The 56,906-nt window shown below is 63.8% G+C and carries 51 protein-coding genes (1 of these 51 running past the window's edge); 32 read left to right on the top strand and 19 right to left on the bottom strand.

Translation table 11 applies throughout. From position 1 onward, the window contains the following. Positions 1-129: 129 nt before the first annotated feature. Positions 130-2,067 carry a multiheme c-type cytochrome gene (locus IB235_RS18250; RefSeq protein ID WP_192337911.1) on the bottom strand — a complete coding sequence of 646 codons (1,938 nt, stop codon included), beginning with the start codon at positions 2,065-2,067 and terminating at the stop codon, positions 130-132. A 145-nt stretch (positions 2,068-2,212) separates the two neighbouring features. Further along, a complete protein-coding gene (locus IB235_RS18255) occupies positions 2,213-3,223 on the bottom strand; it encodes a LacI family DNA-binding transcriptional regulator (protein WP_192337912.1) in 1,011 nt (336 codons plus the stop codon). Positions 3,224-3,305: 82 nt separating this feature from the next. On the opposite strand from IB235_RS18255, the gene IB235_RS18260 reads away from it, so the two are divergent. From IB235_RS18260 to IB235_RS18285, 6 genes are all read left to right on the top strand, one after another. After that, positions 3,306-4,358 (top strand): sugar phosphate isomerase/epimerase, encoded by a 1,053-nt coding sequence (locus IB235_RS18260; RefSeq protein ID WP_192337913.1) that lies wholly within the window; start codon positions 3,306-3,308, stop codon positions 4,356-4,358. Continuing rightward, complete coding sequence (locus IB235_RS18265; RefSeq protein WP_192337914.1) at positions 4,355-5,449, top strand: Gfo/Idh/MocA family protein; 1,095 nt, start codon at positions 4,355-4,357, stop codon at positions 5,447-5,449. The genes IB235_RS18260 and IB235_RS18265 overlap by 4 nt, the downstream gene beginning before the upstream one ends. After that, complete coding sequence (locus IB235_RS18270; protein ID WP_192337915.1) at positions 5,446-6,930, top strand: sugar ABC transporter ATP-binding protein; 1,485 nt, start codon at positions 5,446-5,448, stop codon at positions 6,928-6,930. Before IB235_RS18265 ends, IB235_RS18270 begins: the two co-directional genes overlap by 4 nt. Then, entirely contained in the window at positions 6,927-7,898 is a 972-nt protein-coding gene (locus IB235_RS18275; RefSeq protein ID WP_192337916.1) for an ABC transporter permease, read from the top strand. The genes IB235_RS18270 and IB235_RS18275 overlap by 4 nt, the downstream gene beginning before the upstream one ends. A gap of 19 nt (positions 7,899-7,917) precedes the next feature. Further along, the gene (locus IB235_RS18280; RefSeq protein WP_192337917.1) at positions 7,918-8,877 is read left to right on the top strand and encodes an ABC transporter substrate-binding protein; all 960 of its coding nucleotides are present in this window, start codon (positions 7,918-7,920) and stop codon (positions 8,875-8,877) included. A 154-nt stretch (positions 8,878-9,031) separates the two neighbouring features. Next, positions 9,032-9,835 carry a hypothetical protein gene (locus IB235_RS18285; protein WP_192337918.1) on the top strand — a complete coding sequence of 268 codons (804 nt, stop codon included), beginning with the start codon at positions 9,032-9,034 and terminating at the stop codon, positions 9,833-9,835. 1 nt (position 9,836) lies between these two features. Here the strand turns inward: IB235_RS18285 and IB235_RS18290 are convergent, their stop codons facing one another. Genes IB235_RS18290 through IB235_RS18310 form a run of 5 tightly spaced genes read right to left on the bottom strand, consistent with a single transcriptional unit; the run spans position 9,837 to position 14,274 of the window. Then, positions 9,837-10,565: an MBL fold metallo-hydrolase gene (locus tag IB235_RS18290; protein WP_192337919.1), complete on the bottom strand. Its 729-nt coding sequence runs from the start codon at positions 10,563-10,565 to the stop codon at positions 9,837-9,839. Continuing rightward, positions 10,562-11,596, bottom strand: a complete 1,035-nt coding sequence (locus IB235_RS25895) for an ABC transporter ATP-binding protein (protein ID WP_192337920.1) — start codon at positions 11,594-11,596, stop codon at positions 10,562-10,564. Before IB235_RS25895 ends, IB235_RS18290 begins: the two co-directional genes overlap by 4 nt. Beyond that, a complete protein-coding gene (locus IB235_RS18300) occupies positions 11,593-12,363 on the bottom strand; it encodes an ABC transporter permease (RefSeq protein WP_192337921.1) in 771 nt (256 codons plus the stop codon). The genes IB235_RS25895 and IB235_RS18300 overlap by 4 nt, the downstream gene beginning before the upstream one ends. After that, positions 12,363-13,217, bottom strand: coding sequence for an ABC transporter permease (locus IB235_RS18305; RefSeq protein ID WP_192337922.1), 855 nt, complete (start codon positions 13,215-13,217; stop codon positions 12,363-12,365). The genes IB235_RS18300 and IB235_RS18305 overlap by 1 nt, the downstream gene beginning before the upstream one ends. A 4-nt stretch (positions 13,218-13,221) precedes the next feature. Continuing rightward, the gene (locus IB235_RS18310; protein ID WP_155040080.1) at positions 13,222-14,274 is read right to left on the bottom strand and encodes a PotD/PotF family extracellular solute-binding protein; all 1,053 of its coding nucleotides are present in this window, start codon (positions 14,272-14,274) and stop codon (positions 13,222-13,224) included. A gap of 105 nt (positions 14,275-14,379) precedes the next feature. Here IB235_RS18310 and IB235_RS18315 point away from each other — a divergent pair, with 105 nt between their 5' ends. The 8 genes from IB235_RS18315 (at position 14,380) to IB235_RS18350 (ending at position 21,835) form a co-directional block, all read left to right on the top strand. Further along, a complete protein-coding gene (locus tag IB235_RS18315; RefSeq protein WP_192337923.1) occupies positions 14,380-14,994 on the top strand; it encodes a TetR/AcrR family transcriptional regulator in 615 nt (204 codons plus the stop codon). A gap of 82 nt (positions 14,995-15,076) precedes the next feature. After that, complete coding sequence (locus tag IB235_RS18320) at positions 15,077-16,120, top strand: patatin-like phospholipase family protein (protein WP_192337924.1); 1,044 nt, start codon at positions 15,077-15,079, stop codon at positions 16,118-16,120. Positions 16,121-16,256: 136 nt separating this feature from the next. Continuing rightward, positions 16,257-17,741: an ABC transporter substrate-binding protein gene (locus IB235_RS18325; RefSeq protein ID WP_192337925.1), complete on the top strand. Its 1,485-nt coding sequence runs from the start codon at positions 16,257-16,259 to the stop codon at positions 17,739-17,741. 3 nt (positions 17,742-17,744) lie between these two features. Further along, a complete protein-coding gene (locus IB235_RS18330; RefSeq protein ID WP_192337926.1) occupies positions 17,745-18,704 on the top strand; it encodes an ABC transporter permease in 960 nt (319 codons plus the stop codon). After that, positions 18,701-19,510 carry an ABC transporter permease gene (locus tag IB235_RS18335; protein WP_192337927.1) on the top strand — a complete coding sequence of 270 codons (810 nt, stop codon included), beginning with the start codon at positions 18,701-18,703 and terminating at the stop codon, positions 19,508-19,510. The genes IB235_RS18330 and IB235_RS18335 overlap by 4 nt, the downstream gene beginning before the upstream one ends. Further along, positions 19,507-20,313, top strand: a complete 807-nt coding sequence (locus IB235_RS18340) for an ABC transporter ATP-binding protein (protein WP_192337928.1) — start codon at positions 19,507-19,509, stop codon at positions 20,311-20,313. Before IB235_RS18335 ends, IB235_RS18340 begins: the two co-directional genes overlap by 4 nt. Beyond that, entirely contained in the window at positions 20,310-21,062 is a 753-nt protein-coding gene (locus IB235_RS18345) for an ABC transporter ATP-binding protein (protein ID WP_192337929.1), read from the top strand. The genes IB235_RS18340 and IB235_RS18345 overlap by 4 nt, the downstream gene beginning before the upstream one ends. Further along, on the top strand, positions 21,059-21,835 hold the full coding sequence (locus IB235_RS18350; protein ID WP_370576937.1) for a DUF1684 domain-containing protein: 777 nt from the start codon (positions 21,059-21,061) through the stop codon (positions 21,833-21,835). The genes IB235_RS18345 and IB235_RS18350 overlap by 4 nt, the downstream gene beginning before the upstream one ends. A 49-nt stretch (positions 21,836-21,884) precedes the next feature. On the opposite strand, the gene rhaI is transcribed toward IB235_RS18350, so the two are convergent. Together rhaI and IB235_RS18360 are read right to left on the bottom strand one after the other, a co-directional pair. Then, entirely contained in the window at positions 21,885-23,159 is a 1,275-nt protein-coding gene (gene rhaI / locus IB235_RS18355) for an L-rhamnose catabolism isomerase (protein WP_225612465.1), read from the bottom strand. A 5-nt stretch (positions 23,160-23,164) separates the two neighbouring features. After that, on the bottom strand, positions 23,165-25,267 hold the full coding sequence (locus IB235_RS18360; protein WP_192337931.1) for a bifunctional rhamnulose-1-phosphate aldolase/short-chain dehydrogenase: 2,103 nt from the start codon (positions 25,265-25,267) through the stop codon (positions 23,165-23,167). A 189-nt stretch (positions 25,268-25,456) separates the two neighbouring features. Here IB235_RS18360 and IB235_RS18365 point away from each other — a divergent pair, with 189 nt between their 5' ends. The 7 genes from IB235_RS18365 to IB235_RS18395 are packed head-to-tail and all read left to right on the top strand — an operon-like array spanning position 25,457 to position 32,490. Further along, on the top strand, positions 25,457-26,263 hold the full coding sequence (locus tag IB235_RS18365) for a DeoR/GlpR family DNA-binding transcription regulator (RefSeq protein ID WP_155040069.1): 807 nt from the start codon (positions 25,457-25,459) through the stop codon (positions 26,261-26,263). 30 nt (positions 26,264-26,293) lie between these two features. Further along, positions 26,294-27,292 (top strand): rhamnose ABC transporter substrate-binding protein, encoded by a 999-nt coding sequence (gene rhaS, locus IB235_RS18370; protein WP_192337932.1) that lies wholly within the window; start codon positions 26,294-26,296, stop codon positions 27,290-27,292. 60 nt (positions 27,293-27,352) lie between these two features. Next, a complete protein-coding gene (locus IB235_RS18375; RefSeq protein WP_192337933.1) occupies positions 27,353-28,882 on the top strand; it encodes a sugar ABC transporter ATP-binding protein in 1,530 nt (509 codons plus the stop codon). Beyond that, positions 28,879-29,850, top strand: a complete 972-nt coding sequence (locus IB235_RS18380) for an ABC transporter permease (protein WP_192337934.1) — start codon at positions 28,879-28,881, stop codon at positions 29,848-29,850. The genes IB235_RS18375 and IB235_RS18380 overlap by 4 nt, the downstream gene beginning before the upstream one ends. After that, positions 29,847-30,833, top strand: coding sequence for an ABC transporter permease (locus tag IB235_RS18385; protein ID WP_155040065.1), 987 nt, complete (start codon positions 29,847-29,849; stop codon positions 30,831-30,833). Before IB235_RS18380 ends, IB235_RS18385 begins: the two co-directional genes overlap by 4 nt. Next, complete coding sequence (rhaM, locus tag IB235_RS18390; RefSeq protein ID WP_225612466.1) at positions 30,833-31,147, top strand: L-rhamnose mutarotase; 315 nt, start codon at positions 30,833-30,835, stop codon at positions 31,145-31,147. Before IB235_RS18385 ends, rhaM begins: the two co-directional genes overlap by 1 nt. Next, entirely contained in the window at positions 31,144-32,490 is a 1,347-nt protein-coding gene (locus IB235_RS18395) for an FGGY-family carbohydrate kinase (RefSeq protein WP_192337936.1), read from the top strand. The genes rhaM and IB235_RS18395 overlap by 4 nt, the downstream gene beginning before the upstream one ends. Positions 32,491-32,644: 154 nt before the next feature. On the opposite strand, the gene IB235_RS18400 is transcribed toward IB235_RS18395, so the two are convergent. Beyond that, entirely contained in the window at positions 32,645-33,628 is a 984-nt protein-coding gene (locus IB235_RS18400) for an IS30 family transposase (protein WP_192337937.1), read from the bottom strand. 290 nt (positions 33,629-33,918) lie between these two features. Here IB235_RS18400 and IB235_RS18405 point away from each other — a divergent pair, with 290 nt between their 5' ends. The 3 genes from IB235_RS18405 (at position 33,919) to IB235_RS18415 (ending at position 36,765) form a co-directional block, all read left to right on the top strand. Continuing rightward, the gene (locus IB235_RS18405; protein ID WP_192337938.1) at positions 33,919-34,716 is read left to right on the top strand and encodes a transporter; all 798 of its coding nucleotides are present in this window, start codon (positions 33,919-33,921) and stop codon (positions 34,714-34,716) included. A 240-nt stretch (positions 34,717-34,956) separates the two neighbouring features. Then, positions 34,957-35,976: a YeiH family protein gene (locus tag IB235_RS18410; protein WP_192337939.1), complete on the top strand. Its 1,020-nt coding sequence runs from the start codon at positions 34,957-34,959 to the stop codon at positions 35,974-35,976. A gap of 81 nt (positions 35,977-36,057) precedes the next feature. Then, a complete protein-coding gene (locus IB235_RS18415) occupies positions 36,058-36,765 on the top strand; it encodes a FadR/GntR family transcriptional regulator (protein WP_225612467.1) in 708 nt (235 codons plus the stop codon). On the opposite strand, the gene IB235_RS18420 is transcribed toward IB235_RS18415, so the two are convergent. From IB235_RS18420 to IB235_RS18455, 8 genes are all read right to left on the bottom strand, one after another. Next, entirely contained in the window at positions 36,762-36,920 is a 159-nt protein-coding gene (locus IB235_RS18420) for a DUF1427 family protein (RefSeq protein ID WP_155040058.1), read from the bottom strand. The genes IB235_RS18415 and IB235_RS18420 overlap by 4 nt on opposite strands. Then, positions 36,917-37,138, bottom strand: a complete 222-nt coding sequence (locus IB235_RS18425) for a DUF1427 family protein (protein ID WP_192337940.1) — start codon at positions 37,136-37,138, stop codon at positions 36,917-36,919. The genes IB235_RS18420 and IB235_RS18425 overlap by 4 nt, the downstream gene beginning before the upstream one ends. Continuing rightward, the gene (locus IB235_RS18430) at positions 37,135-38,790 is read right to left on the bottom strand and encodes an MFS transporter (protein ID WP_192337941.1); all 1,656 of its coding nucleotides are present in this window, start codon (positions 38,788-38,790) and stop codon (positions 37,135-37,137) included. Before IB235_RS18430 ends, IB235_RS18425 begins: the two co-directional genes overlap by 4 nt. A gap of 17 nt (positions 38,791-38,807) precedes the next feature. Then, positions 38,808-40,670, bottom strand: coding sequence for an amidohydrolase (locus IB235_RS18435; RefSeq protein WP_192337942.1), 1,863 nt, complete (start codon positions 40,668-40,670; stop codon positions 38,808-38,810). Between the two features lie 74 nt (positions 40,671-40,744). Beyond that, entirely contained in the window at positions 40,745-41,446 is a 702-nt protein-coding gene (locus tag IB235_RS18440; RefSeq protein WP_192337943.1) for a hydrolase, read from the bottom strand. A gap of 26 nt (positions 41,447-41,472) precedes the next feature. Next, entirely contained in the window at positions 41,473-42,297 is an 825-nt protein-coding gene (locus tag IB235_RS18445) for an alpha/beta fold hydrolase (RefSeq protein WP_192337944.1), read from the bottom strand. Between the two features lie 248 nt (positions 42,298-42,545). Then, on the bottom strand, positions 42,546-43,679 hold the full coding sequence (locus IB235_RS18450) for a calcium-binding protein (protein ID WP_192337945.1): 1,134 nt from the start codon (positions 43,677-43,679) through the stop codon (positions 42,546-42,548). Positions 43,680-43,882: 203 nt separating this feature from the next. Continuing rightward, positions 43,883-44,791: a helix-turn-helix domain-containing protein gene (locus tag IB235_RS18455; RefSeq protein ID WP_192337946.1), complete on the bottom strand. Its 909-nt coding sequence runs from the start codon at positions 44,789-44,791 to the stop codon at positions 43,883-43,885. Positions 44,792-45,071: 280 nt separating this feature from the next. Between IB235_RS18455 and IB235_RS18460 the strand changes: the two genes are divergently transcribed. The 7 genes from IB235_RS18460 (at position 45,072) to IB235_RS18490 (ending at position 54,604) form a co-directional block, all read left to right on the top strand. Beyond that, complete coding sequence (locus tag IB235_RS18460) at positions 45,072-45,662, top strand: ANTAR domain-containing response regulator (RefSeq protein WP_155040050.1); 591 nt, start codon at positions 45,072-45,074, stop codon at positions 45,660-45,662. Then, entirely contained in the window at positions 45,653-46,825 is a 1,173-nt protein-coding gene (locus IB235_RS18465; RefSeq protein WP_192337947.1) for an ABC transporter substrate-binding protein, read from the top strand. The genes IB235_RS18460 and IB235_RS18465 overlap by 10 nt, the downstream gene beginning before the upstream one ends. Positions 46,826-47,114: 289 nt before the next feature. Next, entirely contained in the window at positions 47,115-48,326 is a 1,212-nt protein-coding gene (locus IB235_RS18470) for a nitrate/nitrite transporter (RefSeq protein WP_192337948.1), read from the top strand. 14 nt (positions 48,327-48,340) lie between these two features. After that, positions 48,341-50,776 (top strand): nitrite reductase large subunit NirB, encoded by a 2,436-nt coding sequence (nirB, locus tag IB235_RS18475; RefSeq protein WP_192337949.1) that lies wholly within the window; start codon positions 48,341-48,343, stop codon positions 50,774-50,776. Continuing rightward, entirely contained in the window at positions 50,773-51,105 is a 333-nt protein-coding gene (nirD, locus tag IB235_RS18480; protein ID WP_155040046.1) for a nitrite reductase small subunit NirD, read from the top strand. Before nirB ends, nirD begins: the two co-directional genes overlap by 4 nt. Positions 51,106-51,116: 11 nt before the next feature. Next, positions 51,117-51,965, top strand: coding sequence for a formate/nitrite transporter family protein (locus IB235_RS18485; RefSeq protein ID WP_192337950.1), 849 nt, complete (start codon positions 51,117-51,119; stop codon positions 51,963-51,965). A 17-nt stretch (positions 51,966-51,982) separates the two neighbouring features. Further along, the gene (locus IB235_RS18490) at positions 51,983-54,604 is read left to right on the top strand and encodes a nitrate reductase (protein ID WP_225612468.1); all 2,622 of its coding nucleotides are present in this window, start codon (positions 51,983-51,985) and stop codon (positions 54,602-54,604) included. A 24-nt stretch (positions 54,605-54,628) separates the two neighbouring features. Here the strand turns inward: IB235_RS18490 and IB235_RS18495 are convergent, their stop codons facing one another. Next, positions 54,629-55,342: a GntR family transcriptional regulator gene (locus IB235_RS18495; protein ID WP_155040044.1), complete on the bottom strand. Its 714-nt coding sequence runs from the start codon at positions 55,340-55,342 to the stop codon at positions 54,629-54,631. 185 nt (positions 55,343-55,527) lie between these two features. On the opposite strand from IB235_RS18495, the gene IB235_RS18500 reads away from it, so the two are divergent. After that, positions 55,528-56,906, top strand: partial view of a thiamine pyrophosphate-dependent enzyme gene (locus IB235_RS18500; protein ID WP_192337951.1) — the 5' portion only. Its footprint extends 286 nt past the window's final position; the window shows 1,379 of its 1,665 coding nt (coding positions 1-1,379); its start codon is at positions 55,528-55,530; its stop codon lies beyond the right edge, outside the window.

A 56,906-nucleotide genomic window follows, 5' to 3' on the forward strand; every position in this document is an offset into this window, starting at 1 on the left:
ACCGGAGCCGCCAACCGAGAGAACCTCCAATGTAGTCTCCATGGAGAAGCTCCATCATCCAACCTCGATGGAAGCCAATGATCCCATCAAGAACCGCGCTGGAAGGTGGGATGGGGGCAGCGCTTACCGTTAGGGGGCCGGGGGCATTCCTGAGCCACCTTGCAATTCAATCTGCATGCTCAGCAATTCCGGCGTGCCGGGATTGGCCTGCAACGCCTGGCCTACGGCCTGGCGGGCAGCCTCATCGCCGTTCAGCGCCTGTTCCAGCCGGACGATCATGCTCCATGCCTCGACGCGCTGTGGGTCCAGCGTCACTGCCTCGCGGAAGCCCGCCAGACCGGCCTGATAGTTGCGCATGACCAGCGCCATGCCACCCAGAACCAGATGCGTTTCCGGGAAATCCAGCCGGTTACCCAATGAGCGCCGCCATTCGTCAAACGCCCCGCGCAGCGCTGCGGCCATCTTGGGCGGCAGGATGGCGCCCGGCGCGATCAGTTCCTGCGCGGCCGCCATGCGAACAAGGGCCACCGGATCGCTGGTCAGGCCAATCAGGTTCTGCACCCGCACCGGCGGCTGCGCGGCCCGTTGCAGGCGCACGGCACTGGCGCGCACCAACGGGCTGTCATCGGCCAACAGCGCCGAGGTCTGATCTGCCGTTTCCTCATCGGCGGCGGATTGCATCAGGTAAAGCGCGGTCGCGCGGACCAGATCGGCCTGATCCTGATCCTTGGCCAGCGCCAGAAGCGAGGCCAGCGCCCCCTGCGGATTGCGCCTTGCCTGTGCAAAGGTCGTGCCGAAATGCGGGCCGCGATGCGTGGAATCGGGGTACCATGCCTCGATCTGTTTGGCGGCCCATTCCGGGTTCTGGTCCTTGTGGCAGGTGGTGCAGGCATCGGGCGCGCCGGTCTGGGCTGACAGGTCCGGGCGCGGAATGCGGAAGCTGTGATCGGCGCGTTCGTCGGTGACCATGTAGGTCTGCTCGACCATGTGGCAGTTCTTGCATTCTGCACCGGCCGAGCCTTCCTTGTGGAAGTGATGCGCTGCGCTGTCGAATTCCTTCAGCGGTAGGCTGGGGAATTCGGGATTGCCCGCCGGGGAATGGCATTGGACGCAGACGGCATTGCCCTCGGCCTTCAGCTTGGCCTCGTGCGGGTCGTGGCAGTTCACGCAGCTGACGCCCTTGGCATACATCTTGGACTGCAGGAATGAGCCGTATTCGTAATCCTCCTGCAGGATCTGCCCGTCCGAGTGGTAAAGCTCGGGCGTCAGCAGGGACAGGCGATAGGCATCGTGATAAGGCGTGCCGGGCAGTGGGTTGCCGTCGCCAAAGGCCTCGCGCCGGGAATGGCAGCCGGCACATTGCTGCACCCATTTTTCCGCCCCACCACGGGTCGGCATGGTGAAGCCATAGGCGTCCAGACCGGGCAGGGTGATCGGCTTGCGATCCGCCGCCCAGTCGCGATGGGCCGAGCCGGGACCGTGACAGGCCTCGCATCCAACGCCGATCTCGGCTTGGGTGGATTGGTAGCTGCGGGTCTTCGGGTCGTAATTCTTCTCAAACCCGGTCGCGTGGCATTCGGCGCAGCGCGCGTTCCAATTCTTGTAGGGGCCGGTCCAATGCAGGCCGTCGCGCGGCGGCAGGACCGAATCCGGGTAAAGGTGGTACCATTCCTTCTTGTCCACGTCCCAGACCACGTCGAAGCTTTGCAGCTTGCCGGGCGCAGTCTCGAACAGGAACTGCTGCAACGGGCGGATGCCGATGACGGAATGGACGTTGTAATCTTTGACCGAGCCGTCCATCTCGGTGACCTTGGCATGATAGCCGGCATCGTCCTTGCTGAACTGAACGGCAGTGCCATTTCCGCTGAACGTGGTCCCGTCAAAGTCGGCAACGACCGTCTGATCCGACGGCAGCGTCCATGCCAGCCCGTGATCCGAGCCTTTCCAGGCATCGGCTTCGGGCGCGTGGCAGGTCGCGCATTGGGCCGAGCCGATATAGGCGGGCGGTTCGTCGGCATGGGCCGCGGCGGCGAAAAACGTCAGGATCAGGGCAAGTGCGAACTTCACGGTGACTGGCTCTTTCGCAAGGAACAAGGCTGGGTCGTGAGGGCGCGGCGCAGCCGGTCGCCTGACGGGCAGCTTCAAAGCAACCTGCGGTTTGTGCAAGCCGGTTCTGGATTAATTTCAATCGGGTTGGCTTTGCTGTCGCGGTCTAGGCCCGTGCGAACAACCCGGTCGTCTCGCGCAGCATCAGCAACGGGGCCAGCAGGGTGCGCGGCGCAATCGGTTCACCGCCGATCAGGCGCAGCATGAGTTGCGCGGCGGTGCGGCCAATCTCGCGCTTGGGCTGGCGGATCGTGGTCAGCGCCGGGGCCAGATACGAGGCCAGCTCGATATCGTCAAAACCCATGATCGAGACATCCCGCGGCACGACATGGCCCGCCCTTTGCAGCGCCGCCATGAAGGCGCAGGCCATTTCATCCGAAAAGGCAAAGACCGCGCTGGGGCGGTCGCTGGGCGCCAGCGCCATCCACGCATGCGCGGCGGCCTTCCCGGATTGCAGGGTGAAATCGCCGGGAAAATGCGTCAGCCGGGCGGGACCGGCGGCATCCTCGGCCCCGGTCAGGCGGGCGCGGTGCAGGACATTTTCGGGGGGGCCGCCGATCAGGCCGATATGGTCATGGCCCAGCCCGCGCAGATGCCGGATCGCCAGACGTGCGCCCTCGCGATTGTCCAGCGTGATCCGCGGGACGGGGCTGTCCTCGATCCACTCGCAGGCGGTGATCAGGGGCGGCAGATCGCGCTGGTCCTGCAGATCGGCCAGCGACACCTGCCCGTCCAGCAGGATCACCCCATCGCAGCGCGAGGGATCAAGGAACCGGCTAAGCGCGGTGTGGCGGCCCTTGTCCTCAAGGGTGTCCGCAACCAGCAGGTCATACCCCGCGCGGGCCAGTTCATGCCCCATTCCGTCAAGGATCTTGGCGAAGAAGGGATTGGCAAGGTTCGGGACCAGCGCGACGACGCTGCCGGTGCGCTGTTTGCGCAGGTTCCGGGCCGCGTGGTTCATGCGGTAGCCGGTATCCTCGACCGCCTGCAGGACGGTGGCGCGGGTCGTCTCGGCCACCAGATCGGGATGCGACAGCACCCGGCTGACCGTTGCCGCCGAGACCCCGGCGCGCCGCGCTACATCCGCCAATTTGACCCGAGAGAGTGTTCTTTCCATGTCCTGAAACTAGGCCGTGAAAGAAAGTGTTGCAATCGATTTCAGTCCAGTGCAGCCTGACGAGCAAGAGAGGGGATCATCCATGCAGACGATCAAGGGGCCTGCGCTGTTTCTGGCGCAGTTCATCGGTGCTGACGCGCCATTTGACAGCTGGGATTCGATCACCCGCTGGGCGGCGGATTGCGGCTACAAGGGCGTGCAGGTCCCGACCAATGACCCGCGTATTCTGGATCTGGACCGCGCGGCGGAATCGCAGGCCTATCGCGACGAGTTCCTTGGCGTCGCGCGCCAGAACGGCGTCGAGGTGACCGAGCTTTCGACCCATCTGCAGGGCCAGTTGATCGCCGTCCACCCGGCATATGACGCAGGCTTCGACGCCTTCGCCCCCGAGGCGTTGCGTGGCAATCCCTCGGCGCGTCAGGCTTGGGCGGTCGATCAGGTCGGCAAGGCGATCCGGGTCAGCGGGCAGTTGGGTCTGAAGGCGATGGCGACGTTTTCGGGTGCCTTGGCCTGGCCCTATCTGTATCCTTGGCCGCAGCGCGCGCCCGGTCTGGTCGATGCCGCCTTTGACACTCTGGCCGCGCGTTGGCGCCCGCTGTTGGATCTGGCCGAGAATCACGGCGTCGATGTCTGCTACGAGATCCACCCCGGCGAGGATCTGCATGACGGCGTGACCTTTGAGATGTTCCTTGATCGGGTCGGCGGCCATGCGCGGGCGAACATGGTCTATGATCCGTCGCATTACGTCCTGCAACAGCTTGATTACCTGCAACATATCGACATCTACCATGACCGGATCAGGATGTTCCACGTCAAGGATGCCGAGTTCCGTCCGAATGGCCGGCAGGGCTTCTATGGCGGCTACCAGTCATGGGTCGATCGCGCCGGACGCTTCCGCAGTCTTGGTGACGGGCAGGTCGATTTCAAGGCGATCTTCTCGAAGCTGACGCAATACGACTTTGACGGCTGGGCGGTTGTCGAATGGGAATGCGCCCTGAAACACCCCGAGGACGGCGCGCGCGAAGGCGCGAAATTCGTGCATGACCATATCATTCGCGTGACACCGCACGCTTTCGACGACTTCGCGGCCAGTGCGGTGGACCCCGCCGCCATCAACAAGGCGCTTGGGCTATGAAACCGATCCGACTGGGCATGGTGGGCGGCGGCAGCGGCGCCTTTATCGGGGCGATCCACCGCATCGCCGCACGCATGGACGGGCGGTTCGATCTGGTGGCGGGCGCGCTCAGCAGCGATCCGACCCGTGCGGCTTCCAGCGCCGCCGATCTGGGCATCCGCGGCTACACCAGCTTTGCCGAAATGGCCCGCCTTGAGGCCGCTCGCGACGACGGGATCGAGGCTGTGGCCATCGTCACCCCGAACCACATGCATGCCGCCCCCGCCGTGGCATTCCTGAATGCGGGCATCCATGTCATCTGCGACAAGCCGCTGAGTGCGACGGCAGAACAGGCGCGCCAGATTGCCGATGCCGCAGCTGAAAGCCCGGCGCGCTTCTTTCTGACCCATAACTACTCGGCCCTGCCCATGGTCCGCGAGGCGCGTGCACTGGTGGCCGAAGGCGCGCTGGGGCAGGTCCGGCTGGTCCATGCGGAATATCTGCAGGGCTGGCTGTCGGATGAGGTGCATAACAAGCAGGCCGATTGGCGCACCGATCCGGCGCAGGCCGGGGCAGGGGCGCTTGGCGATATCGGCACACATGCCTGGCAATTGGCCGAGTTCGTGACCGGGCAGACGCCCAGCCATGTCTCGGCCGACCTGTCCAGCGTGGTGCCGGGGCGGCCCATCGACGACGATGCGCGGGTGGCGCTGCGCTATGCCTCGGGGGCCAAGGGCGGGATCTGGGCCAGTCAGGTGGCGCTGGGGATGGAAAACGGGCTGTCGCTGCGCGTCTTTGGCGATCGCGGCGCGCTGGACTGGCGGCTTAGCGACAGCGAGCGGCTGATTTTCACGCCCAAGGACGGCCCGGCGCAGATCCTGACGCGGGCGCAGGACCGTTCGGGGTCGTTCCGCACGCCGCCCGGCCACCCCGAGGGCTATCTGGAGGGTTTTGCCAACCTCTATCTGGACATTGCCGAGATCATCCGGGGCGATGCCGCACGCGTGGACCGGGTGCCGGGACTGGCGGCGGGCCTGTCCGGCATGGCGTTCATCGCCGCCGCCAAGGCATCGTCCGCGCAGGACGGCGTTTGGACCGAGGTTCAGCCATGACGGTTCTGGCGCTGCGCAATGTCTCGAAAAGCTTCGGCCCGATCGAGGTTTTGCACGGCGTCGACCTGGCCCTTGAGCCGGGCGAGGTGCACGCGCTGATCGGCGAGAACGGCGCGGGCAAATCCACGATCATGAAGATCCTTGGCGGGTTTCTCGACCCGACGTCGGGCGATCTGCTGCTGGACGGCCAACCCCGCCAATTTTCCAACGGCCCGCAGGCCGAGGCGGCGGGCGTCGTGGTCATCCATCAGGAATTCAACCTTGCCCCCGATCTGTCGGTCGCGGCCAATGTCTTTCTTGGACGCGAGGCCGGAGGCTTCCGGCTGGATCACCGCGCCATGCGCGAGGGCACGGCTGATCTGCTGGGCCAGCTTCACAGCCCGATCGACCCCGATACGTTGATCCGGGATCTGTCGGTCCCTGACCGCCAGATGGTCGAGATCGCCAAGGCCCTGTCGCGCAAGGCGCGGGTGCTGATCATGGACGAACCCAGCGCCGTCCTGACCCATCGCGAGGTCGGTGCGCTTTATGAACAGATCGACCGGCTGCGGGCGCAGGGCGTGGCGATCCTGTATTGCTCGCACCGGCTGGATGAGGTCGCGCATCTGGCCGACCGTATCACCGTGCTGCGCGATGGCCGGGTGGTGCGTCAGGCCCTGCGCGGCGAGCTGGACGAAAACGGCATGGCGACCGCGATGGTCGGGCGCGAGCTGCAGGATTTCTATCCGCCCAAGGGGCATCCCTCGGACGCCCTCGCGCTTCAGGTCACCGGTCTGACCGTAGCGGGCGAGGTGCATGGCGTGGATCTGTCCCTGCGTCAGGGCGAGGTGCTGGGTATTGCCGGGCTGGTTGGATCAGGCCGGACCGAATTGGCCGAGGGGCTGGTCGGCCTGCGTCCCGCCAGCGCCGAGATCCGCGTGAACGGCCAGCCGGTCCGCATCCGGGAATTGCGCGATGCCTTTGCGGCGGGGCTGGCCTATCTGACCGAGGACCGCAAGGAAGCCGGGCTGCTGCTGGAAAAGGATCTGCGCGTGAACCTGACGCTCGCGACGCTGGAGCGTTTCGGCGGTTTTCGCATCGACACCAGCGCCGAGGACGCGGCGCTGGACCGCGCCGTCGCCGATTTCGACATCCGCGCCCCGCGCCGCGACATGCAGACGGGCAAGCTATCCGGTGGCAACCAGCAAAAACTGTTGTTGGCCAAGACTATGCTGCCTGATCCCAGAATTATCATCATCGATGAACCGACCCGCGGCATCGATGTCGGCACCAAGCGCCAGATCTATGCCTTCATCCGCAAGCTGGCCGATGAGGGCCGCAGCCTGGTCGTTATTAGCAGCGAGATGACCGAGGTGATCGGCCTGTCCGACCGCATTCTAGTCATGCGCGAGGGCCGCATCGCGGGTGAGATCTCGGGCCCGGACATGACCGAGGAAAACATTGTGCGCCTTGCCATGGGCGTCAGCAGCGAGGCCGCATGAACCGTCTGAACCTGCATACGCTTGGTCCCATCGTCGCGCTGATCGCGCTGATCATTCTGGGCGCGATGCTGAACCCGGCCTTTCTGGCGCCGGCGAATATCACCAACGTGCTGGCGCGCTCGGCCTTTATCGGCATGATCGCGGTGGGCATGACCTTTGTCATCACCTCGGGCGGGCTGGACCTGTCGGTCGGTTCGATGGCGGCGTTTCTGGCCGGGGTGGCGATCATCGCGATGAATGCGGTCGCACCCTCGCTGGGGGTGCATTGGGGCACGATCCTGCTGGGCATGGGCGTCGCCCTGCTTGGCGGGCTTGCGGCAGGCTGGCTGAACGGAGCACTGGTCACCAAGGCGCGGATCGAGCCCTTCATCGTCACGCTGGGCACGATGGGGATTTTCCGCTCGCTGGTGACATGGCTGGCGGATGGCGGCACGCTGAGCCTTGGCTCGGGGCTGCGCACGCTTTACCGCCCGGTCTATTTCGGCGGCATTGGCTGGATCACCTGGCCTATCATCACCTTTGCCGTGGTCGCGATCATCGGGGAATGGATGATGCGCCATTCCCGCTTTGGTCGCCATGTCGAAGCCATCGGCTCAAACGAACGGGTCGCGCGCTATTCCGGCATCGACGTGAACCGCGTCAAGCTACTGACCTATGTGCTGCTGGGCCTGCTGGTCGGGCTGGCGGTCGTGCTGTACGTCCCGCGCCTTGGCTCGGCTTCGGGTTCGACTGGCGTCCTGTGGGAGCTTGAGGCGATTGCCGCCGTCATCATCGGCGGCACCGCGCTGAAAGGCGGCACGGGCCGGGTCTGGGGCACCGTGGTTGGTGTCCTGATCCTGTCGCTGATCGACAATATCCTGAATCTGGCCGATCTGGTCAGCCCCTATCTGAACGGGGCCATCCAGGGGGTCATCATCGTTCTTGCTGTCGTCTTGCAGCGGGAAAAAAGCACCGCCGATGAGCGGTAATCCTGGGGAGGAGAGGAATATGCAACGCAGAAACCTGATGAAGGCCGCGGCCCTTGCTGCGACCCTGGGCATGGTGGCGAGCGCGGGTCACGCGCAGGATGCGGAAAAGAAGGTGATCGGCGTCTCGATCCCCTCGGCCACGCATGGCTTCATGGGCGGCCTGAACTGGCACGCGCAGGACACCATTGCGCGACTGGGCAAGGCCTATCCCAATCTGGAATTCGTGCTGGCGACCGCGGGCGATGCCGCCAAGCAGGTCAATGACATCGAAGACATGATGGCCACCCGCAATATCGACGGGCTGGTCGTCCTGCCCTTCGAATCCGAACCCCTGACCGCGCCGGTCAAGGCGGTGAAGGAGGCGGGCAAATTCGTCACCGTCGTCGATCGCGGCCTGTCCGAGGAAGGCATCGAGGATCTGTATGTCGCGGGCGACAATACCGCCTTTGGCCGTGTCGCGGGCGACTATTTCAAGACCCACCTGCCTGCGGGATCGAAGATCGTGGTGCTGCGCGGCATCCCGACGACGCTGGACAATGAGCGGGTCGAGGCCTTCCAGAAGGCGCTGGGTTCGGATGTCGAGATTCTCGACATGCAGCACGGCAACTGGAACCGCGATGACGCCTTCACCGTCATGCAGGACTACCTGTCGAAATATCCCAAGATCGACGCGGTCTGGGCAGCCGATGATGACATGGCCATCGGCGTCATGGAGGCCATTGCCGCCGCCAACCGCACCGATGAGATGTGGGTGATCGGCGGCGCGGGCATGAAGGAAATCGTCAAGCGCATCATGGACGGCGACAAGCAACTGCCGGTGAACGTGACCTATCCGCCGGCGCTGATTTCCTCGGCCATCGAGATGACGGCTTTGCGCTTTGTCTCGAACGCGCCGGTGACCGGGCGTTTCATCATCGGCTCGCAGCTGATCACCCCGGAAAACGCCGCGCAATTCTACTATCCCGACAGCCCGTTCTAAGCTGAAAGGCTCCGCCCGATAGGGCGGAGCCTGACCCCATCTGTGGCAACTGCGCCCCGCGGCCAAGGGTTGATGTCCCGTCCCCTTGCCGTTTCGCCCAAGCCCCATATTCTGCGCCCCAGAGGTGCCGGTCCGGCCAACAAGGGATGCCAGAATGCTTTTTCTTCAAATCCTTGAAAAGAACGCCCTGATCTTTTTCGCTCTGCTGCTGCTGGCGCTGATCCTGTTCTATCTCATCGGCGTGAAAATCGGCCGCATTCGCCGCAAGGCGATCGGCGAGACACCGGATGAAGGGGCGACGCTGGTCGTGGGCAGCGTTCTGGGCCTGTTGGCCTTCGTTCTGGCGCTGAACCTTGCTGCATCCTCATCGCGGCAGGATGCGCGGCTGGCCGCAGGGCTGGAGGAGGTCAATGCCATCGGCACTGCCATGCTGCAGGCCGATGCCGTGGGTGGCCCGCAAGCCGAGCAGATCAACGCCCGCCTGCGAGAATATCTGGCAACGCGTTACCGCTTCGTGCGCGCCGAGCCACATTCCGGTGAGATTGCTGAGACGACCGCGCGGACCAACCTCCTGCAAAACGAGATCTGGCAGTTCCTGGAACAGCGCGTCAGGTCCGAGCCAAACGATGTCACGTCCTCGCTGATGAACTCGTTGAACCTTGCCTTCGATGCCTCGACCAAGATGCGGCTGATGATGGAATACCGGCTGCCGATACAGTTGATCGGGTTGCTTCTTTTCATGAGTCTGCTTGGCTCGGCCACGGTGGGCTATCAGTTCGGCCTGACAGATCGTAAGGGGCCGCTGGCGGCAATCGCGCTGTCGGTCCTGTGGTGCCTGCTGGTCACCACCATCATCGACATTGGCTCGGGCCGGATCTGGACCTTCCGAACCGATACGCGGGTCTATGAATGGCAGTTGCAGGGGCTGGGAATGGATCTGCCGACCCGGTCGGAATAGCTCAGGCGTCCTTGGCGGCCAACCAGTCGCGGATGATCGCCCGCAGCCGTTCGCCCGAAAAGGACGGAAAGTGTCCGCCATGGACGACCCGGACCGGCAACTCCAACAGGCGGCGCATCGAGGCGATGTAATCCGCTGGGTCGGAATGATAGGTGTCCTCGATCAGCGGGCCGTCATAGACGATATCGCCGGAAATCAGGATGCCGGTAGCCGCTTCCCACAGGGCGATACCGCCGGGTGAGTGGCCGGGAGTGTGGATGACCTCAAAGCTGCGGTCACCCAGATCGATCCGCTCGCCATCCGCAATCAGCCGGGTGGCGGGCGCGGAACGGACGGCATAGGTCGTGGACAGATAGGGCTGTGGCGGTAGGGCGGTGAAGATCTCGTCAGTGACATAGGGATCGGCAAGCGTGCTCGCGCGACTTGGCGCGGCAAGGATCTCTGCCTCGGCCGGATGGCACAACCGGCAATCAAATTCGTGATGACAGCCGATATGGTCGAAATGGGTGTGGCTGGCCACGGCGTCCAGTGGACGTTCGCTGACCAGCGGCACCCATTCGCGCAAGCTGACCACGCCCATGCCGCTATCCACCAGCATGTCGCGGTCGCGTCCGCGCACATGCCAGATATTGCAGCGATAGAATTCGTGGATATGCGGCTCATCTATCCATGTGATGTCGTCCCCCACCCGGCGCAGGCGATACCACTCGCGGGCGGGGATACGGTTCATGCGGCGGCCTCATGTGGCAGGATGACGGGGTTGCTGGCATAAAGTTGGACCTCGCGGCCCGGTTCCAGCACCGCGCCGTGCGGCAGATGCGCGACCAGCCGCAGGTCAGGGGCGGAAAGCGGCGCGAAATGGCAGCGGTGGTGGGTGCCGAAGAAACCCGTATCGACCAGCCGCGCCGGGCCAAGGGCCAGCTCACCCGCAAAGCCGATGTTTTCCGGGCGCAGGCACAGCACGCCACCGCCCGAGGCGACCGGCAAGGGCAGCGCCCCCAGCGGACTGTCCGCACCCGTGCCCTTGGCCGTGACCGGGATGCGGTTCATTTCACCCATGAACCCTGCCGAAAACAGGCTGGCGGGGTGCAGATAGACCTCCTCGGGGGTGCCGCAATGTTCGATCCGGCCCTGATTCATCACCACGATGCGATCGGCGACGGCCATGGCTTCTTCCTGATCGTGGGTGACATGAACAAAGGTGGTGCCGACGCGGCGCTGGATCGCCTTCAGCTCATCCTGCATCTGGCGGCGCAGCTTCAGGTCCAGTGCGCCCAAGGGCTCATCCAGCAGCAGCACATCGGGCGAAACCGCCAAGGCGCGGGCCAGGGCGACGCGCTGACGCTGGCCGCCCGACAGCTCATGCGGGCGACGCTCGGCCTTGTCGCCCAGTCCCACCATGTCCAGCATCTCCTGTGCGCGGTCTCGGCGCGGGGCCTTGGCCACGCCGCGCATGCGCAACCCGAAGGCCACGTTGTCGCGCAGGCTCATATGCGGGAACAGGGCATAGTCCTGAAACATCGTGGTCGTCGGACGGCCTCGCGGCGGGACATGGGTCATGTCCTTGCCATTGATCAGAACCTTGCCCTGTGTCGGCGTGACAAAGCCGCCAAGGATCGACAGCAGCGTGGTCTTGCCGCAGCCGGAAGGACCCAGCAGCACGATGAACTCGCCGGGCGCGATGGTCAGATCGACCCGGTGCAGGGCGGTGAAAGTGCCGAAGCGATGGTGGATGGCCTGAAAACGGACTTCGGCGGTCATGACCGGGACTTTCTGAACAGGGTGAATTCAAGCGTCACGACAACGGCGACCGAGACGAGGAAGACAAGCGAGCCGATGGCATTGGTCGCCGGCGACAGGCCCGAACGCAGCATGGACCAGATCTCGACCGGCAGGGTGACATCGAAACGGGTCAGCAGGAAGGCGATGATGAACTCGTCCCAGCTGAAGGTGACCGACAGGAAAAACGCGGCGGCCAAGGCGGGCGCCAGCATCGGGGCCGAGATCAGCGCCAGCACCTGCCATTCCCGTGCGCCCAGATCGCGGGCGGCGCGCAGTGCATTGCGCTGATGCTCGCCCATCGCGGCATAGATGATCGAAAAGCACAGCGGCAGGTTGATGACGACATGGCCGATGCCGGTCGCCAGCAGCGACGGCCGCACGCCCACCGCGTTGAAGACCTGCAACAATCCCAGCGCGATGATCAGATAGCTGACGGTCATCGGCGCGATCAGCAACCCGCGCAGCAGCACTGATCCGGGCAGTGCCACTCGTGCCAGTCCCGACGCCGCCAGAAAACCAAGCACCAGCGCCAACGCCGAGGAGCCGAAGGCGACAAGGAACGAATTCCACAGCGCCGCCATCAGGTCGCGATCGGCGATGACCCTGGCATACCATTCCAGCGTGAAGCCCTTGAAGGGCGGAACCGGCAGGCGTCCGTCCTGAAAGGAAAACACCACCAACGCGCCGACCGGCAGCAGGATGAACAGAAAGAGCAGGACCAGATAGGCCCATGACAGGATGCGCATCAGACCCGCTCCATCTTCAGCCAGCGGGCGCAGGCGGCATAGGCCAGCGTCACCAGCACCATCAGCACCACCGCCAAGGCCGAGGCCATCGGGTAATCGCCACGCCGCCCCAGTTGCAGCATGATCAGCTGCGGCAGCGTCAGTTCCGAGTTCCCACCCAGAATCTGCGGCGTGATATAGTCCCCGATGCACAGCACGAAGGTCAGGAATGCCCCGGTCATCACACCGGGCAGGGTCAGGGGCAGGATCACCAGCCGGATGACCTGCCAGCGCGAGGCGCCCAGATCCTCGGCGGCGCGGGCATAGTTCGGCGAAAGCTGCACGAGGTTCGAATAGATCGTCAGCGTCAGCAGCATGACGAAGAAATGCACGAAACCAATGATCGTCGCGGTGCGCGTCGCCATGATCTGCAATGGCTGTTCCAGCAGGCCCAGCTGGATCAGCCCCTGCGTGACGATGCCGTTTTCGCCCAGCACCAGCGCCCATGAATAGGAACGCACGACATAGGAGGTCCAGAAAGGCAGCACCGCCAGCATCAGCGCCAGCCTGCGCCATTTCGGGGGCACACGGGTCGCGATGATCCAGGCCAGCGGCCAGGCAAGGATCACCGACAGCACCGTGACGATCGCGGTGATCTCAAGCGAAACGCGGATGCCGCGCAGCAGCGAGGGCTCGGTAAATATGCGAAGGTAATTGCCGATGCCCGGCCCGCTGACAACCTCGCGGCCTTCCAGATGCGACAGGCTCATCCAGATCATCGCGGCGAAGGGCAGGACAAAGAAGGCGACGGTCCACAGCAGGGCGGGGGCCACCAAGGCGGCCCCCTGTCTGCGTTCTGTCTGTTCGATGCTCATCGGATCAGTTCTGCAGCATGTCGGTCCACAGATCCTGCATCGCCGCATCGTCATCGGCGCTGGGGATCGGGTAAAGCTGCGCGCGTTTCAGGTAATCGGCCTGCGCGTCCCAGCGTAGCACGGCCTTTTGTTCCGGCGTCAGATGCTCGCCCGCTTTCGCGTTGGCGGGCATGCCCCAATAGCAGGACGAGGTCGCCAGCCGGGCCTGCCCCTCGGGCGAGGTCACGTATTTGATGAACTCCAGCGCCAGTTCGGGTTTCTGGGAATCCTTCAGCATGGCGATGGATTCGGCCCAAAGGACACCGCCCTCGGCGGGGATCGTGTAGTCCAGATCGGGGTTTTCGGCATGCAGGGTGGCGGTCAGGAATTCGCCGCCGCCGACCAGAATGTCGACCTCGCCCGTGGCCAACGCGGTCTGGCTGCCAACCACATCCGCCACCTGTTTCGAGGCTGCCTTCAGCTTCATCAGCGGCTCGCGCAGGCCCTCGATGGCCTCGCCCTTCAGATCGGCGGTTTTGACGCCCTGCGACAGCGCGACGATGCCAAGCGCGGGCAGGTAATAGTCATAGATCCCGATCCGGCCGTCATACTTGCCCGACCACAGGGTCTTGAGGCTTTCCATGTCCTTCGGATCGACCTTGGACTTGTTATAGGCGATGGTGTTGTAGCCGAATTTGTCGGTGACGGCGTAGGTCACGCCATCGCGGCTGTTATGCGATGCCATCACCAGTTCGGGGAAGAAATCCGCGACCGGCAGCGCCTCGGGCGGCAGGGGTGCCAGCACATCGCGGTCGATGGCGCGATGGACGTCGACGGCGTCGATCACCATCACGTCCCAATCGCCGGGGCGCGACTGTTCCAGCATCGTCAGCCCTTCGGCCGTGCCCTGATATTCCTTGACGTTGACCTTGACGTCATGGGCCTTCTCGAAAGGCTCAAGAAAGGCCGGGTCGGCGTGGTCGCACCAGACGAGGGCGTTCAACTCTTCGGCGGCATGGGCGGTCAGCGGCGCGACGGCGGCAAGGGCGATCACGGCGCAGGCGGATCTGATCATCATTCAAACTCCTGTCGGTGGAGGACCTCTGACGGGTCCGTTCAAGAAAAAAGTTGAAGCAGTTCATTTTTGCAGTCAATGATAATTTTAGGTCCGACAGGGGAAGCAATGACGGGACTGCGCGAACGACAGAAGGCCGACCGAAACCGCCGCATCCTTGAGGCGGCCAGCACGCTTTTCGGGCAGATGGGATATGAGGCTGCGCGGATAGACACGATCGCCGAGGTCGCCGAGGTTTCTGTCGGAACCCTTTATAATTACTTTGAAAACAAGGCGGACCTTCTGCTGGCAATCGTCAGCATGGAGGTCGAGGAGGTGTTGGCGCAGGGCGAGGTGGTCGTGGCCCGTCCCCCCGAGACCGCCATTCAGGCGATGAGCGTGCTGATCCGCACCTATTACGACCATTCGCTGGTCTATCTGACCAAGGCGATGTGGCGCTCGGCCATGGCGATGACGATCCAGCAGCCCGAGGCACCCTTCTCGCGGCGCTACCGCGAGCTGGACGCAGCGCTGGCCGCGCAGGTCTGCCGGTTGATCGCCACCCTTCAGGCCCGGGGTGACGTCCGGCAGGGGATCGGCGCGACTGCCTTGGGCGAGATGGCCTTCAATGACCTCAACGCACTGTTCACCGAATTCATTCTGGACGAGGACCAGCCCCTTGCGCAGCTTCGCGCAAGACTGGACGCGCATCTGTCCGCCTTTACCACATTGATCGCGACATAGGGGGCATTCGCGATCCGCTGTTGAAACGCTGCCCAATTGATGCTGCACTGCGGAAATTGACGCATTGGCGACGGAGCGACAGATGACGGACGCTGCACTGCCCATCAATCTTGCGCTGCAAGGCGGCGGCTCTCATGGGGCCCTGGCCTGGGGGGTGCTGGATCGGTTGCTTCAGGAACCCCGACTGCGGATCGCGGAAATCAGCGGCACCAGCGCCGGCGCGATGAACGCGGTGGTGCTGGCGCATGGCATGGAAAAGGGCGGCCCCGAGGCCGCGCGCGAGGCCTTGGCCGGCTTCTGGAAGGCGGTCAGCGACGCGGCGCGCTACTCGCCCATGCAGCCGACGATCTGGGACCGGATGAAGGGGGATTTCTCGCTTGATCGTTCGCCGCCCTATCTGATGGCCGAGACGCTAAGCCGAATGTTCTCGCCCTATGAACTGAACCCCTTCGACGTGAACCCGCTGCGCGATCTGGTGCAAGAGTCGGTCGATTTCGACGCCATCAACCGCTCGACCAAGCTGCGCGTCCATCTGAATGCGACCAATGTTCGCACCGGCCACGCCCGGATCTTCTCAAACGGAGAGATCACCTGCGACACGGTGCTGGCCTCGGCCTGTCTGCCGCTGATGTATCGCGCGGTGGAAATCGAAGGCGAGGCTTATTGGGACGGTGGCTATTCCGCCAATCCGGCGCTGACGCCGCTGATCATCGACAGCGAGGTCGTCGATGTGCTGATCGTCCAACTGAACCCGATGCGGCGCGAGAAGCTGCCCCGGAACGCTCGCGAAATCATTAACCGCATCAATGAGATCAGCTTCAACACCAGTCTCATGAAGGAACTGCGTGCGCTCGACAGTCTCAGCCGGCTGGTCGACAAGGGTGTGGTCGAAATGAATGGTGGCATTCACCTGCGCTTGCACATGATCCATGGCGAGGAGGATCTTCAGGACCTGTCCTCATCTTCGAAGATGAATGCGGATTGGGCCTATCTGCAGCATCTGTTCAACTGCGGCACCGCATGGGCAGAGGACTGGTTGCAGAACCATCTGGACGATGTCGGCAAGCGCCCGTCCTTTTATGTCGAAGAGCATTTCGGACGCGAACGGCCTAAAGTGCCGCGATGAGGGGTGCCGGGGCATCTTGACCTTTGCCCCGCGATCCTGCCAATGCCGGGATTTCCAGCATCGCCGATAGCGCCTCGCATCGGGCGCAAGTTGCGGATATCGTGCGGGCAAAGCATTGTCTGAAAGGTCATCGCAGATGAACACCAAGCGCCTCTCGGTCCATATTTTCGGCCTCGCCTCGGCGGCCCTGCTGTCGGCGGGCGCGGCCTTGGCTGCCGATCCTGCGGCGGTGATCCGCGTCGGCTCGCTCTATGAGCCGCAGAACCTCGACAATACGGCGGGCGCGGGGCAGGGCATCAACGAAGCCTTCAACGACAACGTCTATGAGGCGCTGTTTCGCCTGAACGACGATGGCTCGGTCACGCCCGCCCTGGCGGAAAAGCACGAGGTCAGCGAAGACGGTCTGACCCATAGCTTCACCCTGAAGCCCGGCGTGACCTTTCATTCCGGTGAGCCGCTGACGGCTGCAGATGTGAAGTATTCGATCGAGCGTGTGACCGCCGAGACCTCGAAATCCTCGCGCAAGAAAAGCCTGTCGACGATCGAATCCATCGACACCCCGGACGACAAGACCGTGGTCATCAAGCTGAAATCTAAGTCGATCTCGTTGCCCTATAACCTCAGCTATGTCTGGGTGGTGAATGACGCCGCGGGCGACATCACCGCCAAGGAAGACGGCACCGGCCCCTACAAGCTGGCTGATTGGAAGCGCGGCTCGGCGCTGTCGCTCGAGGCCTTCGACGGCTACTGGGGCGACAAGCCCGCCAATTCCGGCGCGATCTTCAGCTATTTCACCGAGGCCGCCGCGCTGAACAACGCGCTGCTGACCGATGCGGTGGATGTCATCACTTCGGTGCAAAGCCCGGATGCTTTGGCCCAGTTCGAGGATGCCTCGGCCTTCAAGATTTCCGAAGGCAAGTCCACGACCAAACAGATCATGGCCTATAATGATCGCGTGGCCCCCTTCGACAACGTCAAGGTCCGCAAGGCGCTGGCCCGCGCCGTGGACAAGAAAAAGCTGCTGGAAGCGATCTGGGGCGACCGCGGCATGGTGCTGGGCAGTTTCGTGCCGCCGACCGATGCCTGGTACGAGGACCTGACCAGCGTCGATGCCTATGATCCGGAAAGCGCCAAGGCGCTGCTGGCCGAGGCGGGCTTCCCCGAGGGCTTCACCTTCACGCTGGAAACCCCGAACTACGACCCGCATCCGATCACGGCTGAATTCCTGAAGGCGGAACTGGCCAAGATCGGTGTCACGGTGAACATCCACGTCATCACCGCCAATGAATGGTACACCAAGGTCTATCAGGCCAAGGATTTCCAGGCGACGCTGCAGGAACACGTCAACCACCGCGACGTGGTCTTCTATGGCAATCCGGACTTCTACTGGGGCTATAACAACCCGAAAGTGACCGAACTGGTGGCTGCCGCCGAGGCCAGCGACACTGAGGCCCAACAGGCCGACAAGGTGCGCGAGGCCAACCGCATCATCACCGAGGACGCCGCCTCGAACTGGCTGTTCCTGTACCCGCAGATCGTCGTGTCGAACACGGCGACGACGGGCTATCCGCTGAACGGGCTGAACGCCCAGTTCTTCCTGCGCGGCATCGCCAAAGAGTAACGGATGGGCCGGTATCTTCTGCGCCGGACTTTCGTGCTGGCCCTGTCGCTGATCGCGGCGGGGCTGGTGCTTTTCGTGCTGCTGCGCCTGCTGCCGGGCGATCCGGCGGCGGCGCTTCTGTCGGTCGGCGCGGATGAGGCGCAGATCGCTGCCGCCCGCGCGCAGGTCGGTTCCGACCAACCGATCTGGGTGCAACTGGGCATGTTCCTGTCCGATCTGGCGCGCTTTGATCTGGGCAAGTCGTTTGTGTCGGGCGCGCCGGTCCTGCCCGAGATCGCGGCGCGGTTGTCTGTGACGCTGCCGCTGACGGTGGCGTCCTTCCTGCTGGCGGTAGCGATTGCGGTGCCGCTGGGGATTATCTCGGCGCTCAGGGCAGATCGCTGGTATGGGGCGCTGCTGTCCGCCGTCTCGCAACTTGGCATCGCGGTTCCGGTCTTTTGGATCGGGGTGCTGCTGATCTGGCTGGTCGCGGTGAAATGGCGGATGCTGCCCGCCAGCGGTTTTCCGATGAAGGGCTGGCAGGATTTTCCCGGCGCTTTCCGCGCGCTGATCCTGCCTGTGCTGACGATTGCGCTGGTGATGTCGGCGTCCTTGATGCGTTATGTGCGCTCGGCCACTTTGGACGTGCTGGGCGCGGATTATCTGAGGAATGCCCGTGCCTTGGGGGCAAGCTTCCCGCGCGCGCTGATCCGCCACGGCATCAGGAATGGCGCGGTTCCGGTGATTTCCATTCTGGGGATCGAGCTGGCCTCGACCCTGCTGGGTGCTGTCGTGGTCGAGCGGGTCTTTGCCCTGCCGGGGCTGGGCTCGATGCTGCTTTTGGGCATCCAGCAAAGGGATTATCCGACGGTGCAGGGGGTGCTGCTGGTCTCGACCCTGCTGGTGCTGCTGATCGGTTTCGTGGCCGATGTGGTCCAACGCCTGATCGACCCGCGCCTGCGTGAAACGGTGGCCGGACGATGAGGCGGACAAGTCTGTGGATCGGCGCGGTCCTCGTCGGGATCAATGTCGCGGTGGCCCTGCTGACGCTGGTTTGGCTGCCCTATGACCCGACAGCGATGGCGGGCGGACGGCTGCAGCCGCCGTCTTGGGCTCATTGGGCGGGCACGGACCGGTTGGGGCGCGACTACTTCACCCAAGTGATGATCGGGGCGCGGATCGCGCTGACCGTGGGGATCGGCGCCGCCGCACTTGGCGGTCTGATCGGGACCACTTTGGGCGTGCTTTCGGCTTTCGCGCAGCGCGGGATCGACGATGCGCTGGCCGCGACGCTGGATATCCTGATCGCCTTCCCGACACTGCTGCTGGCCATGCTGGTCGTGGCGGCAAGCGACGGAGCGTCCTTGGGCACGGCCATCCTTGCCATCGGCATCGCCATGTCGGCGATCCTTGCACGGCTGGTACGCATCCTGACCAAGCGCGTGCTGGCTCAGGATTACATCACCGCCGCGCGCTGTTCTGGTCTGGGCTGGGGGCGGATCGTGCTGGTCCATGTCTTGCCGAATATCGCGCCGACCGTGCTGGTCGCGATTGCGCTGCAATTCGGGCTGGCGGTGATTGCCGAGGCCTCGCTGTCCTATCTGGGCCTTGGCGCGCCGCCGCCGAATGCCTCATGGGGGCAGTTGCTGCAAAGTGCGCAATCGACGGTCTATAACGCGCCGATCGGAGTGATCGCGCCGGGACTGGCGCTGATGGCGCTGGTTCTGGGGATCAACTTCCTTGCCGATGGCCTGCGTGATCTGCTGGACCCGGAAAGGGGGGCGGCATGAGCCTGCTTGAGGTTTCAAACCTGCGCGTCCACGGCCCCGCGCGCACGCTGGTTCATGGCATCAGCTTCTCGGTCGCGCCCGGCGAAAGGCTGGGTCTGGTCGGAGAAAGCGGCTCGGGCAAATCTCTGACCGCTATGTCGGTCGTGGGGCTGCTGGCGCATGGGCTGCGGGCCGAGGGCTCGGTTCTGCTGGGCGGCCATCAGGTCATCGGCCAGCCCGATCGCGCGCTGGTGCCGTTGCGCGGTTCTGTCGCTGCGGTGGTGTTCCAAGATCCGCGTTCCGCGCTTGACCCGCTGATGCGGCTGGGCGAGCAGCTGGCCCAGCCGATCCGCCGCCGCGCCCGGCGCGAGGGGCGCACCCTGTCCTCCGCTGAGCTGCGCGCCGAACAGCTGCGCTGGCTCGACCGCGTTTCCATCGCGGAACCCGAACGTATTTTGCACTCATGGCCGCATGAGGTCTCGGGCGGGCAGCGCCAGCGTATCGCCATCGCCATGGCGCTGGCCTGCGGGCCGCGCCTGTTGATCGCCGATGAGCCGACGACTGCGCTGGATGTCACCACGCAGGCCGAGGTGCTGGAACTTCTGGACGACCTTGCCCGCGACGAAGGGCTGGCGCTGTTGTTCATCAGCCATGACCTGCCCGTCGTCGCCCGCATCACCGAGCGGGTGATCGTCATGCAGCATGGTCGCGCGGTCGAGGAAGGCCCGGTGAACCAAGTCTTTTCCTATCCGCAAGACGGATATACGCGCGGTCTTGTCGCCGCTGCGCGACAGCTGGAACTGGCGGTCAGGGGGATGCGATGAGCCTGATTTCGCTCAATGATGTGCGTTTCGGCTATGGCGGCACGCCGATCCTGCATGGCGTCTCTCTGGCGCTGGAGCAGGGGCAGAACCTTGGCATTCTGGGCGAAAGCGGCTCGGGGAAATCCACCATCCTGCGGCTGATGCTGGGGCTGGCGCGGCCCGATGCCGGCGTGGTCGAGGCGGATGGCTCGGTGCTGGAGACCCGCTCGCGCAGCCGGATGCAGGCGCATCGGCGCCTCGTCCAGCCGGTCTTTCAAGACCCCTATACCTCGCTTGATCCAAGGATGAAGGTCGGCCGTATCCTGACCGAGCCGCATTCCGCGCTGAACCTGCCCGGAGATGCGAAAGCCGAGGCCGCCCGCGTCCTGCAAGCGGTGGGCCTGCCCGAGGACAGCGTGGACCGCTACCCCCGCGCCTTTTCCGGCGGCCAGCGCCAGCGCATCGCGATTGCCCGCGCCTTGATCGCGCGGCCCCGCGTGCTTCTGGCCGATGAGCCGGTTTCTGCGCTGGATCTGGCGACGCGGGTGCGTGTGATCGCGCTTTTGACCCAGTTGTCGCGCGACCTGACGCTGGTGCTTGTCTCGCATGACATTGCCATTGTCGCGGCCTTGTGCCCGCGCATGATCGTCTTGCAACAGGGCCGCATCGTCGAGGCGGGCGCGACCCAGGACATTTTGCGCGCCCCAAAACACCCCTATACCCAGCGGCTTCTGGCCAGCCTGCAACACATGCCCATGGAGTCCTCGTGACCTACGCCGAAGAATTCGAGATCTGGCGCGCCGCGCGCCTTGCCGCCCTGACTGCCGAGGATGGCTGGCTGAACCTGACCGACCGTGTCGAGATCGCTGCCGGTCGCATGACGGTCGGCGCGGCCGCTGACAACGACGTGGTCCTTTCCGCCGGGCCCGCGCATCTTGGCGTTCTGGAACTGGACGCGGACGGGGCCTCGCGCTTTGACGCAGGTGCTGGTGCCGTGGCGCTGCAGCCCGTGCCCGACAACCCGCCGCGCCTGAAGGTTGGCGATCTGCTGATCGAGGTCACGCAGGTCGAGGGCCAATATGCCCTGCGCGTTCGCGATGCAGCAAGCCCGGCGCTGCAGGATTTCGCGGGACTCGAGAGCTACCCGCTCGACCCCGATTGGCGCATCGAGGCCGATTGGATCAAGCTGGAAACTCCGAAATCCTTGGGCATCGATATGGTCACCGGGGTCGAGACCTCGGTCCAGCTGACCCATGTGGCGCGCTTCACCCATGAAGGCGCGCAGATCGAATTGCTGCCGACACATTGGAAATCCGGCAAGCCGATGTTCGTGATCCGCGACCGCACGGCGGGTCGCGAGACCTATGGCGCCTCGCGTTTCCTGATTGGCGAGATGGCGGGCGACAAGATCGTGCTGGACTTCAACAAGGCCTTCAATCCGCCCTGCGCCTTTACCGAATTCGCGGTCTGCCCGCTGCCTCCGCGTCAGAACATCATGGCCTTTGAAATCCGCGCGGGTGAGAAAAAGCCCATCGAGGGATGAACGAAAAGGGCGGGGCATCGAGCCCCGCCCTTTTCGGTCGGTGACGGGATCAGACGATCCCGCCGCCTCCACCCGCGACCCGCGGCCGTTGTTCGGCGACTTTGGCCCGGTAGCCCGAGGCGCGATAGGCCGCGACCGGGTCGATGGCCGCACCTGCCCGTGCCCGCGCCATGGCGAGGATCGGTTCGACATCGGTGCGGAATGCGGCGCGCAGGGTCGCGGCTGCCATCAGCGCGTCGTTTTCCTGTCGGTAGCCATCGAGCGCGGCGCGGTCGACCAGCGAGGCCTGCACATAGGCGCGCTGGATCTCGCAGGCCGAGACGATCAGGCTTTCGATCGGGTCGGTGACATTATGGCTTTGGTCGATCATGTGGGCGAGGTTCAGGCCGGGGGTGTTTTCCAGCTCGACCAGCTCGTTGAAGACGAGGAACAGGCGGAAAGGCTCGATCGTGCCGCTGTCCAGATCGTCATCGCCATATTTGCTGTCGTTGAAATGGAAGCCGCCCAGCTTGCCCGCGCGGATCAGGCGCGAGACGATCATCTCGATATTCACGTTTGGCGCGTGATGACCCAGATCGACCAGACATTGTGCCTTGGGACCAAGCTCTTGCGCGGTCATCAGGCTGGTGCCCCAGTCCTGCACCACGGTCGAATAGAAGGCGGGTTCATAGATCTTGTGTTCTGAGAAGATCCGCCAATCGTCCGGCAGCCCGGCATAGACCTGCTTCATCGCGTCCAGATAGCGGTCGAACTGGCGCGACAGCGAGGTCTGGCCGGGGAAGTTCGAGCCGTCGCCGATCCAGACCGTCAGCGCCTTGGAGCCAATCTGACGGCCGATCTCGATGCATTCCAGATTGTGTTCGACCGCCTGCTCGCGGGTGGCGGCATCGGTATGGGAAAGCGAGCCGAACTTGTAGCTGCGCTCCTGATCCGGCTGATCCTGAAAGGTGTTCGAGTTCATGGCGTCAAAGCCAAGTCCGCATTCCCCGGCCTTTTCCAGCAGTAGCGCGGGGTCCTGCTTGTCCCAGGGAATATGCAGGCTGACCGACGGCGTGGCATCGGTCAGACGATGAATGACCGCGCAATCGTCCAGCTTGTCCATGATGCCGCGTGGTTCGCCCAGACCCGGAAAACGGGCAAAGCGCGTGCCGCCGGTGCCGGTGCCCCAGCTGGGAACGGCAACGCCAAACGCTGTGGCGCGGGCGGTCAGATCCTCGATATCCACATCACGGCGCGCAAGGCGTGCGCCAAGTGCGTCGTAATCCTGTGCCAGATCGGCGGCACGGGCGGCGTTTTCAGCCTCGATCAGGTGTTTGTCGATCATCAGGCTCACCGCGGGAAGGATTGGACGTTGCCGGCATCGACGTTCAGGATGTTCCCGGTCGATTTGGCGGAAAGATCGCTGGCGAAGAAATAGGCGCCCTCGGCGATATCCTCGGGCAGGACCGAGCGTTTCAGCATCGAGCGCTGGCGATACATTTCCTCGAGGCCTTCCTTGTCGGTCTTGTAGGTCGCGGCGCGCTGGTCAAGCCATTCGCCTTCCCAGATCTTGGAGCCGCGCAGCACGGCGTCGGGGTTCACGACATTGACGCGGATCTGCGCTTCTGCCCCTTCCAGCGCAAGGCAGCGCGCCAGATGGATTTCGGCCGCCTTGGCCGTGCAATAGGCGCTGGCATTGGGGCTGGCGGCAAGGCCGTTTTTTGAGGCGACGAAGATGATGGAACCGCCGATATCCTGCTTGCGTAGCAGTCTGAATGCCTCGCGCGAGACAAGGAAATAGCCCGTGGACAGGATGTCCATGTTCTTGTTCCAAAGCGCCAGCGAGGTCTCTTCGACCGGGGCCGAGGACGCGATCCCGGCATTCGAGACCAGAATGTCGACGCCGCCGAATTCGACGGCCATTTCGGCATAGGCAGCGATTACCTGAGCCTCGTCGGTGACGTTCATTTGCACGCTGCGGACGACATCCTTGCCGTGGCGGGCGGACAGTGCCTGCTGCGCGGTGGCCAATGCGGTGGCGTCGATATCGGCCAGCATGACGCAGGCGCCTTCGCTCAGGAAGCGTTCGGCGGTGGCGGCACCGATCCCGCCCGCGCCGCCGGTGACCAGCGCGACCCGGCCCGCCAGCGATTTAGGTTTCGGCATCCGTTGCAGCTTGGCTTCCTCGAGCAGCCAATATTCGATGTCAAAGGCTTCCTGTTCGGGCAGGCCCTGATAGGTGCTGACGTCGCTGGCCCCGCGCATCACGTTGATCGCATTGACATAGAACTCGCCCGAGATCCGGGCCGTCGCCTTGTTAAGCGCAAAGGTGATCATGCCGACGCCCGGCACCAGGTAGACCACGGCATTCGGGTCGCGCAATGCGGGGCTGTCGGGATGCTTGCAGCGGTCGTAATAGGCCGCGTAATCGTCGCGGTAATCGGCGACGGCCTTTTCCAGCCCGGCGATGGTTGCGTCCAGATCGGGCGTGGCGGGGTCGAAATCCACGACCAGCGGGCGGATCTTGGTCCGCAGGAAATGGTCGGGGCAAGAGGTTCCCATAGGCGCCAGCGTATCCAGCGCGTTCGAGCCTACGAATTCCAGCACGGCGGGCTGATCGTCGAAATGGCCGACCTTGTGGCGGTCTTTGGAAATCAGGCCACGGATCACCGGCATCAGCTTTGCCGCAACCTCGCGCCGCGCCGAGGCGTCCAATGTCGGGACCTTGGCGCCGCCGAATGCGGGCTTGCCTGCGGTCCGCGCCTCAAGCCAAGCGGCAGCCTTGTTGATGATCTCGAGCGTGGTCAGGTAGCAATCCTTGGCGTCATCGGCCCAAGTGAACAGCCCGTGGCTTTCCAGCACGCAGCCGCGCGCCTGCGGGTTCTCGGTCGCGAATTTTTCCAGCCACAGGCCCAGTTCGTAGCCGGGTTTCTTCCAAGGCAGCCAGCCGATCTCGGCCCCGAAAATCTCGGCGGTCAGCTCGCGCGAATTGACCGAGGCCGCGATGGCGATGATCGCGTCAGAATGGACGTGATCGACATGCTTTTTTGGCACATAGGCATGTAGCGGCGTGTCGATGCTGGCGGCGCGCGGGTTCAGCGCGAAGGTGCAATGGGGCAGGTAGCCGACCATCTCATCCTCAAACGCCAGCCCGCGATACTTGCCTTTCAGGGCGCGCAGCTTGTCCATGTAAAGGGTCGAAAATCCGTCCATCTTCATCGAGCCGATATCGCCGCCCGAGCCCTTGACCCACAGCACCTCGACCGCATCGCCGCTGAGCGGGTCGGTTTCCATGACCTTGGCCGAGGTATTACCGCCGCCGTAATTCGTGACGCGCTTGTCCGAACCCAGCAGATTCGAGCGGTGAAGCAGCTTTTCCGATTCGCTCATTCCGTTGGCGCGGGCGTCATCCCACAGGTTCTCAAGCCGGTTGGCCGCAATTGTTCCAGTCATGGAAACCCTCCCTAGGCGGCCAAGACCTGCCGCGCTTCCCTGAGCGAATAAGACTCGGATTCGCGCAATCGTCAATCAGTATCGATCATAATCGATCATTGTGCAGGTGCAGCAATCATGATTGCGATCAAATATGATTGACAGTGAGCGGTAATGATGGAAACTGATCCGTGGAACTAGGGGCGCATCATGCTGGAAACCGAACGTCATCGTATCATCCTTTCGGCCGTGCAGGAGCGGCCGGTGGTGACGGTTGGCGATCTGTGCGCGCTGACCGGCGCGTCCGAGGCGACTGTGCGGCGCGATATCGGCCAGCTGCATCTGGCCAAGAAACTGCGCCGTGTCAGGGGCGGGGCCGAGGCGATCTCGCCGCCGCAATTCGTCGGCATCAATGCGCGGCCTTTCGCGGTGAACCAGACGCTGCATATCGCGGAAAAGCGCGCCATCGCGCAGGCGGCGGTGGATTTGTGCGAAGATGGCGACGCGATCATCGTCAATGGCGGCACGACCACCTTTCAGATGGTGCATCCGCTGACCACGAAGCGCCTGCAGGTCTTTACCAATAGCTTTCCGATTGCGGAACATCTGCTGAAGCATTCCAAGAACACGGTTCTGGTTCCGGCGGGTGCGATCTATCGCGAACAGAACATTATCCTGTCGCCCTTCGACACTGATGGCAGCAATCATTTCTATGCCCGGCGCATGTTCATGGGCTGCCGTGGTCTTGGACCCTTGGGCCTGATGGAGGGCGACCCCCTTCTGGTTCAGGCCGAGCAGAAGCTGATCGATCAGGCCGATGAGTTGGTGGTTCTGGCCGATAGCTCGAAATTCAACCAGCGCTCCAGCCTGCTTTTGTGCCCGCTGAACCGGATCCACACCGTCATCACCGACAGTGGGATCGAGGATCGCGCCGCGCAGATGCTGGAGGCTGCCGAAGTCCGTCTGATCGTGGCCGAGGCCGCGACGGACAGAAAAAAGCGCGCGCAGGAGGAGTGACGCGCAAAACCGCTCATAGGGGAGGAACGAATGAGCGTATTTGGCAAGGCAATGACCACGGTCGCGATGGCCATGGCTCTGATGACCACGGCGGCGCAGGCCGAGGAAATGCGCATCGCGCTGGTGGTAAAGGCGCTGGGGATCGGTTTCTTTGAGGCCGCGAACAAGGGCGCCGAGGAAGCCGCGAAAGAGCTTGGCGACGTCAAGATCATCTATACCGGCCCGACCGACACCACCGCTGAAGGCCAGATTGAGGTCATCAACAGCCTGATCGCGCAAAAGGTCGACGCCATCGCGGTTTCCGCCAATGACACCGATGCCCTTGTTCCGACGCTGAAAAAGGCGATGGATCGCGGGATTACCGTCATCAGCTGGGATTCGGGCGTCGCGCCGGAAGGTCGGCAGATGCACCTGAACCCGTCCTCCAGCTCGCTGATCGGCAATATGATCATCAAGCTGGCGGCTGACAATCTGCCCAAAGACGGGGCCAGCGAAGTCGCGGTTCTGTCGGCCACCACCACCTCGACCAACCAGAACACCTGGATCGAGGAGATGAACAAGGTCGCACCCAACTACCCGAATGTGAAGGTCGTGGGCACGGTCTATGGCGATGACCTTGCCGACAAGTCCTATCGCGAGGCGCAGGGCCTGATGCAGACCTATCCGAACCTCAAGGCGATCATCGCGCCGACCTCGGTAGGGATCGTGGCCGCAGCACAGGCGGTGACCGATGCGGGCAAGGTGGGGCAGGTGAATGTCACCGGTCTGGGCCTGCCCTCGGAAATGGCGGGGCATGTGAAATCGGGCGCGTCCAAATCCTTCGCGATCTGGAACCCGATCGATCTGGGCTATTCGGCGACCATGCTGGCCTATCATCTGGCCAAGAAGGATGCCGAGGCCAAGCCCGGCGCCTCGATCCCGATCGGTCGCATGGGCGAAGTGAAACTGGACGACAAGAACGAAGCCGCCATGGCCGATCCCTTCGTCTATGACGCGGGCAATATCGACCAGTTCAGCTCGATCTTCTGATCTGATTTGAACGGCACGGCCCGGCGTATCCTGCCGGGCCGACATCACAGGATCACTTTCATGCTGGCCAGAACAGGGGCCGCAGGCGGCACCGAACCGGTGCTGTCGCTGCGCGGCATCGTCAAGACATTTCCCGGCGTGCGTGCCCTTGGCGGCGTGCAGCTGGATCTTTTCCCCGGTCAGGTCACCGCCCTTGTTGGTGAGAATGGCGCGGGGAAATCCACCATCGTCAAGATCCTGACCGGGATCTATCAGCCCGATGAGGGGCAGATCCTTGTCGATGGCGCGCCGGTGCATTTCCCGACCGCGCAGGCGGCGGGTCATTCCGGCGTGACCGCGATCCATCAGGAAACGGTGCTGTTCGACGAATTGACCGTGGCCGAGAACATCTTCATCGGTCATGCGCCGCGTACCCGTTTCGGCCTGATCGACCGCAAGGCCATGCGCGACCGTGCGGGCGCGATCCTGCGCAGCATCGGGGCCGATCTGAACCCGATGGTGCGGCTGAAGGACCTTAGCATCGCCTCGCGCCATCTGGTCGCGATTGCGCGCGCGCTGTCGATCGATGCCCGCGTCGTCATCATGGATGAGCCGACCGCCGCGCTTTCACACAAGGAAATCGCCGAGCTTTACGAGCTGGTCGAGAAGCTCAAGGCGCAAGGCAAGGCGATCCTGTTCATCAGCCACAAATTCGACGAAATCTTCCGCATCGCAGACCGCTGGACCGTCTTCCGCGACGGGCAATTCGTCGGCGAAGGGCTGATGGCCGATGTGAAAGAAGCCGAACTGGTCCGCCTGATGGTCGGCCGCTCGGTCGATCAGATCTATCCCAAGCGCCCGGCGCAGATCGGAGCGCCTGCGCTGACCGTCGTCGGCTATTGCCACCCGACCGAGTTCGAGAACATCAACTTCATCCTGCATCAGGGTGAGATCCTTGGCTTTTACGGCCTTGTCGGCGCGGGCCGCAGCGAGGTCATGCAGTCCTTGTTCGGCATCACCCGCCCCTCGCGCGGGGCCTGCCGGATCGGGGACGACGTGCGGGTGATCCGCTCGACCGCGCAGGCGGTTCACGCAGGCATCGTCTATGTCCCCGAGGATCGCGGCAAGCAGGGTGCGGTCAAGGGCCTGCCGATCTTTCAGAACGTGACGCTGCCCTCGCTCGCGCGGACCAGCCGCGCGGGCTTCCTGCGGCTGGCAGAGGAATTTTCGCTGGCCCGCGACTACACCCAGCGGCTGGACCTGCGGGCGGCGAGCCTTGATCAGGATGTGGGCCTGCTGTCGGGGGGCAACCAGCAAAAGGTCGTCATCGCCAAATGGCTGGCGACCAAGCCTCGCGTAATCATCCTTGATGAGCCGACCAAGGGCATCGATATTGGTTCAAAAGCCGCCGTCCATGACTTCATGTCGGAACTCGCCGGGCAGGGTCTTGCGGTCATCATGGTCAGCAGCGAAATCCCCGAGGTTCTTGGGATGTCGGACCGCGTCATCGTCATGCGCGAAGGCCGCATCGCTGCCGAATATACGGGTGACGAGATGACCCCGGAAAACCTTGTCCGCGCCGCCGTCGGCATCAACGGAGGCACCGCATGAGCATCCTGAAATCCCGCGAGACCATTCTTGGCATCGCCATCCTGTTGCTGCTGGCGCTGATCGCCAGCCGCTTCCCGGGCTTTGTCACGCCCGGGAACCTTGCCCGCGTGCTGACCGATACCTCGCCGCTGATCCTGCTGGCGCTGGGACAGATGGCGGTGATCCTGACCAAATGCATCGACCTGTCGGTGGCGGCGAATTTGGCGCTTTGCGGCATGATTGCGGCGCTGATGAACGGGGCAGGGGTGCCTTTGCCACTGATCCTGCTTTCGGTGATTGCGCTTGGCGCGGCGCTTGGCGCGGTGAACGGTTTGATGGTCTGGAAACTGGGCATCCCGTCCATCGTCGTGACCCTTGGCACGATGACCATCTATCGCGGCACGATTTTCCTGCTGACGGGCGGTGCATGGATCAACGCCCATCAGATGAGCGAGGGCTTCAAGGCCTTCCCCCGCACCATCCTCGCCGGTCTGCCGGTGATGACATGGATCGCGCTGGCGGTGGTCGCGGGCGTTGCGGTGCTGATGAACCGCACGGCGCTTGGCCGCGCCTTTCATGCCGTCGGAGGCAACCCTCATGCGGCGGTCTATACCGGCATCTCGGTCGGTCGGACGCAGTTCGCGGCCTTCGTGCTAGCCGGCGCGCTGGCCGGGTTGACCGGCTATCTTTGGGTGGCACGCTATGCAGTCGCCTATGTCGATATCGCGGGCGGGTTTGAGCTGGATGTGGTCGCGGCCTGTGTCATCGGCGGTATCGCCATTGCCGGCGGTTCGGGCACGGTGGCGGGCTGCGTCATGGGGGCGCTGTTTCTGGGCATCATCAAGAACGCCCTGCCAGTCGTCGGCATCTCGCCCTTCTGGCAGATGGCGATTTCAGGCGCGGCGATCCTTGTCGCCATCGCCTTCAACGCCACCAGCCAGCGCGAAAGCGGCCGCATCATCCTGAAACAGGCGGAGCATCGGACATGACCACGGCAACCGGACGCCAGATACCCGACCGCCTGACCTCGCCGCTATCGCGCGCGCTGAAAAGCTGGGAGGCCCTGCTTCTGGTCGTAGCCGTCGCGATTTTCATCGCGAATTCATTGGCATCTCCATATTTCCTCGACCCGTGGAACCTCAGCGACGCGAGCTTCAACTTCACCGAAAAGGCAATGATCGCCTTTGCCATGGCCATGCTGATTATCGCCGGAGAGATCGACTTGTCAGTGGGTTCGATCATTGCTCTGGCCTCGACCGTAATGGGGGCTGCGGCGGCCGCCGGGATGGGTACGCCCGCGCTGGTCGTGCTGGGGCTGGGTACCGGGCTGGTCTGCGGTGCGTTCAACGGGCTTTTGGTCGCGCGTTTTGGCCTGCCCTCGATCGTCGTCACCATCGGCACGATGAGCCTGTTTCGCGGCATCAGCTACATCGCGCTGGGGGATGGGGCTTATACCACTTACCCGGATAGCTTTGCATGGTTCGGGCAGGGCTATGTCTGGTGGGTCATTACCGTCGAGCTGGTGATCTTTGCGCTGGCAGCACTTGCCTTCGGCATCCTGCTGCACCGCACCAATTTCGGCCGCATGGTCTACGCCATCGGCAACAACGCCACCGCTGCGCGCTTTTCCGGCATCCGGGTCGAAAAGATCCGCTTCATCCTGTTCCTGCTGACCGGACTGATGAGCGGGATCGCCTCGATCTGCCTGACCTCTCGGCTGGGCTCGACCCGGCCCAGTATCGCCTCGGGGTTCGAGCTTGAGGTCGTGACCATCGTCGTACTTGGCGGGGTCAGCATCCTTGGCGGCTCGGGGTCGATCGCCGGTGTCGTGCTGGCGGCGCTGGTCATGGGGCTGGTGACATTTGGATTGGGGCTGTTGAACGTGCCGGGGATCGTCATGTCGATCATCATGGGTCTGCTTCTGATCTCGGTGATCGCGCTGCCCCGGCTTTGGACGATGCTGAGGAAATGATGCAGAAATACGCCTTTCGAATGATCCTGAACCCCGGCATGCAAGACGAATACCGCCGCCGCCATGACGCGATTTGGCCCGAGCTGGTCGCGTTGCTGAAGGATGCTGGGGTGCAGGACTATTCGATCCATCTTGACCCGGAAACCAACGCGCTGTTTGGCGTCCTGTGGCGGAAGGACGATCACGGGATGGACGATTTGCCCGCCCATCCGGTCATGCAGCGCTGGTGGGCACATATGGCCGACCTGATGGCGACCCGTCCCGACAATGAGCCCATTGCCATTTCCCTGATCCCGATGTTCCACCTGCCATGACCCGCATCGCCGTCATCGATATCGGCAAGACCAATGCCAAACTGGCCCTGGTCGAGGGCGAGACCCTGACGGAGATCGCTGTCGTCACACGCCCGAACCGGCCCTTTCCCGGCCCGCCATGGCCGCATACCGATCTTGAGGGGCATTGGCAGTTCTTCCTGCACCATTTGTCCACCTTCCACGCGCAGCATGGGGTCGATGCGATCTCGATCACGACGCATGGTGCGGCGGCGGTGCTGCTGGATGGGGCAGGTGAGTTGGCCGCGCCGATGCTCGATTACGAGCATGACGGCCCGGACGCGGTCGCTGCCGCATATGACGCGATCCGCCCGGATTTCGCGCAAACCGGATCGCCCCGGCTGCCGCATGGGTTGAACCTTGGCGCGCAATTGCATTGGCAGCTGGGCCACGATCCCGAGCTGTCGGGGCGGTTGGCGCATGTCCTGACCTATCCGCAATATTGGGGCTGGCGGCTGACCGGCGAATTGGCCAGCGACGTGACCTCGCTTGGTTGTCACACCGATCTGTGGAACCCGTGGGAGGGGCGTTTTTCCGACCTCGTTCCGCGGCTGGGACTGGAGGGGCGGATTGCCCCGCCGCGTTGCCCGTCCGAGGTTCTGGGTCATCTGCGTCCCGAGCTTGCAGCAGCAACCGGCCTGCGGCCGGGCACACCGGTTGCGGTTGGCATTCATGACAGCAACGCCTCGCTTTATCCCTATCTGTTGGGTCGGAAGGGGCCGTTTTCGGTGGTCTCGACCGGCACATGGGTCGTCGTGATGTCCATGGGGACGTCGCCCGTTGCGTTGGACCCGACGCGGGACGTTCTGGTCAATGTCAACGCGCTCGGGCAACCGGTGCCCTCGGCCCGCTTTATGGGAGGGCGGGAATATGAGGTGCTGCGCGGGGGATCCGAGGCACGCCCGACGGATGCCGACCGGGCGGAAGTGCTGCGGCGAGGGCTCATGATCCTGCCTGCGGTCGTGAGCGATTCCGGCCCTTACCAGGGCCGCAAGATGCGCTGGACTTCGGAACCGCAGACCGAGGGTCAACGCATGCTGGCGTTATCGTGGTATCTGGCGCTGATGACTGACACCTGCCTGACCCTGACCGGATCGCGGGGACCCGTGCTGATCGAGGGACCCTTTGCCCGGAACCCGGATTTCTGCGAGATGCTCGCGACGCTGAGGTCGGATGGGGTCCAGATCGCCGGATCTGCAACAGGAACCTCCGCCGGCGCGGCATTGCTGTGCCTGCCCAAGGCAAATGCAGTGCCAACAACCCGCGTTCCCAGCGATGTCGGGATAGGCGGCTATGCACAGGCATGGCAGGCAGAGCTAGGTTGACCCACCGCGTTGCGTGCTTGTGGCGCCAGATTTGGCGTGAGCTTGACGTTATGAAGTCAGGGTTGCGTGTGTGGCTCTGTCATCGGTTGTTGGAGGAAAACACCAGCGGGGCGGCAGATGACCGAAATCTAGCACTGATCAGTGTCTTTCTGTTTTACTTAGGAGCCAACACTTTGGCTGACGTACGGAAGCCGAGGCATTTGCGCGGCGTGGTGTTCAACCCGGCGTAGAGAAATCGGAGATTCTCCTGGGACAGGCTGTTGGGATCGGTGTCGCGACAGAGCCAGCGCCGCAGCCGTTTTTTGGCGTTTGCGACGGCACCTTTCTGCCAAGGCGACCGGGCCTCGCAGAACCATGTTTGCGCGCCGATTTCAGCCTGTAAATGTGGCCAGTCGACGAATTCGGAGCCGCGATCGAAAGTCACCGAGCGGCAGGCATGGCGGGGCAGGGGCATCAACGCTTGCGCGATCTGGGACATGATCGGCTTGGCCCGCTTTTCTTCGTTCTTCAGTACAAGAAGGAACCGGCTGGTGCGCTCGATCATCGTGGCGACATTGGCCGGGCCGTATTTCTGCCTGAATAAGACCAAATCTTCCTCCCAATGTCCGAACTCCTTGCGATGCGCGATGACATCGGGACTGAACAAGATGCTGAGTTCCGGGGCGAATTTCGGCGGCAGCCGTTTGCGCAACCGATAGCCACGGCGGCGCCTGCGGCCCGAGGGAAGGTGAGGCCAAAGTTCAGCGCGGCGGCCTTCCTCGGAATAGATGTGGCGGTAGATGGTCTCGTGGCAGACCGAGGCGGGCGCGCGTTCATAGCGCATCCGCCCGGCGATCTGCTCGGGCGTCCAGCCGGCGCGCAAGCAGCGCTCGACCTGGTCGCGCAAGCGCGGATCGCAGACGAGCTTGCGTCGCCGCGTCCGGCGGGCATCGCAGCGGCTCTGGGCCACGACACACCAATAGCCGCTGAGCTTCGGGATCTCGCTGTCGTGGAAATGATTGCGCTTGAGTTCGCGGAAGATCGTCGAGCGATGCCGGCCAAGTCGGCGGGCCATCTCATCAGGGCTCAGCTTGGCATGCCGCCAGCGCTCGATCTTGCCCCGATCAGAGAGCGAAAGGTGAGAAAACCGAACCTTCATTCTGCGATCCTTTCATGGCTCAACCCATTGTCGAGCATAAAAAGTCGCATTCAGAAATAGCACGTCCCCACGGTTCGCAATTTTGCAGAATAATCTCAATTATGTAATTCAAATGCCGTATTCACTTGTGACCGACATGTCACACCGTATTCGCTCCTGCGTGGCCTTACTGCGCTGGGGAAAAATCGGCTGCTACCATTCCCATGATGACTTCCTGATTCGAATGGCGATCAAGCCGCCGGAATGTGGGCGTTCAAGCTCCCGCTCGGCCCTCACGAAGGGGAATATACATGAAAGCACTACAAGTCGGGCTGATCGCGGCGGTGTCATTGAGCAGCGTGCCGGCCCTCGCGCAAGATCAGGATCTGGCCAAGCAGCTTTCCAACCCGGTCGCATCGCTGATCAGTCTGCCGTTTCAGTTCAACCATGATTCCGGCTATGGCTCTGCGGACGGGGAAAAGAACGTTCTGAACGTCCAGCCGGTCATTCCGATTGATCTCAATGAAAATTGGAACGTCATCGCGCGGGTGATCGTCCCGATCATCGACCAAAAAGACATTGCCGGAGAGTCGGGCAGTCAATCGGGTCTGGGCGATATCCTTGCCAGCTTCTTCTTCTCACCCAAGGAGCCCACCGCGAATGGGCTGATCTGGGGGGCGGGTCCGGCCTTCTACTTGCCGACTGCCAGCGACGAATTGCTGGGGGCCGAGAAATGGGCCATCGGTCCGACAGCGGTCGTGCTGAAGCAAAGCGGCAACTGGACCTTTGGCGGACTGGCGAACCACCTGTGGTCGGTTGCCGGAGAGGATGACCGCAACGACATCTCGTCGACCTTCCTGCAACCTTTCATGGCCTATACCACGCCCACTGCCTGGACATTCTCGCTGAACACCGAGTCGACCTATGACTGGAAGGCTGAGGAATGGAGCGTTCCGATCAACATGCAGATCGCCAAACTGATGCAATTCGGCGCACAGCCGGTCAGCTTGCAGGTGGGCGCCCGATACTGGGCGGACACGCCCGAGAATGGACCGAAGGACGACTGGGGTGCGCGCGCCGCGGTGACCTGGCTGTTCCCGAAAGGTTGAACTGCGCTGGTCCGCATAAGGTTGCGGCGCAGTGAGACAGCTTGATAACCCTCATGCTCGAAAACCGGGCATGAGGGGCAGGGATTGTTTAAATTAATTGCATTACGCTCGAATATTATTGATCGACGCTTGGCGTATATGGACGGGTTGCGAACTCGTCTGAGCTGGATCGTCGGGACTAAGCTGGGCGATTTGCACAAGGCTGCGTCCGGTTCTCATATCCACGCGCGGGGCTTGTAAATGACAGCCAATGTGGATCCGTCGCGTTCCGACAAACTGCGCGAACTCTTCCCCGGCCTTGCGGTTTCGGTTCTGGTGGCGGCGACGGCGCAGTTTCTGTCCGAACATTACGGCGCGCCTGCCATGCTGATGGCCTTGTTGCTGGGGCTGGCGCTGAACTTTCTGGCCGATGAGGGCTCGCGCACCGCGCCCGGCATCGGCTTCACCGCCCGCACCGTGCTGCGGCTGGGGGTGGCGCTGCTGGGCGCGCGGATCTCGGTCGAGATGCTGGCGGGTCTGGGTGGGGCCGCAATCGCGCTGGTGGTGGCGGGGGTGGTGCTGACCATCCTGTTCGCGCTGGCCGTTACCCGGCTGATCGGCCGCGACTGGCGCTTTGCCCTGCTGACCGGCGGTGCCGTGGCGATTTGCGGTGCATCCGCCGCCATGGCGATTGCCGCGGTCTTGCCCCGGCACGAGAAATCCGAGCGCGATCTGGTCTTTACCGTGCTGGCGGTGACGGTGCTGTCGACCGTGGCCATGGTGATCTATCCGATGCTGGCGCAGGTCTTTGGACTGGATGCCCGCGATGCCGGGGTCTTCCTGGGCGGCACCATCCATGACGTGGCCCAAGTGGTCGGCGCGGGCTTTTCGATCAGCCCCGAGGCCGGCGAGACCGCGACCCTAGTCAAGCTGATCCGGGTGTCGATGCTGGCCCCGGTGGTGCTGATGTTTTCACTGGCGATCCGGGCGCGTGGACTGGCCGATCAGGTCGAGGGCCAGCGCCCGCCCTTGCTGCCGGGTTTTGTGCTGGGTTTTCTGGTGCTTGCCGCCGTCAATTCGGCCGGGCTGATCCCGGTCTGGCTGGCCGATGCCGCGGGCGCGCTGTCCCGCTGGGCGCTGCTGGTCGCCATTGCCGCGGTCGGGATCAAGACGGAACTGGGCAGGATGCTGGATGTGGGCGCAGGCGCGATGGTGCTGCTGTTGGCCCAGACCGTCTTTCTGGGAGCTTTTGTCGTGACCGGACTGCATTGGCTGCAATAGCGCCCTGTGCGGCATTGCCCCGGCCCCTGCGATCGTCCAGACTGCGACGCCACGGGTTTCGGAGGGAAAGGGACGGGAAGCTTGGCTGAGGATGTGAAGGAGAAGGTTGCTGTCAATCGCAGGAATGCGACCGAGGCCGTGTTCGAGGATCTGCGCGGAGCGATCCTGTCCGGGCGCATCCCGGTAGGCAGCCGTCTGCCCTCCGAGGAAAAGCTGGCCCTGAATTACGGCGTCAGCCGTCCGATGATCCGCGAGGCGATGCGGTCCTTGCAGACCCTTGGCCTGACCCGCAGCCGGACGGGCAGCGGCAGCTATGTCATCTCGGCGCAGCAGGTCAGCGAACTGGCTTATGGAGAGCTTTCCGCCCGCGATCTGGTCGAGGCCCGCCCCTTTATCGAAATCCCGGCTGCGGGTTGGGCCGCGCTGCGGCGTGACGATGCGACGCTGGCCAAGCTGGTCGTGCTGTGCGACCGGATGGATGCTGAAACGGATTCCCTGACCTGGGTGCGGCTGGATTCCGATTTTCACTGCCTGATCGCCGAAGCCTCGCAGAACGCGCTGTTCGCCCGTGTCGTCACCCAATCGCGGCAGGCGATGATGCGCCAGTCCGAACTGGTGAACCTGATGGCAGACCGCCGGATTTCATCGAACCGCGAACACCGCCTGATTGCCGAGGCGATTGCCGCGGGCTCGGAAATGGCGGCCCGCGATGCCATGCAGCAGCATCTGGCACAGGTCGAACAGGCGATGACGTGGATCGCGTCCTCGCCGCCGCCGGTCGGCAGCTAGGAAAGCGCCAGATCCGCCCCCAGAAAGCCTAGCGTCATGGCCACGACCAGAAGTGCGCCGACGATCCGGGGTGGGGCGGGCAAGGGCAGGTCGAACCAGCGACACCCCGATCCGATCAGGAATCCCAGCAGCAGTCCTCCGAATGTCTGGGTCATGGCTGGGTTCCGCTTTCGCCGGTGGGACCACCGCAAAGCGGACGGGTGCTGTTGGCGCGATGCGCCGCCAGCCGGTCGGTCAGGACATAGCCCAGCGTCATGGCAAGGACCAGAAGCGCACCGATCAGCACGGGCGGCGCGGGCAACGGGATGCCCGCAACCCGGCAGGCGATGCCGATGGTCAGGGCAAGCAACAGGCCGATGACGGTCCGGATCATGTCGCGGTCTCCTTTGCCAAGGGCGCGGCACGCGTCTCGGCGGTGCGGGGCGCAAGGTAGTGGCGGATTTCGGGGGCACGCATGCCGCGATGAAAGGCCTGGGCACGGGTGTGGTTCTGCACGTCATGCTGGGTGTGGCGCTGATGCTGGCGCAGGTGCTCCGCCCAGCTGGGCAGAAAGAACCACTCGATCCAGTTCCGGGGCGAGGCCGCATCCTGATAGACCCCCCAGTCATGCGCGCCGTCGCGGTAGCGCTCGCCCGACAGGTCCGACATGGCGGACAGGAAATCCTCGGCCTCCTCAGGTTCGATCTCATAGGTGATGGTGATGAGGACCGGGCCGCGATCGGCGCTGTCGGCAGGATCGCCCTCGGTCTGGGGGTCGGGCCAGTTTGCTGCGGGGGTCAGGTCGCGCCCCTGCCCCTGCCCCAGCCGTGCGTGCCAGGTCAGCGGTATCGCCGCGACCAGCCCCGCTGCCGCCAGAAGCAGCGCAAAGCGGGTCGAGGTCATCCCTGCTACCTGCCCCCAGATGGTCGAACCCGCCGCCATGCAGCCATAGAACACCATCAGCGCAATCGACAGCCCGCGTGCCCGGACCCAGTTCGGCAGCGCCATCTGGGCCGAGACGTTCAGGCTGGTCAGCACCGCGATCCAGCCGAGACCACCGATGAATGCCGCGATGATCGCAAGTCCGCGACTGGCGGCAAGGCTTAGCAGCGCCATGGCCAGCGCGGTCGCGATCGTGCCTGCGGCGGTCAGCCCGTTCATGCCGAAATGGGCGCGCAGGCTGGGAAGGACCAGCGCACCGGTGACGGCACCCGTGCCGATCGCGGTCAGAACCAGCCCGTAAAGCGTGGCCCCTCCGCCCGGGACGCCGCGCGCCAGCAGCGGCACGAGGGCCCAATAGGCGCTGGCGAAACTGAAGAAGGCAAAGGATCGCAGCAACGTCGCCTTGAGCGCGTCGTTATGCAGCGCGTGGCGGAAGCCGGTCAGCATGGCGCCAAAGATCGGCTCGGGCGGCAGGCGCGAAGGCTCGGCCGGGGGCGGTTTCCACAGGATCAGCGCCGTGACGATGACGATTGTACTGGCTGCGTTCACAAAGAACGGCGCAGACAGTCCGACGGCGGTGATGAGCAGCCCGGCCAGCGCAGGACCAATGGCACGGCTGATATTCACCCCCAGTGAGTTCAGTGCCACCGCCGGCGACAGCGTCTCGCGCGGGACCAGCGCGGGCACTATCGATTGCCATGCCGGCGCGATGAAGGCCGCCCCGGTGCCGACCACAAAGGTAAAGACCAGCAGAAGCTGCGGCGTCATCCGCCCCCACATCGTGACCAGCGCCATCAGCGTGACGACCATGCCCAGCAGGATGTTGACCGTGATCAGGTAGCGCCGCTTGTCGACGCGGTCGGCCAGCGCGCCTGCCAGCAGCACGAACAGAAACACCGGAACCGTGGTCGTGGCCGAGACCAGCGCCACCATGCCCGGCGACGGGCTAAGCTCTGTCATCAGCCAGCCCGAGCCGACATCGTTCATCCATGTCCCGATATTCGAGATCAGCGTCGCCGTCCAAAGCAGCGCAAAGGCCTTGTGCCGCAGCGGACTCCAGGCTGATTGCTGGTTCTGCGCCACGAGTTTCGGGATTTCCTGCATGCCCACCCGCCCTTTCGTCAGATCGCAAAACACGAGCAACCCAAGGCGCCCCAGAACCGACCAGCGTGGCGGACAGGCACCTTGTTGTTCCAGGCAATGCTATGGTCGTGAGCATGAAGAGCGCAAGCATTCCGGCACTCTGAATGGCACGACGGGATGTCGCAGTCTCCCGGCGCGGCCATCGCTGCGGGACGCTGGCCGGGGCTGGGAAGGTGTCCCACCGGGCTCCAATCCGGACTGGCGGGGGGCAGCGGTGGGGCCAGGCCCGCAAAACCACCCTCGCCGTAAACCACCTTGCCCGCCAGCATGGTCAGGACCGAGCGGATGCCGCGGATCTGGTCGTCGGGCACGCGCATGTAGTCCGTGGAAAGTACTGCAAGATCGGCATGAAAACCTTTGGTAATTCGACCTTTTTCGCCAGATTCTCCGGAAAACCAGCTTGAGCCTTCGGTCCAGATCCTTAGGGCGGTTTCCCGGTCCAGCAGCGCGTTTTCCTCGGTCATCTGCAATCCGCCCAGACTGCGCCCTGTGGTCAGCCAGTGCAGCGCGACCCATGGATCGTAGGACGCCACGCGGGTCGCATCGGTGCCGCCGCCGACCGGCACACCCTCGGCCAGCATGCGGGCGACGGGCGGCGTGGCGCGGGCGGCCTCGATGCCGTAGCGGGCGGCGAAATACTCGCCCTGAAAGGCCATGCGGTGCTGGATGGCGATGCCGCCGCCAAGGGCGCGGATGCGCTCGATATTGCGGGGGGTGATGGTTTCGGCATGGTCGATGATGAAGCGCTGGCGAAAGGGCGTGCGCCCGTTCACCCGCTCAAACACCGTCAGGAAGCGGTCGATCGTCTCGTCATAGGTGGCATGGATGCGGAAGGGCCAGTCGTTCGTCGCCAGCAATTCGACGATGCGCTCCAGCTCGGCCTCCATATGGGGACCGGGTTCGGGGCGGGGTTCAAGGAAATTTTCAAAATCGGCGGCGGACCATGTCAGGTTCTCGCCCGCGCCATTCATCCGCAGCAGGTCGGAACCTGCGCCCGGTTCGGTCATCGCGATCCAGCGTTCGTAATCGGACAGCTCGCTGCCCGGCTTTTGCGCGAACAGGTTATAGGCCAGCCGCAGGGTCAGCTGGCCTGAGCTGTCCAGATGACGGATGACCTCGTAATCCTCGGGATAGTTCTGGCCGCCACCGCCCGCGTCGATGACGCTGGTGATGCCAAGACGGTTCAGCTCTCGCATGAAATGCCGGGTCGAGTTGATCTGGTCCTGAAGCGGCAGCTTTGGTCCCTGCGCCAGCGTCGAGTAAAGGATCAGCGCCGAGGGTTTGGCCAGCAGCATCCCGGTCGGATTGCCGCGCGCGTCGCGTTCGATCACACCGCCGGGCGGGTTCGGGGTGTCGGGGCCGATGCCCAGCACCCGCAACGCCGCCCGGTTCAGAAGCGCACGGGCGTAAAGATGCAGCACAAACACCGGCGTGTCAGGCGCGGCGGCGTTGATTTCGTCCAGACTGGGCATGCGGCGTTCGGCAAACTGGAATTCGGACCAGCCGCCGATCACTCGCACCCATTGCGGCGCAGGCGTGCGCGCCGCCTGCTCGCGCAGCATCCGCAAGGCATCGGCCAGCGACGGCACATTTTCCCAGCGCAGCTCCATGTTGTAGCTAAGACCGCCCCGGATCAGGTGGGTATGGCTGTCGTTCAAGCCCGGAATGACCCGTCGCCCGGCCAGTTCGATGACCTGCGTCTGATCGTCCTTCAGCCGCATGATGTCGCGATTGCTTCCGACCGCGGCAATCCGGCCACCCGAGATGGCAAGCGCTTCGGCCTCGGGGCAGGCGGAATCAAGCGTCGTGATGCGGCCGTCGGTCAGGATCGTGTCAATCATGCTTGCGCTTTCATCGATGAGTTGGGCGCCGCGCCCGGCGGAAGGCTTGGGGAAGCCGGGCGCGGCGTAACCGGTTACTCGGCGGCCTGAGGCGACAGCGCGGCCGGCACCGGAGCAAGGCGCGGGCCATGGGCCACGCGCTCGGGGGCCTTGTGGACCATGGTATAGGCGTAATCGACGCCCATGCCGTAGGCCCCGGAATGTTCGCGGACCAGCGCCATCACCGCGTCATAGGTGTCGCGCCGTGCCCAGTCGCGCTGCCATTCCAGCAGCACCTGCTGCCATGTCATCGGGACCACCCCCGCCTGAATCATGCGCTGCATCGAATAGTCATGCGCCTCGCGCGAGGTCCCGCCCGAGGCATCGGCGACCATGTAGATCTCGTATCCGCCCTCAAGCATGGCCGACAGCGCGAAGGTATTGTTGCAGACTTCGGTCCAAAGCCCCGAGACCACGACCTTGCGCCGTCCGGCCTGTTCCAGCGCATCGCGCACTTTCTGGTCGTCCCATGAGTTCATCGAGCTGCGTTCCAGCAGCGGATGATCGGGAAATACCTCCAGAAGCTCGGGATAGGTGTGGCCGGAAAAGGCTTCGGTCTCGACCGAGGTGATGGTGGTCGGGATGTTGAAGATCTTGGCGGCCTTGGCCAGCGCGACGGTGTTATTCTTCAGCACCTGCCGGTCGATCGACTGCACCCCGAAGGCCATTTGCGGCTGATGGTCGATAAAGATCATCTGGCAGTTTTCGGGGGTCAGCAGTTCAAGCTTGTCGTTCATTGCGATGCTCCCTTGGGTTCGGCGGATCAAAGCGAGGAAATGAAGGCCAGCACGTCGTGGTTGAACTGTTCGGGCTCGGTCTCGGCCAGCCCATGCGAGCCGCCGGGATAGACTTTCAGCGTTCCCTTGGCGGTCAGCTTCACCGCCTTTTCCGCCGCGGCACCAATGGGCACGATCTGGTCGTCGTCGCCGTGGATGAACAGGACCGGGACGTCGATCTTTTTCAGGTCGTCAGTGTAGTCGACTTCCGAAAATTCGTGGATGCAATCGTACAGGCCCTTGATCCCCCCGGCCATGCCCTGCAGCCAGAAGGCGTCCTGCAGGCCCTGACTGACCGTCGCCCCTTCGCGGTTGTGGCTGTAGAACGGCACCGCCAGATCCTTGAAGAACTGCGAGCGGTTGCTGGCCACGCCCGCGCGGATGCTGTCGAAGACGTCGATCGGCAGGCCCTCGGGGTTGGCCTGGGTTTTTGCCATCAGCGGCGGAACCGCGCCTGCCAGCACGACGGCCGCGACACGGGCGGTGCCATGGCGGCCAAGGTAATGCGCTAGCTCACCGCCGCCGGTGGAATGGCCGATCAGGATCGCGTCCTTCAGATCCAGCGCCTCGATCAGGTCGTGCAGATCGTCGGCATAGCGGTCCATGTTGTTGCCATCCCAGACCTGCTGCGAGCGGCCATGGCTGCGCCGGTCATGGGCGATGACGCGATAGCCCTTCTGACCAAAGAACAGCATCTGCGTTTCCCAGGCATCGGCGCTGAGCGGCCAGCCATGCGAGAACAGGATGGGACGGCCCTGCCCCTGATCCTTGTAAAAGATCTGCACGCCGTCCGAAGTGGTGATGTAGCTCATGGTCAGGCTCCGTTTTCAGTGACATGGGGGCGGCCAAAAGCCGTCCCCGTTCGCCACGAAAAGCGCCCCTGCCCCGGCCGTCCGCCGGATTGCAGTAGCCTGACGGCCCGAGAAGACATTGCGGGGGCGCAATCGTAACTTGCCGCTGATCCTAGCCCCGGATCACCCCCGCGATCTTGCAAGCTCGTGCTGCGCGTTTCACGATCGTCGCGCAGGAAAACGGCGCGCCTTGGCGCGCCGCAATTCGTTCACAGGATGAAGTCGCTGGCCGAAAGCGTCATCCGATCGTCGAGCAGGATCGAGAAATCGGCCACCCGGTCCCCGTTCACATCGCCCGAAATCAGCGTACCGCCGCTGACCGCCCGCGCCGAGACCTGACCCGCCTGACCCGTAAACCCGGCATTGCCGATATAGGTAAAGGCCTGTTCGCCCGTGCGGTTCGTATTGGCGTCGATCGCGCTCAGGTCGATGCGATCATGCTGGCTGCGGCTGAAATCGGTGATGATATCGCGCCCGCCCGAGGCAACGGTGGACTCGGTCCTTGCGGTAAAGACGAAGGTATCCGCCCCGGCACCGCCGGCCATCCGGTCTGCCCCGGCCCCACCGATCAGACGGTCCGCGCCTGCGGCACCGTTCAGGATATCGTTGCCGATCCCGCCCAGCAGCACGTCGTTCCCGCTGCCGCCGTTGATATTGTCATTGCCGGAAAGGCCATTCAGACGGTTGTTGCCGGCATTGCCGGTCATGACATTCGCAAGACCGTTTCCGGTGCCCGACAGGTTGCCGCTGCCATTCATGGCGAGGTTCTCGACATTCGCCGTCAGCGTGTAATTGACCGAAATCTGCGCCCGGTCCGTGCCCTCATTGGCATATTCGGTGACGTTGTCCGACCCGTCGAGGATGTAGAATTCGTCGTTGCCCGACCCGCCATACATCCGGTCGTTGCCAGCGCCACCCGAAATCGAGTCATTGCCAGCGCCGCCATAGATCAGGTCATTCCCGGCATAGCCGATCAGGGCGTCGTTCCCGCCAAAGCCCGCGATGTTGTCGGCATAGTCCGAGCCATAGACGATATCCGACCCGCGCGCGATATAGGCGATCAGCCCATCGGCATTTCCGGCATTGATCGCATCGAAGGCCGTCGCCGCATCGACTGAGAAATTGTAAGCCTCTCCAAGCAGAGTATTGCCGTAATATTCGGCATAACCTGTCAACGTCCCATAGACGTTCCCATAGGAATCATAGCTGAAATTTCCATAATACTCATAAGTATGGGAACCGACCTGAATGACGATCGCGTCATAACCGGCCCAAGTGACAGTCCCGTAAGACGTGCCGACACCCCACATCCTCATACCTACGTAAGCGTCGAAAACGGCCATCGCCCAATCTCCATTGCAATCGTTAAAAACGAACACTCGTCACGCGGAGGCATGGTGGCGATCGGGGGAAATTCCCAGCCAGCGCCCATGCATCTTTTGTCGACACAAATTCGCTGATGGCGGAAGCCGATGATCTCGTCAACGGGATTTGTTAACAGATAGTTAACGACGCCGTCTCTCGCGGCGCGACAGCCTGTCTGGCCTTACCGCACGCGGTCGCGCCAGCGCCCCGGCGACATGCCCTCGATGCGGCCAAAGACGCGGGTGAAATGGCTCTGGTCCGAGAAGCCGCAGGTCAGGGCGACCTCGACCAGCGACAGGTCCGTGGTGGCCAGCAACCGACGGGCGCGTTCAATGCGCTGGTTCAGCAGCCATTGATAGGGCGTCACCCCGGTAGAATCGCGAAAAGCGCGGAAAAAGCCGTGGCGGGACAGGTTCAGCGCCTCGGCAATATCGGCGATCGAGACCTTGTCCCCCTCGCCCGACATCAGCATGTCCTGCGCGCGGCGGATCATCACCGGGGCCAGCGCGCAAAGCCGGTCGCTGTCCGAACCGCCATCCGTTCGATACTGGTGCAGCAGATGCGCGCCGATTGTGGTCGCCAGCTGCTCGATGAACAGCGGATCAAAGGACTCGGGCGCGGCCAGCGCGGGCAACAGGGCCTGAGCCAGATGACGCAGGATCTGGTCCTCGCGGCCCTGAACGCGCGACAGGGTTTGACCCTTGCCGCGGGCGCTGATCCGCTCGGCATCCTCGATGAAATTGCGCGACAGCTCGATCAGGAAGAAATCGAAATGGCCGTCCATTGTCGCGGCGTAGTCGCTGTCGAAATCGCGGATATAGATGTCGCCCCGGTCGAACAGCCGGTCCTGCACCCGCCCGCCTTCGCCGCCCTTGCGGCGATGGCCATCGACCAACGAGATCCCGACCAGCAACCCACGCTCCTGCGCGGGCGTTGCGACCGTGCTGCGATGCAGTCCCGGCGCGGCCTTACGGCGAAAGACGATCTCGCCGGTGCAAAGCACATGATCGGCGGACAGGGCCGTGGTGGCGCAGCCCAGCGAATCCATGGTCTTGACGCCTCGTTCCATCGACTGAAGCTGAGCACTCATCCTGTAGCCTTTCCTTGCGATCCGTCTGGCGCGAGGTTCTTCGGTTTACAACTTGTGGGTGTTGTCGTTCCCGTTTGGGAGAGCTTGAATATTAATGCGCCGCATTTCGCGATCCTTGTCTTTCTAGACCTTGGTATAGTGACCGGGATTCTGGCTAATGTTTGTGCGGTCTGCGTGAAACTTCGGCACAGGCGGGTGATATTTGCGGATGTGACGGGCGCAGCATTGCTGACGGCCTCATCCGGTGCGATCTGGGCCGCAGGAAGCGGCGGAAGGGATCATGGAAAAACGCCTGTCGATCATCGTCATCGAAGAGGATGCCCTGCGTGCCGAAACCATCGTCGATGGGCTGCGCGAGGCCGGAGACCATGACATCCGTGTGCTGGCCGAGGTCGCGGGCCTTGCCCGCCATATCGCCGAGTTCCACCCCGATATCGTGCTGATCGATCTGGCCAACCCCTCGCGCGACATGCTTGAGGATCTGGCGCTGGCCTCAAGCCCGACCGAAAGACCGGTGGCGATGTTCGTCGACCGCTCGGACGAAGGGCTGACCCGCGCCGCGATCGAGGCCGGCATTTCTGCCTATGTCGTGGACGGGCTGCGGCAGGACCGGATCAAGCCGGTGCTGGATGCGGCCATCGCGCGGTTCCACATGTTCCAGCGCATGCGGGCCGAACTGGCCGCGACCCGTGCCGCCCTTGAGGAACGCAAGTTGATCGACCGCGCCAAGGCCATCCTGATGAAGGCCCGCGACATCGACGAAGAGGCCGCCTATGCGCTGCTGCGCAAGACGGCGATGGATCAGGGCAAGCGCATGGGCGACATCGCCCAGCAACTGGTGATGGCGGCGGGGCTTCTGTCATGCCGCTGACGCCGATCCGACTGGGCTATCTGCCGCTGATCGACGCGGCCCCGCTGATCGTGGCGCAGGAGCTGGGCTTTGCGTCCGAGGAAGGCCTGTCACTGGACCTGATCCGCCTGAACTCATGGGCGCAAAGCCGCGACATGCTGGGCGCGGGTCTGATCGAGGCCGCCCATATGCTGGCCCCAATGCCCGTCGCACAAGCGATGGGGCTTGGCCCTGCCCTGCCGCCCAGCGATCTGGTCATGGTGTTGTCGCAGGGCGGTCAGGCGATCGCCGTCAGCCCCGAACTGGCCGAGGCTTTGCGTCTCGGGGGCCATGACTTTGCCTTTTCCGATGCCATGGCCGCAGGTCGCGCCCTGCGCGCCGCAGTGAACAAACCCCTGCGCATCGGCGTGCCCTTCCTGTTTTCGACCCAGCACGAACTTGTGCGCCACTGGCTGCATCATTCCGGCTTTGGCGACGATATCTCGGTCGTGACCGTCCCACCGCCGAACATGGCCGAGGCCATGGCGGCAGGCGAGGTCGACCTGTTCTGCGTGGGTGAGCCCTGGGCATCCTTCGCGGTGGAAAATGGCATTGCCTCGCTGATCTTGCCTGGCATCGCGATCTGGGCGGCCCCGCCGGAAAAGGGGCTGGTGCTGAACCACACCTTTGTCGAGGGTCAGCCGGACCTGACTGGCCGCCTGATGCGGGCGATCTGGCGTGCGGGGCGCTGGCTGGACATGCCCGAGCATCGCGGCAGCGCGGCCGAGATCCTTTCCCGTCCCGAATATCTGAAACTGCCTTCGGAACTGGCCGAGCGCGGCCTGACCGGGCGGATGATGGTGTCGCCCATGGGCGAAATGCGCGACGCGCCCGGCTTTATCGCGTTCAATGCGGGATCGGCCAGCTATCCTTGGCGCAGCCTTGCCGCCTTCTTTGCCGACCGGATCGCGCGACGGCATGGCCGCGACCCAGTCGAGGCAATGCGCCGCGCCATGGCGGTCTATCGCACCGACCTTTATCGCCAGCACCTGCGCGAGGCTGGGGCCGAGCTACCCGGCGCTTCGGCCCGGCTGGAGGGCGCGCTGGCCACGGACCTGCATGTCCCGGCCGAGCGTGGGCAGATGATTCTGCGTCGCGACGCGTTCTTTGACGGCACCACATTCGAGCCTCCATTCGCGATCTGAGCGAAATCCGGGCATTTTGCGCCCGCAGCGAAGCAATGCCGCCGTATCGCGCAGCAGCAGCATTCCGACACGGCGAAAATCCATCACGACAGTTGAGTGACAGGCCCGGCACGGGCAATGTGATCCTACGGCCCGGCGCAACGGCGCGACCAGGCCAGCTCGCAATGATGCGGCATGATCCCGCGAGGATGCGGAATCTTGCGAAAGCGTGCGATCCGAACCGCTGAGGTTCCGCGAGCATCGTTTTCCGACAGCAGACGCTTTTCAGTCAACGCCATCGGAGCATCCCATGACCATGTCCCCCTCGTCCGAGGCAAATCGCGCCCTCGGCCTGTCCACCTTCGCCTTTGTAATCTGCTTTGCCGTCTGGACGATTTTTGCCATCATCGGCATCCAGATCCGCGAACAGCTTTCCCTGACTGAAACCCAGTTCGGTCTGCTGATCGGCATGCCCGTCCTGACCGGATCGCTGGTCCGCATCGTGCTGGGGGTGCTGACCGACCGCCTTGGCGGACGCGTCGTCTATACCCTGACCATGCTGGCTGCCGCATTGGCGACCTTCCTGCTGGGCTGGGCCCAGACCTATAACCAGATGCTGCTGGCCGCGCTTGGCGTCGGCCTTGCGGGCGGATCATTCGCCGTCGGCGTCGCCTATGTCTCGCGCTTCTACTCATCGGCGAAACAGGGCACGGCGCTTGGCATCTTTGGTGTCGGCAATGTCGGCGCGGCCGTGACCAAATTCGTCGCGCCCTTCGTCATGGTGGCCTATGGCTGGCAAGCGACGGCGCAGATCTGGGCTGCCGTTCTGGCGCTGACCGCGATCCTGTTCTGGGTCTTCAGCAAGGACGACCCGGTCACCATCCAGCGTCGCGGCGCATCGGCCCCGCTGCGCAGCCTGAAAGCCGAGTTCGCGCCGCTGAAGAACGTGCAGGTCTGGCGCTTCGCGGCCTATTACTTCTTCAGCTTCGGCGCCTTTGTCGCGCTGGCTTTGTGGCTGCCGCGCTACCTGATCGGGGTCTATGGCTTCGATATCAAGACCGCTGGCATGATCGGCGCGGCCTATTCCATCCCGGCCTCGATCTTCCGCGCCTATGGCGGGGTGCTGTCGGACCGCATCGGTGCGCGCACGGTGATGTACTGGACGCTGATCGTGTCGCTGGCCGCCACTGCGATCCTAGCAATCCCCTCGGGCGTCTCGACCCCGGTATTCCTGGTGGTGATCTTTGTCCTTGGCTTCTTCATGAGCCTCGGCAAGGCCGCCGTCTTTAAGCACATCCCCACCTATTACCCCCAGAATGTCGGCGCAGTCGGCGGTCTGGTCGGCATGATCGGCGGCCTTGGCGGGTTCTTCCTGCCGCTGCTCTTTGGCTGGCTTAAGGACACGACGGGACTGTGGTCCAGCTGCTTTGCCGTCCTGTTCCTGCTGGTCGCCGGTTGCCTGATCTGGATGCACGTCTCGATCCGCCGCCTGAACCGCGCCCCTGCCCTGCAAACCGCCTGAAAGGAACCCCAGCCATGAAAAAGAAGCTAGTGGTCATTGGCGCCGGGATGGCTTCGGGCCGGATGTTCGAACAGCTGTTCGATGCTGCCCCCGACGCCTACGAAGTAACCCTGTTCAACGGTGAGCCGCGCGGCAACTACAACCGCCTGATGCTGTCCCCGGTCCTGTCGGGCGAGAAAACCTACGAAGACATCGTCACCCATGACGATGACTGGTATCGCGCAAACGGCGTCGATTGCCGCTTTGGCGAGCCGGTGGTCAAGATCGACCGCAAGAACCGCATCGTCTATTCGAACAAGGGCGGCGCGCCCTATGACGCGCTGGTCATCGCCACCGGCTCGGCCCCGTTCATCATCCCGGTTGTGGGCAAGGAACTGCCCGGCGTCGTCACCTATCGCGACCTCGAAGATACCCATGCGATGATCGATGCGGGTGTGGCGGGCAAGGATGCCGTGGTGATCGGCGGCGGTCTGCTGGGGCTGGAAGCGGCCGCCGGTATGGCCGCACGCGGTGCGAAAGTCACCGTGATCCACATCATGGGCCACCTGATGGAGCGTCAGCTGGATCCCGCCGCAGGTTACCTGCTGCAAAAGGATCTGGAGAAACGCGGCATCACCGTCCATTGCAAGGGCGCGACCAAGGCGATCATGGGCCATGACCGCGCCGAGGCCGTGCTGCTGGAGGACGGCACCGTCTATCCCGCCGATCTGGTCTGCATGGCCGTCGGCATCCGCCCGGAAACGCGCCTTGCCAATGACGCCCATCTGGAGGTTGAACGCGGCATTGTCGTCGATGACGCCATGCGCACCAGCGATCCGCATATCTTCGCGCTTGGTGAATGTGTCGAACACCGCAAGCAGCTGTTCGGTCTGGTCGCGCCACTTTACGACCAAGCCAAGGTGCTGGCGAAAACCCTGCTGGACCAAGCCGCCGAATTCGTCCCGGTCCAGACCGCGACCAAGCTGAAGGTCACCGGCTGCGACCTGTTCAGCGCCGGGGATTTTGCCGAGGGCGAGGGCCGCGAAGACATCGTCTTCCGCGATCCGGGCCGCGGTATCTACAAGCGCCTCGTCCTGCAGGACAACCGCATCATCGGCGTCGTCATGTATGGCGAGACCGGCGACGGCAACTGGTTCTATGGGCTGATGAAGGACGGCACCGACATCAGCGAGATGCGCGAGACCCTGATCTTTGGCCCGGCCTTCCAGGGAGGGTCCAAGCTGGACCCTATGGCGGCCGTTGCAGCCTTGCCGCCTGAGGCAGAGATCTGCGGTTGCAACGGCGTTTCCAAGGGCGTGATCATGGATGCGGTGGCGGGCGGGGCCTGCACGCTGGATCAGATGCGCGCCTGCACCAAGGCCAGCGCCTCTTGCGGCACCTGCACCGGGCTGGTGCAGCAGGTCATGGCATTCGCTCTGGGTGGCGAGGTGAATGAAGCGCCCGCCGGCATGTGCAAATGCTCTGACCACACGCATGAGGACGTGCGCCGCCTGATCAAGGTCATGGGGCTGAAATCCATCCCCGCCGTCATGCAGGAACTGGGCTGGAAAACCGTCGGCGGCTGTCATTCCTGCCGTCCGGCCCTGAACTACTATCTGCTGGCCGAATATCCGCTGGAATACAAGGACGACCGCCAGTCGCGTTTCGTCAACGAACGCAACCACGCCAATATCCAGAAGGACGGCACCTATTCCGTCGTGCCGCGCATGTGGGGCGGGGTGACGACGCCGGCCGAGCTGCGCGCCATTGCGGACGCTGCCGACAAATACAACGTGCCGATGGTCAAGGTGACCGGCGGCCAGCGCATCGACCTTCTGGGCGTGCGCAAGGAAGACCTGCCACATATGTGGGCCGATCTGAATGCCGCAGGAATGGTGTCGGGCGCGGCCTATTCCAAAGGCCTGCGCACGGTCAAAACCTGCGTCGGCAAGGAGTTCTGCCGCGTCGGCACCCAGGATTCGACCGGCTTGGGCATCAAGCTGGAAAAGCTCATGTGGGGGTCGTGGACACCGCACAAGCTGAAGCTGGGCGTCAGCGGCTGCCCGCGCAACTGCGCCGAGGCGACCTGCAAGGACATCGGCGTGGTCTGCGTCGACAGCGGCTACAACATTTCGATCGGCGGCGCGGCGGGGATGGAGGTCAAGGAAACCGAGCATCTGGCCTCGACCCCGTCCGAAGAGGAAACTATCCAGATCATCCTGGCCGTGACCCAGCTTTACCGCGAGAACGGCAAATATCTGGACCGGATCTGGAAGTGGATGGCCAAGGTCGGCCTTGACTGGATCAAGGCGCAGGTCGTCGATGATCTGGAAAACCGCCGTGCCTTGGTCGAACGCTTCGAGATCAGCCAGTCGGTCTATCGCACCGACCCCTGGGCCGAGCTTTCCACCCCCGCCGAGACGCCCAAATGGGGCCCCCTTGCAGACCTGACGCTGGAGGCAGCGGAATGACCACATTCGTCGATATCGGCGCGCTTTCGGATGTCCCCCAGCAGGGCGCGCGCGTCGTGAAAACCGTGCAGGGCTGCATCGCGGTATTCCGCACCGCAGATGACCGGGTCTTTGCCCTTGAGGACCGCTGCCCCCACAAGGGCGGCCCGCTTTCCGAGGGGATCGTGCATGGGACCTCGGTCACCTGTCCCCTGCATAACTGGGTCTTCGACATGAACTCGGGCGAGGCTCAGGGCGCTGACGAAGGCGCTGTCCGCACCTATCCGATCCGCGTCGAAAATGGCCGCATCCTGATCAGTGCCGAATTGATGGCCCGCCGGGCAGCCTGAGGGGTCACATCATGTCCTATGTCAATCCATCTGATTTCGCTAAGAAAATGGTCGATGCTGGTGAGGCCAAGGTCTTCATGTCGACCCGTGACACGCTGATCCGCGCCTATATGGCGGGGGCGATCCTGGCGCTGGCGGCCGCATTCGCCGTCACCGTCACGGTCAATACCGGCGATCCGCTGATCGGTGCGCTGCTTTTCCCGGTCGGGTTCTGCATGCTATACCTTCTGGGCTTCGATCTGTTGACCGGGGTCTTCACCTTGGTGCCGCTGGCGCTGATCGACAAGCGCCGGGGCGTGACGCCGAAGGGCCTTCTGCGCAACTGGGGGTTGGTATTCGCCGGCAATTTCGGCGGCGCCTTCACCGTCGCATTGTTCATGGCGATCATCGTGACCTTCGGCTTCTCCGAGGCTCCGAACGCCGTCGGCGAAAAGATCGGCCATATCGGCGAGGGCCGGACGCTGGGCTATGCGGCGCATGGCGCGGCGGGGATGCTGACGCTGTTTGTCCGCGCCGTCATGTGCAACTGGATGGTCTCGACCGGGGTCGTGGCCGCGATGATGTCCACCAGTGTTTCCGGCAAGATCATGGCGATGTGGATGCCGATCCTCGTCTTCTTCTACATGGGCTTCGAACATTCCATCGTGAACATGTTCCTGTTCCCGGCGGGGCTTTTGCTGGGCGGCCAGTTCACCATCATGGACTATCTGATCTGGAACGAGATCCCGACCGTGCTGGGCAATATGGTCGGCGGCATCACCTTTGTCGGTGCGGTGATCTATGCCACCCACCACAAGACTTCGCCCGAACGCCAGCGCAATGCCGACGAGGCTCAGCCCGTCGCGGTTCCCGCCGAGTAGAGCCAAGGACCATCACCATGACCATGCATCCCGCAGTTTCGACCATCCGCACCACCTGCCCATATTGCGGAGTAGGCTGCGGGGTGCTGGCCAGCCCCGACGGGACGGGCGGGCTGAACATCATGGGTGATCCCGCCCATCCGGCGAATAAGGGTCGGCTTTGTGTCAAGGGTTCGGCCTTGGGCGAGACGCTGGACCGCCAAGGTAGGCTGCTAGCCCCGCGCATCCACGGGCGCGAGGCAAGTTGGGACGATGCGCTGGATCTGGTTGCGGCGCGGTTTGCGGAAACCATCGCCAAACACGGCCCGGATTCGGTCGCTTTCTATGTCTCGGGGCAATTGCTGACCGAGGATTACTACGCCGCCAACAAGCTGATGAAGGGCTTCATCGGCTCGGCCAATATCGACACGAATTCGCGGCTGTGCATGGCGTCCTCGGTCGCGGGGCATCGCCGGGCCTTTGGCACCGATACGGTTCCGGGGCTTTACGAGGATCTGGAGCAGGCCGATCTGGTGGTGCTGACCGGGTCGAACCTGGCATGGTGCCATCCGGTGCTGTTTCAGCGCCTTGTCGCCGCCAAGGAAGCTCGCCCTGAAATGCGCGTCGTGGTTATCGACCCGCGGCGCACCGCAACCTGCGATCTGGCCGACCTGCATCTGGCGATCGCGCCGGGGGCGGATGCGGTTCTGTTTAACCTGCTGCTGGCCGCGATTGCTGAGCGTGGGGCAGTTAACCAAGATTTCATCAGCAATGTGAATGGCTTTGATGCCACAATTCACGCTGCGCGTGAAGCCGATCCTGCCGCCACCGGCCTGTCGGCCGAGGATCTGGAGTGTTTCCTTGACCTGTGGACCGGCACGGAAAAGGTCGTCACCGTCTATTCGCAGGGCATCAACCAGTCGGAATCCGGCAGCGACAAGGTCAATGCGATCCTGAACTGTCATCTTGCCACCGGCAGGATCGGTCGTCCCGGCATGGGGCCGTTCAGCGTCACCGGCCAGCCCAATGCCATGGGCGGGCGCGAGGTTGGCGGTCTGGCCAATATGCTGGCCTGTCATCTGGATATCGAAAACGCGACCCATCGCAGCGCCGTGCAGGATTTCTGGGCCGCGCCGCGCATGGCCGAGAGACCCGGCCTGAAAGCTGTCGACATGTTCCGCGCGGTCGAGGATGGGGGGATCAAGGCCTTGTGGATCATGTGCACCAACCCCGCCGTTTCGATGCCCGAGGCGGACCGCGTCGCCCGTGCCATCGCCGGCTGCGATTTCGTCGTCGTCTCGGACATGGTCGCGGAAACGGACACGACCGGGTTGGCGCATGTCCTGCTGCCCGCGACCGGTTGGGCGGAAAAGGACGGGACCGTCACCAATTCCGAGCGTCGGGTCAGCCGCCAGCGTCGCAGCATGGCCCCGGCTGGGCAGGCCCGCGACGATTGGCGCATCATCGCCGATGTCGCTGCCCGCATGGGTTGGGGCGAGCATTTCGCCTGGACCAACCCGGCCCAGATCTATGCCGAGCATGCCGCCCTGTCCGGCGTCGCGGGCAGGCTTGGCAGCGATTTCGACATCTCAAGCCATGCCGGGATCACGCGGGACGCCTATGACCGGCTGGAGCCGTTCCTGTGGCCACAATCGCCGCGCAAATCGGGCGGCCGCTTCTTTGGCGATGGCCGCTTTCACCATCCCGATGGCAAGGCGCGGATGATCCCGGTCACGCCGCGCGCCCCGCAGCCGGTCAGCGCCGAACATCCCTATCGCCTGAATACCGGTCGGGTCCGCGACCATTGGCACACGATGACCCGCACCGGGATTTCGGCCCGTCTTTCGCGCCATCTGGCCGAACCCTATCTGGAGATCCATCCTCGCGATGCCGAGGCCTTGGGACTGTCGGTCGCGTCGCTGGCACGGGTCAGCAGCCCCGAGGGTACGGCGATCCTGCGGGTTCTGGTCACCGACCGGGTCGCACCGGGACATCCCTTTGCGCCGATCCATTGGACCGGGCAGACCGCGCCCTCGGGGCGGGTGGATGTGCTGGTTCCGGGCGTGACCGATCCGGTCTCGGGTCAGCCCGCCTCGAAATCCGCGCCGGTCGCGATCACCCCTTTCCGCGCCGCGTGGTATGGCTATGCGATCTCGGCCGGGCCGATCATTCCCGCCAGCGCCTATTGGGCGCGCGCCGCGATCGAGGGTGGCTGGCAGGCCGAACTGGCTGGCGAGGCCGATCCCGAATGCTGGATGGATCATGCCCGCGCCCTGTTCGGGCTAAGGGATGAGCCGCTGACCGTGCATGACCGTGCCAAGGGCCAGATCCGGCTGGCCTTCATGCGCGAGGGCCGCTTGCAGGCCGCCCTGTTCATCGCGCGAGAGCCGGTCGGTCTGTCGCGCAGCCATCTGGGCAGCCTGCTGGGCGGGGAAAATGCCGGGGACGCGCTGGCGGGCAGGCCCGGTGGCGACCAGCCCGATCACGGCGCGCTGGTCTGCGCCTGTTTCAACGTGGGCGTGAACCTGATCCGCAGCACCATCGGCGCGCAGCGCCTGAGCACGGTCGATGAGGTCGGCGCAGCATTGCGGGCGGGAACGAATTGCGGTTCCTGCCGCCCCGAGATCAAGGCCCTGCTGGCCAGCGCCGCAAGGGCATGAGGTCCTGCCCGCCAGGGCCCGTCCTCAGCTGAAGTAATCCTGATGCTCGGCGCGGAAGCTATTCACCCAATCGGGCTCCTTGTGCAGATGCACGCGGATGGCTTCGACCGCGGCATCCTCGTCGCGGGCCTCGATGGCGGCCACGATCCGTTCGTGCCCCTGCAAAATCTCGCGGATCTTATCCTCGGCATGGGTCTGCAGCCGCCGCACCCGGTCCAGATGCCCCGATCGGGAACGGACCAGCGCATGCAGGTCGTCCTGCTGCAGGCCGCCGAACAGCACGCCGTGGAAATACTCGTCCATCTCCTGAAACAGCTGCAATTGCGAGCGATCGGTGGCCAGACTGCGCTGCAGTTCGATCACGGCACGGCCGAAATCGACCACATCCTGCGCGCCCTTGCGGGCAAGACGGCGCACCACCTCGGTTTCCAGCGCAACCCGCAGGAACTGGGCCTCTTGCACGCGCGTCGCGTCGATCCGGGTGACCAAAGTCCGCGATTGGGGAAAGATCTCGACCAGACCGTCCTGCTCCAGCCGCTGCAGCGCGTCGCGCAGCGGGGTCTGGCTGACATCGTAGCGCTGCGCCAGTTCCGCCCGCAGCAGGCTTGCGCCCGGCGGCAGCTCCAGCGACAGGATGCGCTGACGCAGGTCATCGTAAATTCTGGCGGCTGCCGAGCGCGGCTGGTGGCGCATATTGTGCCGTGCCAACTCGACCGCCGCCTTGACGGACAAATTCATCTCTTTCCCCCTTGTCGCAGCCCGAAGGCGCGCGGCGCCTCCCAGCTGCCTGCAAGCAGAATACAGGCTCGGTTCGACATGAAAACTAAAATATATGCGCAAGCTCAGGCTGTGTCGCGCCGTCTCGACATTCCTGCCGCTTTGCTTCCACAGTGGCGGCCGGGCGGATCGCAGAGGAGAGCCGGATGCAACAACAGCAGAATTCCCGCAGCGGCGGACAGGTGCTGGTCGATCAACTGCTGATCCATGGTGCGGATTGCGCCTTTTGCGTCCCCGGCGAAAGCTATCTTGAGGTGCTGGACGCGCTGCATGACGTCCGCGACCGTTTCACCCTGTACAATGCCCGGCACGAGGCCGGGGCCGCGAACATGGCCGAGGCCTATGGCAAGCTGACCGGGCGACCGGGCATCTGTATGGTGACGCGCGGGCCGGGGGCGTGCCATGCCGCCATCGGTGTGCATGTCGCCTATCAGGATTCGACGCCCATGATTCTGCTGGTCGGCCAGGTCGGGCGCGGCACGGTGGATCGCGAAAGTTTTCAGGAAATCGATTACCGCCAGATGTTCGGACCGGTGGCGAAATGGGCGGCACAGATCGACGATGCCCGCCGCATCCCGGAATACATGGCGCGGGCTTTCCGGGTGGCGACCTCGGGGCGGCCGGGTCCGGTGGTGCTGGCCCTGCCCGAGGACATGCTGACCGAACTGGTCGAGGTGGCCGACGCCCCGCCCTATGTCCCGACCGCGCCCGCGATGGATGCAGCGCAGGTGGCCCGGATCGCGCAGGCGCTGCGCGGGGCCAAGCGACCGCTGGTCTTGGCCGGAGGATCGGGCTGGACCGATGAGGGGGCCGAGGCACTGCTGCGCTTTGCCACCGACAATGACCTGCCGATCGCCACCTCGTTCCGGCGTCAGGACGCGATCGACAATGACTCGGACCATTATGTCGGAGATTTCGGCACCGGCGTCGCGCCCAGCCTTGTCCGCCGACTGGCCGAAGCCGACGTGCTGCTGGTCATCGGTGCCCGACTGGGCGAGATCACCACCCGCAACTATGTCTCGCTGAATGTGCCTGATACCGGCAAGGTGCTGGTCCATATCCATGTCGATGCCGATGAGATCGGGCGCGTCTATAGCCCGACCTTGGGCATTGCCGCGGATTCAACCGCCGCGGCTTTTGCGCTGGCAGGGACGGATCTGGGTCTGTCCGGGCATGGCGATTGGCGTCAGACACTGCGCGAGGAATATCTGGCCGATACCCAAGCGCCCGCGCATGACCATCCGCTGGATATGGGACAGGCGATGCTGGCGCTGCGCGACGCCCTGCCCGCCGATGCGATCATCACGCTGGATGCGGGCAACCATACAGGCTGGCCGCAGCGGTTCCTGCGCTATGGCCGTCCGGGTCGGCAGATCGGATCGACCTGCGGGGCGATGGGCTATTCGGTGCCTGCCGCTGTCGCCGTATCTCTGCAGGACCCGGCTCGGCAGGTGCTGGCCTTTGTCGGCGATGGCGGCTTCATGATGAGCGGGGCCGAAATCGCCACCGCCGTCCAGCATGGCGG

Source organism: Paracoccus sp. PAR01 (genome assembly GCF_014851995.1).
Classification (GTDB): Bacteria; Pseudomonadota; Alphaproteobacteria; order Rhodobacterales; family Rhodobacteraceae; genus Paracoccus; species Paracoccus litorisediminis.

Excerpts from the sequence above, each read along its gene's own strand:
- IB235_RS18375 (WP_192337933.1), top strand. The coding sequence starts at position 27,353 with ATGCTGGCCAGAACAGGGGCCGCAGGCGGCACCGAACCGGTGCTGTCG.
- IB235_RS18300 (WP_192337921.1), bottom strand. The coding sequence starts at position 12,363 with ATGCGCATCCTGTCATGGGCCTATCTGGTCCTGCTCTTTCTGTTCATC.
- IB235_RS18490 (WP_225612468.1), top strand. The coding sequence starts at position 51,983 with ATGACCATGCATCCCGCAGTTTCGACCATCCGCACCACCTGCCCATAT.
- IB235_RS18465 (WP_192337947.1), top strand. The coding sequence starts at position 45,653 with ATGCCGCTGACGCCGATCCGACTGGGCTATCTGCCGCTGATCGACGCG.
- IB235_RS18425 (WP_192337940.1), bottom strand. The coding sequence starts at position 37,138 with ATGATCCGGACCGTCATCGGCCTGTTGCTTGCCCTGACCATCGGCATC.
- IB235_RS18485 (WP_192337950.1), top strand. The coding sequence starts at position 51,117 with ATGTCCTATGTCAATCCATCTGATTTCGCTAAGAAAATGGTCGATGCT.
- IB235_RS18345 (WP_192337929.1), top strand. The coding sequence starts at position 20,310 with ATGAGCCTGATTTCGCTCAATGATGTGCGTTTCGGCTATGGCGGCACG.
- IB235_RS18290 (WP_192337919.1), bottom strand. The coding sequence starts at position 10,565 with ATGAACCGTATCCCCGCCCGCGAGTGGTATCGCCTGCGCCGGGTGGGG.
- rhaI (WP_225612465.1), bottom strand. The coding sequence starts at position 23,159 with ATGATCGACAAACACCTGATCGAGGCTGAAAACGCCGCCCGTGCCGCC.
- IB235_RS18405 (WP_192337938.1), top strand. The coding sequence starts at position 33,919 with ATGAAAGCACTACAAGTCGGGCTGATCGCGGCGGTGTCATTGAGCAGC.
- nirD (WP_155040046.1), top strand. The coding sequence starts at position 50,773 with ATGACCACATTCGTCGATATCGGCGCGCTTTCGGATGTCCCCCAGCAG.
- IB235_RS18445 (WP_192337944.1), bottom strand. The coding sequence starts at position 42,297 with ATGAGCTACATCACCACTTCGGACGGCGTGCAGATCTTTTACAAGGAT.
- IB235_RS18470 (WP_192337948.1), top strand. The coding sequence starts at position 47,115 with ATGACCATGTCCCCCTCGTCCGAGGCAAATCGCGCCCTCGGCCTGTCC.
- IB235_RS18320 (WP_192337924.1), top strand. The coding sequence starts at position 15,077 with ATGACGGACGCTGCACTGCCCATCAATCTTGCGCTGCAAGGCGGCGGC.
- IB235_RS18315 (WP_192337923.1), top strand. The coding sequence starts at position 14,380 with ATGACGGGACTGCGCGAACGACAGAAGGCCGACCGAAACCGCCGCATC.
- IB235_RS18385 (WP_155040065.1), top strand. The coding sequence starts at position 29,847 with ATGACCACGGCAACCGGACGCCAGATACCCGACCGCCTGACCTCGCCG.
- IB235_RS18285 (WP_192337918.1), top strand. The coding sequence starts at position 9,032 with ATGCTTTTTCTTCAAATCCTTGAAAAGAACGCCCTGATCTTTTTCGCT.
- IB235_RS18495 (WP_155040044.1), bottom strand. The coding sequence starts at position 55,342 with ATGAATTTGTCCGTCAAGGCGGCGGTCGAGTTGGCACGGCACAATATG.
- IB235_RS18440 (WP_192337943.1), bottom strand. The coding sequence starts at position 41,446 with ATGAACGACAAGCTTGAACTGCTGACCCCCGAAAACTGCCAGATGATC.
- IB235_RS18255 (WP_192337912.1), bottom strand. The coding sequence starts at position 3,223 with ATGGAAAGAACACTCTCTCGGGTCAAATTGGCGGATGTAGCGCGGCGC.
- IB235_RS18340 (WP_192337928.1), top strand. The coding sequence starts at position 19,507 with ATGAGCCTGCTTGAGGTTTCAAACCTGCGCGTCCACGGCCCCGCGCGC.
- IB235_RS18420 (WP_155040058.1), bottom strand. The coding sequence starts at position 36,920 with ATGACCCAGACATTCGGAGGACTGCTGCTGGGATTCCTGATCGGATCG.
- IB235_RS18410 (WP_192337939.1), top strand. The coding sequence starts at position 34,957 with ATGACAGCCAATGTGGATCCGTCGCGTTCCGACAAACTGCGCGAACTC.
- IB235_RS18455 (WP_192337946.1), bottom strand. The coding sequence starts at position 44,791 with ATGAGTGCTCAGCTTCAGTCGATGGAACGAGGCGTCAAGACCATGGAT.
- IB235_RS18450 (WP_192337945.1), bottom strand. The coding sequence starts at position 43,679 with ATGGCCGTTTTCGACGCTTACGTAGGTATGAGGATGTGGGGTGTCGGC.
- IB235_RS18330 (WP_192337926.1), top strand. The coding sequence starts at position 17,745 with ATGGGCCGGTATCTTCTGCGCCGGACTTTCGTGCTGGCCCTGTCGCTG.
- IB235_RS18305 (WP_192337922.1), bottom strand. The coding sequence starts at position 13,217 with ATGAGCATCGAACAGACAGAACGCAGACAGGGGGCCGCCTTGGTGGCC.
- IB235_RS18265 (WP_192337914.1), top strand. The coding sequence starts at position 4,355 with ATGAAACCGATCCGACTGGGCATGGTGGGCGGCGGCAGCGGCGCCTTT.
- IB235_RS18280 (WP_192337917.1), top strand. The coding sequence starts at position 7,918 with ATGCAACGCAGAAACCTGATGAAGGCCGCGGCCCTTGCTGCGACCCTG.
- IB235_RS18325 (WP_192337925.1), top strand. The coding sequence starts at position 16,257 with ATGAACACCAAGCGCCTCTCGGTCCATATTTTCGGCCTCGCCTCGGCG.
- nirB (WP_192337949.1), top strand. The coding sequence starts at position 48,341 with ATGAAAAAGAAGCTAGTGGTCATTGGCGCCGGGATGGCTTCGGGCCGG.
- IB235_RS18380 (WP_192337934.1), top strand. The coding sequence starts at position 28,879 with ATGAGCATCCTGAAATCCCGCGAGACCATTCTTGGCATCGCCATCCTG.
- rhaS (WP_192337932.1), top strand. The coding sequence starts at position 26,294 with ATGAGCGTATTTGGCAAGGCAATGACCACGGTCGCGATGGCCATGGCT.
- IB235_RS18270 (WP_192337915.1), top strand. The coding sequence starts at position 5,446 with ATGACGGTTCTGGCGCTGCGCAATGTCTCGAAAAGCTTCGGCCCGATC.
- IB235_RS18335 (WP_192337927.1), top strand. The coding sequence starts at position 18,701 with ATGAGGCGGACAAGTCTGTGGATCGGCGCGGTCCTCGTCGGGATCAAT.
- IB235_RS18435 (WP_192337942.1), bottom strand. The coding sequence starts at position 40,670 with ATGATTGACACGATCCTGACCGACGGCCGCATCACGACGCTTGATTCC.
- IB235_RS18275 (WP_192337916.1), top strand. The coding sequence starts at position 6,927 with ATGAACCGTCTGAACCTGCATACGCTTGGTCCCATCGTCGCGCTGATC.
- IB235_RS18395 (WP_192337936.1), top strand. The coding sequence starts at position 31,144 with ATGACCCGCATCGCCGTCATCGATATCGGCAAGACCAATGCCAAACTG.
- IB235_RS18430 (WP_192337941.1), bottom strand. The coding sequence starts at position 38,790 with ATGCAGGAAATCCCGAAACTCGTGGCGCAGAACCAGCAATCAGCCTGG.
- IB235_RS25895 (WP_192337920.1), bottom strand. The coding sequence starts at position 11,596 with ATGACCGCCGAAGTCCGTTTTCAGGCCATCCACCATCGCTTCGGCACT.
- IB235_RS18365 (WP_155040069.1), top strand. The coding sequence starts at position 25,457 with ATGCTGGAAACCGAACGTCATCGTATCATCCTTTCGGCCGTGCAGGAG.
- IB235_RS18400 (WP_192337937.1), bottom strand. The coding sequence starts at position 33,628 with ATGAAGGTTCGGTTTTCTCACCTTTCGCTCTCTGATCGGGGCAAGATC.
- IB235_RS18310 (WP_155040080.1), bottom strand. The coding sequence starts at position 14,274 with ATGATGATCAGATCCGCCTGCGCCGTGATCGCCCTTGCCGCCGTCGCG.
- rhaM (WP_225612466.1), top strand. The coding sequence starts at position 30,833 with ATGCAGAAATACGCCTTTCGAATGATCCTGAACCCCGGCATGCAAGAC.
- IB235_RS18460 (WP_155040050.1), top strand. The coding sequence starts at position 45,072 with ATGGAAAAACGCCTGTCGATCATCGTCATCGAAGAGGATGCCCTGCGT.
- IB235_RS18260 (WP_192337913.1), top strand. The coding sequence starts at position 3,306 with ATGCAGACGATCAAGGGGCCTGCGCTGTTTCTGGCGCAGTTCATCGGT.
- IB235_RS18360 (WP_192337931.1), bottom strand. The coding sequence starts at position 25,267 with ATGACTGGAACAATTGCGGCCAACCGGCTTGAGAACCTGTGGGATGAC.